This window comes from Paenibacillus hubeiensis (assembly GCF_032334105.1).
Lineage (GTDB): Bacteria > Bacillota > Bacilli > Paenibacillales > Paenibacillaceae > Paenibacillus > Paenibacillus hubeiensis.
Window position 1 is genome coordinate 214,389 of record NZ_JAVYAE020000010.1, and the last position, 45,296, is coordinate 259,684.

Below are 45,296 nucleotides of genomic sequence, written 5' to 3' on the forward strand. Positions count from 1 at the left end.
GGTGCAAGCCTTGTTCCCGCAGCGCCATCAGGAAGAGCGCGGCGAGGGCAAGCTGCTGTCCTTCTTTACGGAGAACTATGAGCATGTTGTGCTGAAAGCGAAGGAATTGCTGGTGGAGCGTCCGCACGGTCATATTCTGATGAGCGGGCGCAACGTGAAGCTCGGAACGCCGGTCATTACGACGACTTCGTATATGTACGGCATTTTCAATTCCCAACTGGTCATCGGCAACACCAATTTCAACAAAATGATGAGCAATGCGCGGAACGCGTTGAACGTGCCAAAAACGGCAGGACAGCGCATCTACGTGGAAATGGACGGGAAATACCGCCTGCTGACGATGCCATCCCTGTTCGAAATCGGCTTCAACTACGTGCGCTGGATGTACAAAACCGCATCCGATATGATCGTGGTGACGAACTATACCACAACTGCTGCAACAGAAGTGCGCCTCAACGTAAGTTCTGCCAGCGGCAAGGCATACCGTTACCTGGTGACCAACCAGATCACGATGAACGTAAACGAGTACGAATATCCGCTGCATATGGTGCAGGAAGGCCAAGTGCTCGTGTTTAAGGCCGATCCGAAAGCGATCAGTTCCTCGGCGTATCCAGGGTTGCAATACCGGTTATCCGTGGAAGGTGCATCCATTGCCGCAGGGGACGAGACCTTACTGGCGAGCGGCGTAGGAAGCGGAAGCGCGTCTCTCGTCGTGTTAAGCCTGGATAGCTCCAGCGAATGGACGATGACGATTGAAGGCGTTTTGGAGCAGGGCGCGAACGGCACAGCCGAGGCGAAGGCGCTGTCCTTTGAGGAAGAAGTGCAGGCATACCGCGAATTTTTCGCAGGGGTGATGAACGGGTTCCGCCTGTTCCGCGGAGAAGGACAAAGCGCGGAGGATCTCTTTAAAGTCAACGCACTGGCTTGGTGGTATACCCACAACATGCTTGTTCACTACTCCGTACCTCACGGACTGGAGCAATACGGCGGTGCCGCATGGGGAACGCGCGACGTATGTCAGGGACCGGTGGAATATTTCATGGCTACCCAGAAATACGAGCAAGTCCGGGACATCATCAAAATGGTGTACACGCATCAATACGAAGACGACGGCAGCTGGCCGCAATGGTTCATGTTCGACAACTATTATGCGATCCAGCAGGAAGAGAGCCATGGCGACATTATCGTTTGGCCATTGAAAGTGCTGGCAGACTATCTGACGTCGACCCGCGATTATGCGATTTTGGACGAGAAGGTTCCTTATACGGTTAAACATGAGTTTGGATTTACGGACGAAACGTTCACGGTGCTGGAGCATGCGAAAAAAGAGATCGAGTACATTCGTACCCATTTCCTGCACGACACGTTCCTGTCCTCGTACGGCGACGGCGACTGGGACGATACACTCCAGCCGGCCAATGCACAGCTGAAGCAATACATGGTCAGCAGCTGGACCGTAGCCTTGACGTACCAAGCGATGAAGGTGCTGTCCGGGGCGCTGCAACAGAAAGACGCGGCCTTTGCCGAAGAGCTGGGCGCTTTGGCCGAAGGCATTCGCGGCGACTTCAACCGCTATATGCTCGGCACGGACGTGATTCCTGGCTTCGTATACATGGAGCACGCCGACCAACCGAAATTGATGCTGCATCCAACCGACGAAGAAACAGGCATTCAGTACCGCCTGCTGCCGATGACGCGCAGCATGATCGGCGAACTGTTGACGCCGGAGCAAGCCGAAGCGCACTATGCTTTGATTCGCGAGCAGTTCCTGTGCCCGGACGGCGTTCGCCTGATGAACCGCCCGGCACAGTATGCCGGCGGCGTTAGCTCGCATTTCAAACGTGCGGAGCAGGCGTCCAACTTCGGACGGGAAATCGGCCTGCAGTACGTGCATGCCCACATCCGTTACGTGGAAGCGATGGCGAAGCTGGGCAAAACCGATCAAGTGTGGAACGGCCTTGCGATCATCAACCCGGTCGGCATCGGCGAAGTGGTGCCGAACGCGGAGATTCGCCAAGCGAATGCGTACTTCAGCAGCTCGGACGGCAAGTTCAACACGCGTTACGAGGCGCAGGAGCATTTCGAACAGCTCCGCACGGGAGCCGTTCCGGTCAAAGGCGGATGGAGAATCTACTCCAGCGGCCCGGGGATCTACATGAACCAGCTGATCTCCAATGCGCTGGGCATTCGGCAGGACGGCGGCGATCTCGTAATCGACCCGGTGCTTCCTCCCGAATTGGACGGCATGCAGTTCGAATTCGAGTACGCCGGTACCCCCGTAACCTTTGTGTACCACCTGAACGGCAGCACGGGTGTGCAGCGCGTAGCCGTAAACGGCAAAGACGTATCCGGTGAGCAAACGAATAACCGTTACCGTCAGGGCGGCCTCTGCATTTCGCTGGACAAGTTCAGACAGGCAAGCAGCAGCACTGAGCGTGCAGTTGTTGATATCTACATGTAAAGTTAACAAAATGGCGAATGCCTTGGTTCCGCAATCTGTGGGACTAAGGCATTTTTTCGTAGTTTTGTAGATTGAAAGACATAAGAACTGAATTCATTTGAAAGAGAAGATGTGTTGTGAAATTATGTATTTAAATGTATGATTTTGTATCATCAAGAATCTGGACTTGGTATCGATTTTCCCAATACTTATGTCCCGTTGGTAAGTGTTCTTGGGGCAGGGAGGTGGATGGCATGAATGGAAGGTTGGGGTTGGACCAATTAGCGCGGATCTCCAAATTCATTGCCGAATTGAATGTGCAAAAGAGACACCATATCGGTTACGTAGGTGATCAGGAAGACGAAATCCTTAAAACCCTTCATGAGGAATTTAATGGGGAAGGAAGGTGGGAGCGTTATTTCACGCAGGTATTGGAAAATGATCGAATCATCGGAGTGCTGGGGCTGAACATCGATGAAGAAACCGGGAATGCGGAGATGTGGGGGCCCTATATTGACGGTACTGATCAAGATTACATAACCGTTGCTGCTGATTTGTGGAACCGTGGCATCGCTAAAGTTGGGAATGTGGTTAGGGAATACCATGGATTCTACAATAAGGAGAATGTTCGAGGTCACGAGTTTATGGAATATCTACAGGCCCAAAGAATGAGCGGGCACCTGATCATGAAAATGAAAAAGCCTGAAGGCTCCTGGAGCTTGGATCACGCTGTTCAGAAGATTTCTCCTGAGTGGCATGAAGACTTTATTCGTTTGCATGCCAGAACGTTTCCGAATACGTATTATAATGCGGAAAATGTGCTGCAGCTTGCGAATAAAGAGCATAACAGATTATATGTTGCCATCGACGAAGGGAATTTTGCAGGGTATTGTTATACTGAAGCTGAGCCGGATTTCCAGGAAGGCAACATTGAGTATATAGCCGTAGATGAAAAGTACCGAGGGAAGGGAATCGGAAAAAATTTGCTTTTTGCCGCGCTCAATGACCTGTTTTTCAAAGATTCGATCCATGAGGTATCTATCTGTGTGGATGAATTCAATGCAGCTGCGGCGGGGTTATACCGATGTGCCGGCTTTTATACAGATAATGTGCTGCAATACTATAAAGTGACGATTGGATAGCCAAAAGACGAGTGGTAAAAGGATTGATCCTCCTATGGGCATAAGGAGAATCAATCTTTTTTTATCGCAAAGGTACGGCGAGCAAGGTGTGCAGCAGGTCATTATGCCGAAACGCCTTCGTAACGTAGCCGTGCTGTTCCAGCCAGCGGCACAGCTCGTCCAGCAAAGGGAAATGGCGCTCCCTTACGGCGCGGAGCATCGCTTCATCGCCTGCTGCTTCCGCCGCACGGACGTATCGCTCACGGTATGCCGCGTCGACATACATGAGATCGGTCAGACCGATGCGTCCCCGTGCGGTGAGGACACGCTGCATCTCTTGCAGCGCCAGCTGCTGCTGATCCGGACTCAGGTGATGGAAGGCAAAGCTGGAGACAAGGAAATCGAAGGACTGGTCGCCGAAGGGCAGCGCCAGAAAATTGCCCAGTCTCACCTGCATCTCCGGATATTTGGTGCGGCAGGCGCGAAGCATTTCCCGGGACTGGTCGATGCCAGTTATGATGGCACCGCGTTCCAGCAGCTTTCCGGCCAGATTGCCCGTGCCTGTGCCGATATCCAGGCCCCTTTCGCCCTGAGCCGGGCTGATCCAGTTAGCCGTTTGTTCCAGCGCCTCGTTATAGTTGTCATAGAGAGAAAAGGAGGAATCTTCCCCGGCATCGGCGTGCCCGATGCTTCCGTTTACCTCTTCCGGAATGCATCCGCAGGCAGATCCGTCCTCCGCTTCCGAGGCAGCCGAAGCAGATGTTTGATGCTCTGTATTCGATGGGAGCTGCTCCTCTGTGGTTCTTCTGCCTGCGCTACGGACACGCTGGTCATGAATGGCGGCTTGTTTGTCGTAATTCCAGCGGTCGTGCCAGTTCTGCCGCGCTTCCCTCAGGCGGCGCGCACTTTGAGCCAGATCATGGAGATGGCTGACGTTCAGAGGCCCGTCCGAGCGGTTGATATCGATCATGCGCTGGGTCGTATCCAGCATGCGTTTCAATTCGACCCACTGGGCATACATAACGGCTTGCTGCAGCTCCAGGTATTCCTCAAGCTTCTGCGGGTTGCCGCGATCGATTTCGGCCAGTGCCTGGGCGATGTCTTGAATGGACATGCCGATCTCGCGCAGGGCGGATATGGTTTGTAAACGCCAAATATCGTTCTCCGTATAGATGCGGTAACCGTTCTCCGGTTGTTTGGCAGGCCGAAGGAGTCCTTTTTCCTCATAGAAACGAATGGCCCTGGCCGAAATGCCAAGCCGGTCGGCAGCTTCCTTAATATTCATCGCCCTTACCTCCTGCTGTGATCTCCGTTGAGCCTAAGTATAAACGATTACGTTACGTCAAGGTTAAGAGTTAAGGAAGGGATTTTAGCTGCAGGTCTGAGCTATGCTACAATACATGGACAAGGGAAGAATGAATGCAGGAAAGGTTGAAAAAACATGCTCACACAGGACACATACCATATACGTCTATCCGAAATGAAAGATGCGGACCAGCTGATGGAACTGGATACGCTCGTATGGACGGACCAGACCTCACCTGCGCCGATGCAATGGCGCTCCCGCCAGCAGTATTTGCAGCACTGCCCTCCAGGCAGCCAGTTGGTGGCAACCATGGGGGATCGGGTATGCGGGCTGGTAGGGTTTCGGCCTGCCACGGGAATGCACAGCAACAGCCATGTCTATGAAATTCATATTGCCGTGCATCCCGAATACCGCCGAAATGGCATTGCAACGTCATTGATGGATGCCATGAAACGGCATGCGTCGGAGCAAGGAATCCGAAAATTGCGCTTGCGGGTGTTGTCGAGCAACGCGGGGGCGGTAGCTTTCTATGAACGGTGCGGATTCAAAACGGAAGGCCGCTTGGTGGCGGAATTTTATATTCACGGCCAATATGTGGACGATATTTTGATGGGCTTTTTTGTGGAAGGATAGAATGCATCCGTGAACTCTCCTCAGCGATTGATGCTTTGAATGTAACGGTATACCACACTTAGGAGGCATGAACGATGGATATGGGACTGCGGGGAAAAAAGGCGCTTGTGCTTGCATCCAGTCAGGGACTGGGCAAGGCGGTGGCGAAGCAGTTGGCTGCGGAAGGCGCCGACGTGATGCTTGCCAGCCGCAATGAGGATAAGCTGAAGGCCGTGCAGCAGGAACTGCTGGGGCTGGGCGGTGGCGGGCGAGTCGAGTACTGCGTGACCGATGTTACCCGCAAACAAGATATCGATGCCCTTATGAGCAAAACCGGGGATTGGTCCGGCGGCAGAATCGACATTTTGGTCAACAATTCGGGCGGGCCGCCCTCCGGCACTTTCGAGTCGTTGACGGATGAAGACTGGGAGCGCGCGTTTGAACTGAACGTGCTCAGCTACGTACGTCTTATCCGGGGAGCGCTGCCTTTGATGAAGCAGCATGGCGGACATATCGCGAATATCGCGTCATCATCGATCAAACAGCCGATTTCCGGCCTTATTTTATCCAATACGTTCCGTACCGGGGTGTTCGGCATGGCCAAGACGTTATCCCAGGAGCTTGGGCCTTACGGCATTTTGATCAATACGATTGCTCCAGGTCGGATCGGGACGGACCGTATTCGCGAATTGGATGCCGCGCGTGCTGAACAGTCTGGGATCACACAGGAGGAAGTGGCGGAGCAGTTCCTGACCGAAATTCCGCTAGGCCGTTACGGCGAACCCGAGGAGTTTGCAAAGGCTGTGCTGTTTCTGGTGTCCGGGGCAAACACCTACATTACCGGGGCATCGCTGGTGGTGGATGGCGGTATGATGCGGGCGCTGTAACGCTGCGTTCGAATAACGATTGGGGACGTAAGCGCAAAGAGGATGCTTCAGAGTAGAAGTTCGAGAATTGAGTGAATCTGAGTGCTTTATTTGATCGGAAATGCGTTCTCGCAGAAGCAAACGGACCACAGACACACTATTTCTGGTGAAATGGCGTGTTTATGGTCCGTTTGCGTCCATGGCTTTGTTCCCTGCCCAGCACGGCTCTGCGGGCGAGCACCGTCAACAAGGGCGATTACGCGCTAAGATGGATGGGCAGCTCGACCGGCTGGAAGCGACCTTGTTTTACAGTAAAAACGTGATCTCAAACGTTAAAGAAGCCCCTCGCCTGGAATGGGCATTCCCAAGAGGCGAGGGGCACTCAAAGCCCGTGCTGGCAAAAGCGGCGATGATATTTCGCATGCAAGGCCGATGAAGCCGAAATTATGTAGTCCTTTAACGCAAAAGCTCCCATTCATGCTGCAGCATGCCGTATACGGCATGGTTGACGTAACCTTTGATCGGCAGCTTCTCCGCTTGGCGAATCACGCCTTCAAGCACGAATCCAAGCCGCTCAGGGATGGCCCGGCTGCGTTTGTTGTTGGTGGCGCAGCGGATTTCGACGCGGTTCAGATCGAGCGTTACGAGCGCGTAATCCACGAGGACGCGGCAGGCGCTTGTCATCAGGCCCTGGCCCTCGAAGCCTTTGCCAAGCCAGTAGCCGATGCTGACGGAACGATGGGTCCAGTTGATTTCATGAAATCCGATGACGCCGGCCAGCTCTCCTTTTTGCCAGACGCCGGCGGTGAATCCGCCGTTCTCTGCGCCCTGTTTTAACGCATTGCTTATGAAATGGGTCGTGTGATCGAGCTCCGTAACCTGGTCAACCCAAGGGAGCCAATGTCTCAGTTGGTCACGGGAGCGGTCCGTCAGCTCGAATAACGTTTTGGCATGCTCCAGGGCCAGGGGGCGAAGCTCCGTATATTCATCCAATGCATAGGTAAACATGAGTGCAACCTTCTTTCTTCGTAAAATGGGTGATCAGCGGGAACGCGGCGGTTTGCGCTCCAGGGCGAACAAGTCCTCTTCGATGGAAGCGATGCGCTGATTGACGGTCGTGCGGGCGTCGCTTAATGCCTGATTATATATGTAGGGTGCCAACTGGGTCATGAATAAGTCCAGCACGCCCCAAGCCGCCAGGTCGCCAAGCTCTTCCCCGCGTTCGTCCGCGAAATAGGTCTGTATGGACCGTATGGCTTCATCCTGCTGTTCTTTGGTCAGTTTTAGTGTGTTCAGAACGGGAATCCCTCCCCTGAATGATGATGTTTTCGCGCGTCAGAAAGGTCAAATTCCCCGTGAAATGCCCCTCTGATTTCGCGAGACATAATGGCTGAAAAACGCGCTCCGAATGTTCAGTGGCATGCGTTGGTCTGCGTTTTTCCTAATATCATGCTACATGATTCGCGGGAACCAGTCAAAATGGTTTTAGGCCTATCTTCCAGTGCGCAAAATCCCAATTTGGTGCCGTTATTTATTGAACTCGTTCCGCGTTAAAGGTATATTTAAATGAAAGCAGTACGAAACTTTTCCAAAGAAAAGAAAACGCACGGAATTTGGCTTCGTACCATGAAGGAAATACTGCGGGAATGGTTGCCGTTCCTGAATGCTTCAATCCATACACACGAAAGGTTGATACCGATGGAGAACCGTACTACCCCTCCCAATTTTATCAAAAATATCATTGCCGAAGACCTCCGGTCCGGAAAAGTCCAGGAAGTGGTTACCCGCTTTCCGCCGGAGCCTAACGGATATCTGCATATCGGCCATGCCAAGGCCATTTGGATCAACTTTACGCTGGGTGCCGAATTCGGCGGCAAAACGAACCTGCGTTTCGATGATACGAACCCGGTCAAGGAAGACGTGGAATACGTAAACTCCATCCAAGAGGACGTGAAATGGCTTGGATACGAGTGGAACGAGAAACGTTACGCTTCCGATTATTTCGACGAGATGTACAAGCGTGCCGTATTGCTGATCCAAAAAGGGAAAGCATACGTCGACGATCAAACGGCCGAGGAGATCCGCGAAATGCGCGGTACGCTGACCGAGCCGGGCAAAAACAGCCCTTATCGCGATCGCAGCGTGGAAGAGAACTTGGATCTGTTCACGCGCATGCGGGCAGGCGAATTCCAGAACGGCGAAAAGGTGCTTCGCGCCAAAATCGACATGGCATCGCCGAACATCAACTTGCGTGATCCGGTGATCTACCGGATTTCTCATGCCCATCACCATAATACGGGCGACCAATGGTGCATCTACCCGATGTATGCGTTCGCGCATCCGATTGAAGATGCCATCGAAGGCGTAACGCATTCTCTCTGCTCCCTGGAGTTCGAGGATCAACGCCCATTCTATGACTGGGTTATTGCCGAATGCGAGATGGAAAGCCAGCCGCATCAGTACGAATTCGGTCGGCTGAACCTTTCCCAAATGGTGACGAGCAAACGCAAGCTGAAGCTGCTCGTGGACGAAGGCCACGTCGACGGATGGGACGATCCGCGCATGCCGACGATCTCCGGATTGCGCCGTCGCGGATATACGCCGGAAGCGATTCGCGATTTTGTGTTCGAGACGGGCATCTCCAAAAGCCAAGGCGTCATCGATCTGCAAACGCTGGAGCATTTCGTCCGTGAAGACCTGAAGCTGAAAGCTCCGCGTACGATGGCTGTTCTGCAGCCGCTGAAAGTGGTCATCACCAACTATCCGGAAGGCCAAGTCGAGTGGCTTGAAGCGGAAAACAACGTGGAGAACCCGGAAATGGGCAGCCGCCAAATTCCGTTCTCCCGCGAGATTTACATCGAGCAGGACGACTTCATGGAAGATCCGCCAAACAAATATTTCCGTCTGTTCCCTGGCAACGAAGTGCGCTTGAAGCATGCCTACTTCATCAAATGCAACGACGTGATCAAAGATGCGGAAGGTAACGTGACCGAGATTCATTGCACTTACGATCCGGAAACGAAGAGCGGCAGCGGGTTCACCGGCCGTAAAGTGAAGGGAACGATCCATTGGGTGGAAGCAACGCAAGCCGTCCCTGCCGAGTTCCGTTTGTATGAGCCGCTGATCGCAGCCGAATCCGCCGAAGAAGAGGAAGCGTCAGAACTGGAAGGGCAGCCGGAAAAAACGTTCCTGGATCAATTGAACCCGAATTCGCTTGAAGTGGTTCACGGGTTCGTGGAGCAGGAAATGCAGGAAGCAAAAGCATATGACAAATTCCAATTTTTCCGTCACGGCTATTTCAGCGTCGATCCGAAATATTCGGTACCGGGCCGTCCCGTGTTCAACCGGGTAGTTTCGCTGAAAAGCTCGTTCCAGCTCCCGAAAGCATAACAATTAGCCTGAAAAATAAAAAGGCGCCTGTACCGTTACTTTCTGGTACAGGCGCCTTTATGTGCATATATTGATTAATCCAAAGAGGTTTGTAACTTCGATTGGCATAGAATCGTCATTGGACATGAACTGTGAAGGTGGTATATTGTTTCACAGGTCTTTACCTATTTTTTATTTTATACTTATTGTTATACGCGATCAGAAATTTTTCTGCTGAGTCCTCTACAGCAATCATATCTATACTTTTTTCGTTTTTGATTTTAAATAGTTTTGTGCCTACTTTGTATGTGTTAGAACTGATCATGTTCTTATCGTCAAAATCACTCTCATTGGTAGACGATACTTCGATCTCCCCTATTTGTTCAGCTAGTTCATCTTCTGAAATGTTTTCATTACTGGTAATATAAATTTCTTCCCGTAATTTTATCATTTTATCTGAAGCAAAGCTTCCTGAAGACGATGAACACCCCAACGAAAGTAAAACCAAAGAAATGATCGGCAACAATAGCAAAGTTCTTTTCATGATACCTCCACGGATAGACTAAGGCCCTAAATGGGGCTTAATCTTTTGTGTTAATTAATGGAAGTTGAAACTTCGTCAACAGTTACTATATAAGTTGAACCGATGATTTTTACACGGAGTCACTACGTGGTCAGAACCATCTTCCGATCACTGTTATCCCCAGATTTTTTTGATCCCCTTTTTTCAAAGGGAAAATCCGGTGATAAGCCTATGCTTCCGATGCAGCTTTCTTTCAGAAAGCTTTTAGACCGCTTCGCTTCTCCAGATTCTTTCTGCCCTCTCCGTTATCGTGTAAATGTCTAGTTCAACCTATATAATTGATAATGGTTTTTGAATAAGCTGTTTCATCCTCATTAATAGGAATGTACACATTGTTATCTCGGTAGTGTTCCCATGGTAAATAGTAGCCGTCTCTGCATCTTCACCAATTTGGCGTAATGTAATTAGCTCTTCTTTGGAAACGCATTTTTGATGATGTGAGATAGCAGGTTGTTGTAAATACGAAGAACCGGAACCTATTAAAAAAATCAGGCTTCGGCTTTTCGTGTCGTTGTAACGAGGTTCTAATACCTACCTCCTCAGGTTAACGGTCCTCTTCGTCCATATTGCCCAGTTCGGTCAGTACCGCAGGCTGGTAGCCGTTTCGGCGGTTCATCAGCCACATGACGGCAAACCCCGCTGCGCCGATCAACGAGAAGAACACACCGATGTTGTACATGATCTCGGCACCGAAATTTTGGAAGAGCCAGCCCCCGAACAGGCCCGCGATAACGCCGGACAATCCGCCCCAAGCCATCGTGTATACCGCCTGGCCGGAGGATCGGTACGGTTTGGGGATGAACAGCATCGTGAGCTGGGTGCCGACGTAGAAATAACCGCCAAACGTCACGGAATGCGTCAGCTGAATGAACACGATTTCCAGCGGGCTGGTTGCTCCAGCCATAAGCTGCCAACGGAGAGCAAACAGCAGGCAGATGAGAACGAGATAAGCCAGCAGCATGCTCATTCTGCGTCTGAGCAGACGGTCCAGCAGCAGGAAGACGACTGCCTCGAGGATGGAAGACGTGAAGATGGCATAACCGACCATCTGTTTGCTTCCGCCCATTTCCGTGATGTACAGGGACATGAAGGTACTGTTCATGGCATTGGGCACCGACACCAGCACGCCGAGGCCGATGAACGTCATGAAATACGGGTTGAACATGACCCTGCCGAACCGCCGGAACGTGATGACAGGCGTGTCCGAAGCGATGGGCTGTCTCGGCAGCAGCAGCGAGAAACCAAACGCAATGACGATCATGACGGCAAACACGATGGAGACGCTCCGTATGCCCAGGCGATCGATCAGCGGACCGGCTGCCGCCGCCGTCAACGCCCAGCCCAGTGAACCCCATAACCGGAATGTACCGAACTTCTGGGAGGTTCCGTCGATATATCCCAAGATGAGGCTGTTGGTTTGAGCGAACAAGGGACTTTGAAAAAAATAAAAAACAATCATGGATGCATAGATCCAGGAATACGTCGGTGCATAGAAAACCGCTTGGGCCAACACGAAGGTACCCGCCATCATCAACATCAGCACAACGCGGATATTGCGGGACTTGTCGCTCCAGTACCCCCAGAACGGGTTGGCAAACAATGATACAAACGGGCCGATGGCCATCAGGCTGCCGATCTCGAGCTTCGTCATGCCGATTTCCTGAAGGTACAGCTGCAGAAAGCCGGCAAAGATGGAGATGGCGCCGTAAATGAAAAAGTTATACAGTTTGAGTGAGGTTAAAGAGGCGTTTCCTCTTTCAGGCACGGTTCTATCCAAAGAGGGCCATCCTTTCCGGGTCATATTGTTCAAATGTATCATTTGTTGAAAGGGGATTCAATGTATAGAATAAGTTTATCATGATTGGAATAAAGGGATGATACCGATGACGAATGCAACAACATGGACGGGAATCATATTGGCCGGGGGGTTGTCCAGCCGCATGGGAACGAACAAAACGCTGCTTGTGCTGAATGACGCCACAGTGCTTGAACGGACTGCAGCCGCGCTGGCCCCGGAGGTCTCGCAGATTCTCATCTCGGCCGGGGAGCATACTCGCGATTATGAACGATTCGGTTATCCGTGCGTCCATGATCATTATCCGGGAAAGGGACCGCTGGCCGGTCTCCACGCCGCACTTCAGGCCTCGAGGACCGATTGGAATATGGTCTGCGCCTGTGACATGCCGCGGGTCCAAACCAACCTTTTTGCAGGCTTGAAAAGGATTGCTGCCGAATCGGACATGCAATCGCCCGTCATTGTGCCGCGAGTGAACGGGCGCATTCATCCACTTGCAGGCGTATATCATCGAAGCGTTCTTCCCGGATTGGAACAGCGGCTGCAGGAAGACCGTTTGCGGGTGACCCGCTGGCTGGATGAAATCGGCTGTCGTTATGCGGATGCTGACGAGTTGGAACACGCCGGCGTTCATGCAGCAGAACGGCAGCTGGCTAACATGAACACGCCGGAGGATTATCGGCAGATGCGGACAGAGCCTTTTTGACCCTGAATCAGAGGTTTACCCCGGAAAAGGGTAAAAACAACTTGCCTTGTGCCATCGGCACCCGTATTATACTTCATTATAATCAGTTTAGAGGCGGCAATGAAGTCTCATGAAGTGGGGAAGCGGACTAAGGTCTCCCGAAAAGGGAGTCTTTCTCCGATAATAATGGAAACGCTACCATTTATCTGTGGATGAATTCACTGCATGAGCCAGTGCAAAAACCGATGCCTTGATGACCCAAAGGAGAGTGCTGATGATGAACCGATTGCTGTACGGCGTTGCTTATTATGATGAATATATGCCTTACGAAAGATTGAGCGAAGACATACGAATGATGAAGGAAGCGGGCATTAACGTCGTTCGCATTGCGGAATCGACCTGGAGCACGCATGAACCCCAGAACGGCGTATTCGATTTCTCGTCCGTGGATCGGGTGTTGGACGCCATGCATGCGGCCGGCATTCAGGTCATTGTCGGAACGCCTACGTACGCCGTGCCGACGTGGATGGTCAAGGAACATCCGGACGTGCTGGCCACGACGGCTAAAGGACCCGGCAAATACGGAGCGCGCCAGATTATGGACATCACGAACCCGACCTACCTGTTCTATGCCGAGCGCATTATTCGCAAACTGATCTCGCGCGTATGCAAACACCCGGCGGTGATCGGCTATCAGACCGACAATGAAACGAAGCATTACAATACGGCAGGGGATAACGTGCAGCTGCAATTCGTCAAATACATGCGTGGCAAATTTGCTTCCCTGGACGAGTTGAACAAGGAGTTTGGACTCGATTACTGGAGCAACCGCATCAATAGCTGGGAGGACTTCCCTTCCGTGGTAGGCACGATCAATGGCAGTTTGGGTGCCGAGTTTGCCAAATTCCAGCGTCAGCTGGTCACGGACTTTTTGGCATGGCAGGTCGGCATCGTGAACGAATACAAGCAGGAAGGCCAGTTCGTGACGCAGAACTTCGACTTTGACTGGAGAGGTTATTCCTACGGCATCCAGGGAGATGTGAACCATTTTGCTGCATCACAGCCCTTCGACATCACGAGCGTGGATATCTATCATCCTTCCCAAGATGACCTGACCGGGATCGAAATCTCGTTTGGCGGCGACGTCGCCCGGTCAACCAAACAGGCAAACTATCTTGTCATGGAGACCGAAGCCCAGGCGTTTCTGAACTGGGTCCCTTATCCGGGGCAGCTGCGATTGCAAGCATTCAGCCATCTCGCTTCCGGAGCGAACATGGTCGCCTACTGGCATTGGCATTCGCTGCACAATTCATTCGAAACGTATTGGAAGGGACTGCTCAGCCATGACTTCGAGCCAAATCCGGTGTATGAGGAAGCGAAGACGATTGGACGCGATTTTGCAAGATGGAGCCCGCAATTGGTCAATTTGAAAAAAACGAACCGCGTAGCCGTCCTTGCCAGCAACGAAGCGCTCACGTCGATCAAGTGGTTCGGCTTTCAAGCCCAAAGCGATAAAACCTACAATGACGTGGTGCGCTGGATGTACGACGAGTTATACAAAATGAACGTGGGCTGCGATTTCATCGACCCGTCCGTGAAGAGCTTAGAAGGTTATGATGTCATTGTGGTGCCCGCGCTGTACGCGGCTCCGGACGAACTGCTGGAAAGGCTTAATGCTTTCGTGAAGGACGGCGGCCATGTCGTGTATTCTTTCAAAAGCGGGTTTGCCAACGAACATATCAAGGTTCGCTCCACGCGCCAGCCGGGCATCATCAGCGAAGCTTGCGGCATCAAGTACAGCATGTTCGTGGAGCCAAAGCATGTATCGCTTCAAGGCGACCCTTTTCAAGTCGGTGAAGGGCAAAACCAAGTGCACACCTGGATGGAACTGATAACGCCGACGACGGCCGAAGTGCTCGCTTGGTATGATCATCCGCATTGGGGCACATATGCCGCCATCACGCAAAACGCGTATGGGAGCGGAAAAGCAACCTATGTCGGGTGCTTCACGAGTTCAGCGGTAATCCGCGAAGTGCTTAAGCGGGTTCTAAAGGAATCCGGCGTGTGGGGGGCCGATCAGGAGCTGGCATTCCCATTCATCGTAAAATCGGGCGTCAACGGACAGGGAAAAACGATTCGTTATTACTTTAATTATTCCGACAATCCGGTTTCGTTCATATATCCGCATGGCAGCGGGAGAGAGCTTCATGCGGATGAACCGGTTGAACCCGGTCAGGAGCTGAAGCTGGAACGATGGGGAATGCAAATTATTGAAGAAATATAAACGACCGTTAACGTGGTTGGTCCATGATGGTTTACATTGGCTTGTTAAGTGAAAATATAGAGATGGAGGCGCCCTTGCTGTTTATGCTGGGGCGTTTCATTGTCCTATCGGAAATTATAAACATATCGACACATTTGCTTCCCGTAGGTTTCATGGCGGACTCCCGCTGAACGCGAATGTCTGCCTCGGAAGAAATGAGGATGCACCGTTTTATATTCAAGCGCGATCGGGGGAATGCGCCTATGATTACCGAAATGTATCGCAAGCTGGCTGATCCGTTCAAACGCAGCATCCGCAACAAACTGATCCTGACAATGACGCTGGTCGCGGTATTGCCCGTGCTGGTTATGACCGCGATGGCGGCCGAAAATGCCCGCTCTTCGATGGAGGAAGAGATTATGGAGACCAACCGGGCCAATATGAAGTGGGCTTCGGCTTACTTGGGAGAGCAGTTCGCCCGCATGAACAACCTGATTTACTCGATCCAGATCAGCGATGAGGTGCACCAGTATTTGGCGCTGAACCGGGATGCGTCGGCCTCGAGCCGTTTCGACGAGCAGAAGGCCGTGTTCAACATGCTCAACAGCGTGTACTACTCTGCCGGCAATTATGTGTTCGGCGTGGAGCTGTACCTGAAGGAATTGGATACGTTGTTTACGTTCAACTCCATGGAAAACCGGATTAAATCGGTTTCGGGCATTCCGGCCGAGTATCATGAGCTTTTTGCCGAGCACAAAGATTTTACGATTATCAATGATCCGAACGATCCGGAAAAATTCCATATGACCCGCAGCATGAACCGCTTTGAGGACCAGGCCCAGATCGGAGCGATCAGCCTGGAAATCAAATGGACCGTGTTCAACCAGACGCTGGAGCTGCTGGATAGCCGGGGCGATTACACCGTGTACATCTCTGACCCGTCAGGCCATCCGGTGTATCAGCCCCATTCCGAACTGCAGCCTTCGGCAGAAGCATTGGACAAACTGGCGGATACCCAAGACGATGCAGGTTTGATCCGTACCGAGCGGGAGTATGTCTTTTACCATTCCATCGACCCTTCGGGACTGCGTATCGTCAAGATCGTGCCTGCCCATGTCATTAATGAGAGCGCGTTGGAAACGATGAAATACGGACTTGTCGTAGGCGGCTTGGCTACGCTGATTTCGGTGGGACTGGCAGCGCTCGTTGCCTGGCGCACGGCCAAGCCGATCGTCAGTCTGGCCAATGCCATGAAAGGCATTCGGCTCATCAAGGACAGGGAGGTGGTTCGCACCGGACGCGTGGACGAGATCGGGCTGCTGGAAAAAAACCTGCATGGCATGGCTGGCCGCATCCGCGAGCATATCCGCGAAAACTACCAAATGAATCTGGATAAACGTACGGCAGAGCTGAAGGCTTTGCAGTCCCAGATCCACCCGCATTTCTTGCAAAATACGCTGCAAATGATCGGCGGCATGGTGTATTCGCAAAAGCCTGCCGACACGTACAAAGTGATTCGTGCGCTGAGCGAGATGTTCCGCTACATCGTGCGGGCTCCGGACGGGCTGGTTTCGCTTCAGAGCGAGCTGGACCAGCTTGACCATTACATGCTGATCCAGCAGCAGCGATTTGCAGGCAGGCTCGAATACCATCTGCAGATTGAAGCTGATCTGAAGGGATGTGCCATTCCGAAGCTTACACTTCAGCCTATTGTGGAGAATGCGTTCGTGCACGGCCTGGAAAACAAAAAGGCGCAATGGAAATTAAACATTGAAGTTGCTCGGGAAGGGAAGCAGATCATCATTCGCGTTCATGACAACGGGCTGGGCATGGATGCCGGAAAACGGAGCGAACTGCAAGCCAGACTGGAGCGTGTAGCCATAGAGGGAGACCGGGTATGGAGTGCCGGGACAAGCATCGGCCTTGTAAATGCGGCATCGCGCATCACCATGCATTTTGGTCCTGGTTATGGAATGAGCGTCGACAGCGAAGTAGGAGAGGGAACGACAGTGACGGTACGCATTCCGTTTGACGAGGGAGGAGAAGTCGTATGAGCGTGCAGCCTTATCGAGTGTTATTGGTCGACGACGAACCGTGGAACAGGGATATTTTGCGCAATTTGGGGGAGTGGGAGGAACTCGATATGGTCGTTGCTGGCGAAGCGGAGGATGGGGATCAGGCTTTGCAGCAGCTGCAGCAGCAGAATCCCCATATCATCATTACCGATATGCGCATGCCGGGCACCGACGGGGTTGCCTTGCTGGAAACATTGAGCGCGCAGTTCCCGCAAATCAAAGTGATCGTGGTGAGCGGCTATGATGACTTCAATTATGCGAAACATGCCATTCGGCACCGGGCAGCGGATTATTTGCTCAAGCCGGTTAATCCGGATGAGCTGAACGCCGTGCTTGCAAAGTGCAAGCGTGATCTGGAGAAGGTCCGTTACAGCCCGGAAGGGTGGGAGCCTTATTCCCGGATGTTTGCTGGGGAATTTTCGCGTTTTCAGCAGCAGGTCCGCATTCGATTCAACGAACTGAACATGCCGGAGCTGCGAGATCTTTTCAACCAACTGGAGGAGAAACTGGAAAAAGAGGACATGCGGAAACCGCAGCAATTGGGCAGGGTCGTCCATGATTTGCAGACCCTGCTCGGGGAACTGTGCAGTTCCAATGGAGCGGGTGAGCAATCTGCGGCAGCAAAGCCTGCTCCTCCATCCGCATTGACAACGGCGTCAGCGGCGCTGGCCTGGACGTTTGACCTCTACAGTCAGGCGCTGGAAGGCGTGATCGCGCAGCGGAAGTTCAAGAATAAGCTGAACCTTGAAGAGGTCAGGCAGCACATGGAGCAGCATTGCATGGAAGCGATCACGCTGGAGCAGCTGGCACAAGTCTTTTTTGTCAGCAAGGAATATCTGAGCAAGGCATTCAAAAAGGAATACGGCATCACGGTTGTCGACTACATCGTGCAGCTGCGGATGGCCAAGGCAAAGGAATGGGTGATGGACGACAGCATTCCATTCAAACATATCGCCGAAATGGTCGGGTATGAGGATGTGTCCTATTTTTATCGGGTGTTCAAGAAACATTTCGGCTTGTCTCCCGGAGAGATGCGCAAGGGACAAAGTTTAAAATAATCCAATGCAGAAGCTCCGTATTGTCCAATGAAGCGCTTTCATTACAGGCATATAATGGGCTTATGCAAGACAAACCAGTCACACCGGGAGGTCATGAGAGATGAAGGTATGGAAAAGCGTCGCAAGTGCAGTACTGGTCAGCGTATTGCTCGCAGGGTGCGGTCAGAGCACGGGAACGGACGAATCACAGGGAGGCTCTGCATCCGGCAGTACGGTCAATTTGAAAATATTCGTTGCGCAACCTCGGCTGAAGGAACATTACGATAAATATATAGAACAGTTCAAGGCCAAGGAGAAGGCGGAGAAAAACATTGAAGTAAACGTGCAGCTGGAGATGCCGCCGGCGGACAATGCTGCGCAGATTCTGAAGACACGCTTGGCCTCGAACGACGCGCCTGACGTATTCGCGCTGCACGCGGTCAACGAAATTCCGCCGTTCAGCAAGGCAGGTTATCTGGAAGACCTGTCAGATCAGCCATTCGTCGACAAATTGCTTGATTCGGTGAAACCTTCCGTGACAGATGCCAATGGTAAAATCGTTGCCGTTCCTTTGGAAACGCTGTCATGGGGATACCTCTACAACAAGGATATCTTCAAGGAACAAGGGCTTGAACCGCCAACAACGCTGACTGAAATGAAGGCGGTCGTCGACAAGCTGAAAGCAGCCGGCATTACGCCGTTCGAGCTGGCCTACAAGGAAGCTTGGGTACCACAGCTCTTCCTGCCGCTGACGGTAGGCGCGCTCACCCAATCCGAGCACAAGGATTTCCTGGAAAAAATGAATCAGGATCAGGGTTCGTTTTCCGACATGAAAGCGATGTTTGGTGCCTTTGACCTGGTGACGGCAAACGGCACGGAGAAGGCGCTGGAAGTTGGCGCGGACGACGGAGCGGCTGCATTTGCAACAGGCAAAGCGGCGATGTGGGTACAGGGTCCGTGGTATGCGGAGACCATTCTGAAGTCTAACCCGGACATCCATTTCGGCGTTGCGCCGATGCCGATCAACGACAATCCGGACGATACCAAAATCAATCTGAGCACGTCCACGTCGCTCGCCGTTTCTTCCAGCAGCAAAAACAAGGAAGTGGCGCTCGATTTCGTGAACTACATTCTCGACGACAAAGACTCCAGTGCGTTCTATGAAGCGCTCAAATTCAATCCGGTAGCGAAAGTCCACAACTTTGAAAGTTTCCCTTGGGTGGACGATGCCATGAAATACGTCAATGAAGGCAAAGCCTATCAGGATCCGTCGGTACCGCAGGCAGTGAAGGATGAGTCAGGCAAGGCGCTGCAGGGCTACTACTCCGGACAGTTGAACCAACAACAGGTGATCGATGCGCTCGACAAGGCGTGGAAATCGTACAACAAAGTCAACAAGTAGGAAACTGTGAATCAATGAGTACGCGCTTTTGTTGACAAAGCTCCACAGCAGTTGGAGCTTTGTCAACCCATTAGCGGCCATTTATTCATCACAGTCGCTAAGCTGAAGAAATGGGGTGGCAGACATCGCCTTCCATCCCCCGTTTCTGCTTATATGCTCATCGCAAATAGGGGGAGGACCCGGCCTATGGCTACGAATGTTTTCAAAAAGTATTTATCCTTGCTGGCGTTTACGGCACCGGCCTTTATCATTTATGCCATATTTCTGCTCATTCCGACATTCGGCGGCATGTTCTACAGCTTGACGGACTGGAACGGGCTAAATAAGGACTACAGCTTCATCGGTTTGGGCAACTTCGTGGAGCTGTTCAAGGAAGATCCCGATTTCCTGAATTCGCTGTGGTTCACGATGAAGTACGTCGTATTTATGCTGATTCTGCAAAACGGAATTGCGCTGCTGCTCGCCGTGTTCATCGAGACACGTACGCGCAGCAAAGGATTGTTCCGGACGCTGTTCTTCATGCCGAACATGATCAGTACAATTATCAGCGCCTTCATGTGGACGTTCATCTTTTCCCAAGTGCTGCCGCAGCTGGCCGAAAAGCTGGCGATAACGTTCCTTGACCAACAGTGGCTGGGGGATCCCCAGTTTTCGTTCTACTCGATTCTGACCGTATCGCTCTGGAATGGCGTGGGGTACATGATGATTATCTACCTGGCGGCCTTGCAGGGCGTACCGAAAAGTTTGAAGGAGGCCGCCGTCATTGACGGAGCGAACGCGTTTCAAGTGCTGCGCAACGTGGTCATGCCGATGATTACCCATGCGATCACGATCTGTTTCTTTCTTACGCTGAACGGCGCGTTCAAGGTATTTGAAGTTGTGTATGGTCTGACAGGTGGAGGACCGGGACGGGCTACGCAGGTGATCACGATGAACATCTATGAAGAAGCGTTCTCGAACAATTTTCGTTATGGATACGCCAGCGCCAAGTCGGTCGTGCTGTTTATTATCGTGCTGATCTTTACGCTCATTCAGATTACGGTCATGAAGAAGAAAGAGGTGGAAGCATGAGGATGCAAAAAGTCAACAGCTACCTGATCCGTTTGCTGCTCATCGCAGCTGCTCTCTTCGCCATGCTGCCGATCTATATGGCCGTCGTCAATTCGTTCAAAACGCAGGGAGAAATGTTTCAATCATTCATCGCGCTGCCAACGACGCTGCACTGGGAAAACTATACGGACGCGTTCAACAAAATCAACCTGCTGCGCAGCTCGATGAACTCGGCAATCGTCTCGTTCCTCGGCATCGGCGGTATCGTATTCTGCGCTTCCCTGGCCGGATATAAATTGTCGCGTACAGCCGGGCGGCTGAGCAACCTGATCTTTTTCCTGTTCGTGGCATCGATGCTGGTGCCGTTCCACTCGATCATGATTCCGCTGACGCGAGTGGCGAAAGGGCTTGCGGTACAAGGAAGCACCTACGGGCTGGCCCTCATCTATGTCGGACTTGGCGTCAACATGGCCATCTTCCTCTATCACGGGTTTGTGAAGTCCATTCCGCGCGAGCTGGAAGAATCGGCACAGATGGACGGCTGTAATGAATTCCAGACGTTCTTCCGCATCATTTTCCCGCTGCTGCTGCCGATTACGGTAACGATTGCGATTCTGGACTTCCTGTGGATCTGGAACGACTTTCTGCTGCCGCTGCTCATGCTGACGGACGTTAACCGCTATACGTTGATTCTGTCAACGAATATGCTGTTTGGCGAGTACAACAAGGAATGGCCGCTGATCCTGTCGTCCCTCGTGCTGACCGCCGTTCCGGTCGTCCTGATCTATGCGTTTTTCCAGAAATTCATCATGGAGGGAATCGCGGAGGGAGCGGTAAAAGGCTGAGTGGGTTGGGTTGGGTTGGATTGGATGGGATGGGAACTCCCGAACTGCAAGGTAGCTCAAAGCGGGATGGAGTGAGCAATAAAGTGGGTGGCGAAGCGATCCGTGAAGCAATCTGTGAGGTCACCAATCTTTCGTTTGGAGCAAATGGAGCAAATCAATAAGGGCATTCCGGGCGTCATAACCATGACGGGGAATGCCCTTTTATTCGTGATTTCATCTTGCCCGAGCTGTAACGAACCTGAGACACGTAATGGGGTACTTTTTGGCCCGATTTGAACTAACGAACATCAGCGTCTTTATATCGGGGAAAATAGGACTGCTGCGATCGTTTTGCCTCGAATAACGCGGCTGATGTTCGTTAGGTTTTGGCGGACCCCAAAATCGAGCACATAACGTGCGTAGGGTTCGTTAGCGACGCGGTCAAAACTGCGTGAGTGCTTGTGAGTGTGCTGTGCAAGGGGGCGTTACGTGCGGAATTTAATCCAGCATGCGCTTTGCCGTCTGGGCAAGGATACGCAGGCCGCGTTCCATTTCCTCCGGCGATGCGTAAGCATAGGACAGCCGCAAATGTTCGGCATCCAGGCGGTCGTACAGGTAGCCGGGATGGATTAACACGCCCTGTTCCAGGCAGGCGTGGAACAGTTTGCGGATCGAAGGCTGGCCGGCCGTAAACCGGAGCCAGACGTAGAAGCCGCCGGCAGGCCTGTTCCATTCGGCCAGGCCGCGGAAATGCCGTTCGAGCAGCTCCAGCATGTAGTCCCGCCGCCTGCGCAGCTCGGGGCGCAGGCGTTCCAGATGCTGCTCGTGATGCCCTTCGGCAAACCAGAGTGCGGCAGCTTCCTGGGCGAGGGAGCTGGTTCCGTAGTCGGTTTGCATTTTGATGTCGGCGAGCCGGCGTATGACCGGCTCGGGTCCGACCAGCCAGCCCAGACGCAGTCCGGGGCTGACGGCTTTGGACAGGGTGCCCATGTAGAGCACCCTGCCGTCCCGGTCGCGCGCCTTGAGCGATGGCGGCGGCGGGGCTTCCAGCCACAGATCCGCGTACGCGGCATCCTCCAGGATGGCGATGCCGGAGGCGTGGGCTGCGGCCAGCAGCTCTTGGCGGCGCTCTTCGCTCATCAGCGCGCCGGTGGGGTTATGGAAGCTCGGGATCGTGTAGAGCAGCGAGATGTTGCTTTTGCCGACCCCGCCGCGCCGGGCAGCTTCTGCCAGAGCCGGGAGCAGCGGTCCTTCGCCATCCATGGCGATGCCGTTCAATTTCAGCCCGGCGGACTGAAAAGCATGGATCGAATACAGATAGGACGGACGCTCCAGCATCACCGCCGATCCGCGCGGAAGCAAACCAACCGATATGAGGTGCAAGGCCTGAATCGAGCCGGACACGATCAGGATGGATGCCGGAGAAGCTTGCACGCCATGTGCCTGCAAATGGGCCGATATGGCGGTGCGCAGCTCCATGCTGCCCTGCGGTTCCATGTAGTTCAGGGTGCGGCTTCGTTCTGGCAAGGAGCGCAAAATGGCCTGAAAGGCATCATGCGGCATCAGCTCGGGAGCAAGCTCGCCCGTCCCCAGCCGGATGATGCCTGGCTGGAATTCCGCCTCGTTAATATGCTGGACCTCAGGCAGGTTGGGGTAATGCGATCCTTCCTCGACGGCTTCGTTCCAATTTGGAAAGGCTGCTGCCTCATGGGCGATCGCATGCCAGCCAGCTCCGCAGACATACGTGCCCCCGCCATGACGTCCTTCAATCATGCCTGCGGCAGCGAGATTGTCCAGCGCGGTGATCAAGGTGCTGCGATTGACCCCCATGGCCTCCGCCATGGCGCGCTGCGCAGGCAGACGGTAACCGGCCGTCCACTCGCCTGCCATGATTTTATCGCGGATATGGAGCTCGATCTGACGGTACAGCGGCAAGGGGGATGCGGGGTTGGGCTTCCAGCCTGCAGCTGTTTGGCCATTGTCGGCATGTTTCATGCCGGTCATCACCTCCAGTAAACGGAATGGGAAAACAAGCGGGTTGTGGGGAATGGCCGCACGGCTGGTCAGCGTGAAGCGCAACTTGATATTTGAGAAACTAATGTCTAAACTCGGCACTCATCGTCAATACTCGGGCGCTTCCTGAGCGTGGCTTAATATGCAGTAACTATACCATTTGGTTGGCTGCGATGCCATCCAATTGGCTGGATACATATTGCATCCTCTCCGCTACCATGACAGTAGAGCACAAAAGGAGGATGCATAAATGGAGGTCATTATGCATGCCGCCATGCTGGCGTTTGGTCTGATTTTGCCGCTTGGCGTGCAGAACGTATTTGTTTTCAACCAGGGCATGATGCAGCCCAACCTGATTCGGGCACTGCCAGCCGTGATTACGGCGGGGCTCTGCGATACATTGCTGATCGGAGCCGCGGTCGGGGGCATTTCGCTTGTCCTGCTGCAGTGGCCGTTATTGGCAGGCGCATTGTATGCCTGCGGCGGCTTGTTCCTGTTATATATGGCATGGAGCGTCTGGCGATCGACCGGGGCAACCAATGCAGCACCGAAGCTGATTGCGCCGGGAAGGCAAATCCTATTTGCTGCTTCGGTATCTTTGCTCAATCCGCACGCATTGCTGGATACGGTAGCAGTAATCGGGACAAGCTCGTTGCAGTACGATGGCAAAGAACGCCTGCTGTTCGCGATCGTGGCCGCAGCGGTTTCGTGGATCTGGTTCTTCGGATTGGCAGGCGCGGGCAGGTGGGTTGGCGGAAGCGATCGTTCCGGCCGGGTCGGATGGTGGTTCAACCGTTTGTCGGCGGCAGTGATGTTTGCCATGGGGATCATGATGCTTTGGAAATGGATGGCGGTTTGAAACACGTTCTTGTTAAAGGTTCCACGACTGGGATAGGGTCCTCACAACCCGCATGAACTGAAAAAGCTTCCTGCCATTGATCGCAGGAAGCTTTCTGGATTTCAAGGAAGTCATTGATGCAGAATGCTCAGAAATGAATGCTCTTTGGGGGAGAAATAAGCCTCATAAGATATGCCGCATTGCGCGCAGGCTTTCCTCCGCATAATCCGTCAGTCGGCTCGAAGCAGCATGGACTCTATGAACGTTTTCAGCTCTTGGCTGACGCTGTTCAGATGTTCGATGACATTGCTGAACTCCGTCACCAGTTCAGCCTGTTGATTGCTGGACTGGGTGATGGAGGTAATCTCCGATTCCATCTGGCGAATGGAATCCTGCACTTGTTTCAGGGAACGTTCAATGTTCACGGTGGCCTCTTTGGTTCCGCTCGAGAGCTTGCGGACTTCGGAAGCGACCACGCCGAAGCCGGCACCGGCTTCGCCTGCCCGCGCAGCCTCGATGGCTGCATTTAGGCCAAGGAGGTTCGTCTGCTCGGAAATTTCGCGAATGAAAGAAGCAACCTTGTTAATTTCGGCCGAATTCTGGACGGCCTGCCGGGAGTTGTCCAGAATTTGAGTCGAAGAAGCGGTCAGCTCTTCGGAATGGGCAGCCACGGTCTGCACCATGTCGGTCAATTGCCCGCCAATGCTGCTGATCAATTCGGTGAATTGCTCCAGTTTTTGTTCGTTCCGCAGCGAAAAGCCGATCGCGAGCGCACCGACGATATGCCCTCCCTCATCACGAATCGGTGTTGCGGCAGAATTGATGGCGGTTCCGTAAAAATGCTCGGCAATGCGGTTGGCCGACGTTTCGCCGTCCACAAGCGCTCGCCGCAGCGTAGGGTCATCCAGCGAGATCGCATCGCCTGCCTTGATTCCGAGGTCGAGGTCTTCGCTGGGCACGTAATATCTGAATTTCTCCATGTCTGTGACGGCGATCATGAGGTTGTGTTCCCTTAGCATGATTTTGAAATAAGGGCTTGCGGCAACAAGGGCATCAATGATATTCAATCTATTCAGCTCCTATACATGAGTGATGTATACAAATGATGCAAGTAGGCCTCGCCAGAAGACAGAATGACGCTAAAAAGATGCTGCGGCTGAATTCTGCTCCGGATTTTACTATTATATAGCGGATCGATGGGCAAGTGGAGCATAATCTCCTTGCCAAATCCACGATATGAAAGCCGCCCGGAATTCCGGGCGGCTTTCATGCAGTCGTAGATATGGTTTCATGGCGGCAAATGGACGGGAGCAGGGGACGATCAACCAATCGTTACCCGCCGATCTGGGACATGCGCCGTACGGTCGGCGTATGGCTTTGCATTTTTTTCTCCAGGGCAAGCGCCATTTCATGGTTCTTCGGTTTGTTGCCCAATGCCTTGAGGAAGAGCGCGGCCATCGCGTCCGGGTCGTCCACGTAACGCCGGACGTTGTATTCGTCGGACCAATACAGGCATGCTTTGATATGACCGTCTGCCGTGAGGCGGAGCCGGTTGCAGTTATCGCAAAAGTGATCGCTCACCGGGTGAATCAGTCCAAAGGTTCCTTTTGACCCAACCACCTTCATGTTGCGCGAAGGGCCGTTCCCGGCAGGACCCGCCGTGTTTTCCACTTCCCAGCCGGCTTCGGCGCACACATTCGTCACCGTTTCCAGCGGCAGATATGACTTGCGCCACGCCTCGGTGGCATGACCGATCGGCATATATTCGATGAACCGCACATGCAGCGGCTGTTCCAGCGTCATGGCGATGAAATCCTTGATTTCGTCATCATTGATGCCTTTCATCAGCACCACGTTCAGCTTGATGGGAGCCAAACCGACTGCCGTCGCGGCTTCGATGCCTTTCAGCACCTTGTTCACGTCCCCGCCCCGGGTAATCATCGAAAAACGGTCCGCGTGCAGGGAGTCGAGGCTGATGTTGATCCGGTTCAGCCCGGCGTCTTTGAGCGACTGGGCCTGCTTCTCCAGAAGCAGCGCATTGGTGGTGAGCGCGATATCCTCAATGCCTTCGATCGCCGAGATCATGGCAACCAGCTTATGCAGGTCTTTGCGGACAAGCGGTTCTCCCCCGGTCAGACGCACTTTGCGCATACCCATCGGAGCGAGCACCTTCAGCACCTGGGCGATTTCTTCATAGCTCATGATCTGGTCATGCGGCGCAAACTCCATGCCTTCGGCAGGCATGCAGTACACGCAGCGCAGATTGCAGCGGTCCGTAACCGAAATACGGATGTAGTCATGTATCCTGCCAAACGAGTCCTGAAGCATTTCCATGCAGACCACCCTTTCATTGACTCGGATTGGATTATTTCTATTTGAAAATGATGCATCTATTCAGTTAGGAACAGTTGCATCAAATTTTAGCCATTTATCCAAAGCGCGTCAATATCACGTCAGATGGCAGCATCCTTCTTGGATGGGGTTAGTTGGAACTGTCCGACGAGCTGCTGCAAAAAGACGGTGATCGCTTCGACGTCATGCGAAGAATGCTGTACCTGCTGCATGTCCAGTACGAGATCCTGCATTTCGGTCTCCACCTCGGCGGAGGTGGAGCGGTTTTTGTGGCTGATGGCGGCAATGCTCTCCATCAGCGTCACGACCTGATCCACCACCTGGGTACGCTGCGTTTCTTCGGCCGTGGCTTGGTGCAATAGACGTGAAGCTTCCTGCACGAGAGCCGAGCCTTCCGCCAGAACCCGATCCCCTTCATGGATGGAATGGGAGGCCGTTCCGGCTGCGGCGGAAATGTTGTCCAGGATGCGGTGAATGTTCTCCGTAGACGTGCGGGACAACTCAGCCAGCTTGCGGATTTCTCCGGCAACGACGGCGAATCCGCGCCCGTGTTCACCTACGTGGGCCGCTTCGATGGAAGCATTTAGCGCCAGCAGGTTGGTCTGGGCCGAGATTTCATCGATGACGGCCAGCGCTTGGTATATTTCCTGCATCGTCTCCATGAAGGACAAAATCGTGCGATTGGTATCGGACACGGTACCGGATATTTCGGACATTTTGCCGCCGATGCGTTCGACCTCCTGACGGGCAACCAGAATTTGCTCAGTGGCGGAGGTCTCCAACTGCTGCAGCGTAAGGCGCATGTGGTCTGCGGCCGCCTTCGCCTGATCCAGGTCCTCAAGCTGCTTGCGGATGCCGCGAATCATGGAGCCGAGCTTGCGGTTTACGCGTTCGGTCGTGCCTTGCGTCGTTTCGGTAGACGACCGCATCTGGAGCTGGTTGTCCATGACGTCGATGGTAGCGAGACGGACCTTCAGCATGATGCCCTCCAGCGAGTCGATCATGTTGTTGATCCATTTGGCGAGTTCCCCCGATTCGTCCTGCGCAAAAGCGGACGTGTCCAAACGCTGCGTCAAATCTCCCCGGCCCTCGGCATTGATGCGGATAAAGCGGGTGATGCGCCTCAGATCCTCATGGACCCTGCGATAATGCTTACGCTGCAGCCTGCGGGCAGTGAACACCCCGAAAACGAGGTTGAAGGCCGCAATGGAGAGCGCTGCCCACACATTCGAAGTAAGAGCATATACGAGCACGGAGCCGATGAAGCCGGAGAGAACGGCATGCAGCCTGTGCGTGTTGGATTGACGCCAACCGATGCTGCGAACCCGGTACACTTCCTCAAGATCACCTTCGCACATCATGCCCCACAGGTCCGGACAATGCGGAAGCTGGAAGGTGATGCCTTTGCCGATGACGGGAATATGCCGGTAGTCCGAGTACCCCGGAAAGGCCGCGAACAGGTTCGAACCGTTGCGAATGGTATTCGCCACGCCCGGGTGCAGCTCGCCCGTCGATGGATCGGTGAACATCAATTCAAGCTCGGTATGTTCTTTCACGGATACGATGCCCCAATCGGTGGTTACGCCATCTTTCAGGTTTTCCCCATGGGTAAACGTCCGGTCTTCAAAGCGGCTGCGGGACAGTGCCGTTCCGGGCGGCAGGTTCGGACGGAGCACGGAGTTCGCCATAAAGATGTAATTATCCCCGGAATCCGGGTAGACATGCCCCGACTCCCGCTGGATCAGATCGCCGATGACATCGCCCGGCACCCTGCTGCAGAGGGAACCAACGTAACGCCCTTGCTGCACGATGGGCCAAATGAACAGGATCGTGATGCTGTCGTGAAATGAGGAAGAGCGGGGGCCGATCTCCAATGTCAGCCGATCGGAATACGGGCCATACAGACATTTGCGGACATGGGTGCCATCCGATTTGGCGTATTGCAATCCAGGCCCGAATCCGTCGCTTGTTTCGGTATAAATTTCTCCAACGTGCTTCTGATATGTAGAAAATACAACCTGATTCTGCGCATCCAGCATGAAGAGTTCCGTGCTGTCTGTCGAGCGGACATAACTTGCTTTAAACCATGCTTCGAGCTTATGAAGGCCAGGCGAGTCTTCCGATACATGCTGCAGATGGGTCCCTTGGAGCTGATGGAACAATCGCTCCAGATGATTCCATTGTTCCTCCGCCCAGTCCATGAGAAGCTGCCGCCTCGTTTCGGCAATGCCTTCGAAGATTTGTTCGACGTCCTCCTGAATGTGAGCATTCAACCGATAGGAACGCCACAAAGGCCATCCCTTTTTCCATCCCAGCCATCCAAACATGCTGATCACCCCGGTAATTGGATTTGAAAGCTTTGATAAACGGTTTATATGTGTGTATCTATATAAACCGCACTAAACAATCACACAAGGCACTGCGAGTGCAGTACGATCTTCCGATCGCTGTTATCCCCAGATTTTTTCAAATTCCCCTTTTTCAAAGGGGAAATCCGGTGATCAGCCTATGCTCCCGAAGCAGCTTTCTTTCAGAAAGCTTTTAAGCGACCGCTTCGCTTCTCCAGATTGGTTCTGCCTCTTCGTTAACGTGTGTATCTTTTTTGCGGTTTATCTATATGCTATTAGAACCTTTATACAAAAAAATACAGCAAAATACGAGGGTATATGTCATATTTTCCGAATAATCATACAAAAAATGCAAATAAATATACGTATTTGAACCTTGCTTTCCGAGAAGTGGGACAAGGGACTTAACTTGTTCAAGAGGTACAGGATACGTGGTCCTATAGCATGAGCACGCGGTGCTTTTCTCCGCAAGCGTAAGGTGCAAAAAAACACCGACTGGAATCTTACCCAATCGGTGCTTCATTGTGGATATGGAATGGTTTAATGGAATGCGTTTAATTTCAGTTTATGGACAACCGGCTTAATCGACGATTTTTTTCTTTCTGAATCTTGCGAGCATTTCGTACACGATCGGCACAATCACGAGCGTAAGCAGGGTCGAGCTGACGAGACCGCCGATGACGGTAATGCCGAGCCCTTTCGAAATGATACCTGCGCTTTCCTCAAGACCGGTTACGAGCGGCAGCAATGCGCCAATCGTGGCAAGGGCGGTCATCAGGATCGGACGCAGACGGGTTGCACCTGCTTCCAGCAAGGCTTCGCGCGTAGACAGGCCTTCGTTCTCCTTATGGATAACGCGGTCGATCAGAACGATGGCGTTGGTGACCACGATGCCGACGAGCATCAACGCACCCATCATGGCGGAGACATCAAGCGTTCCGCCGGATACAAACAGACCTACCATGATACCGATCACGGTAAACGGCAGCGAGAACAGGATGGCGAATGGAGCCAAACCGCCGCCGAAGGTAACGACAAGCACGAAGTATACGATGGCGATGGCTGCCACCATGGCGAGTCCGAGCTGTGTAAATGTATCATTGATCTGTTCGGTCGTACCGCCGAATTTCACTTCGACGCCGTCCGGCAGATCCAGTTTATCGATACCGGCTTGCAGGTTTTGCGAAGCCTTTTGCACGTCGGAAGCCAGAATGTTGGCCGTCACTTGCGCGACCATTTTGCCGTCGATGCGCATGATCGAGTTCGGCGAAGTGCCTTCTTCCACCGCAGCCACGTCTTTGATCGGCACTTGCACGCCGAGAGGCGAAGTTACGGTTTCATTTTCGATATCTTTGATGCTCTTGAATTGTTTGGCATCGGTCTCCACGTAAACTTTATACGTTTTGTTCTCGATGTCCACTTCGGTCAGCACCGGGCGTTCCTGAGCCGGGGCGAGCGCCATGGCCAGTTGGCCGGCAGTCAGTCCGAGCGAGCTCAGTTTCTCCTGATCGGCAACGAGTGTATATTGACCATACGTATCGGAGAGTGTGGTTTCGGCTTTTTCAAAAGAATCGGTGTCTGCTTCAACCAGCTTGAGCACTTCATCCGATACCGGCTTGATCTGTTCCAGATTGTCGCCATAGATCGAAACGCTCAGGCTGCTGCCGCCGAGTCCGCCAGACATGTCCAGCTCGTTCCACTCGCCGACGGAAACTTCCTTTTTCAGACCTTCGACAAGGTCTTCCTTCACTTGCGAGAAGTTTTTGGTGTCTTTGTTGTATTCGATGTAGAACAGGGCCGAGTTGGAGCTTCCGCCGCCCATGCTGCTCAGCGGATTGCTTCCGCCAATGGAATATTGCATTTTTTCGATGCCTGGTTGTTTCAAGAGCCATTTCTCCGCAACAAGTGCTTCTTTCTCCACGTCTTCGCGCAGCGAACCCGTCTCCGGAGAATACGTAATGGTTACGTATTTATCCTGCTGCTCCGGCAAGAAGCTTGCACCGATGAACGGATAAAGGAAGAGGCTTCCGACCAGCAGCAGGACGGCGACAATGGACGTGATCCATTTGTGGGACAGTGTCCAGTTCAGCAGGCGTTTGTAGCCTTCCGCCATTTTGCCCGGTTTCTCTTCGTGGTTGTGCGTGTTTTTCAGCCCTTTGCGGAACAGGGAGTGTGCCAGCATCGGAACGATGGTGATCGCCACGAGCAAGGATGCAAGAAGCGCAAAAACCATGGTCAGCGCAAACGGCATGAACAGTTCGCCGACCATACCGCTTACGAGGGCGAGCGGCAGGAATACCGCGATCGTAACGATGGTGGACGACATGATCGGGATGAACATTTCGCGCGTCGCTTCGCGAATCAGTTCACGGCCTTTCAGTTTCTCGCCTTTCAGCGACAGCCTGCGGTAAATGTTCTCGATAACGACGATCGAGTCATCCACGACCCGGCCGATCGCAACGGTCATGGCACCCAGCGTCATCATATTCAGCGTAATGTCCATCAAGTTCAGCGCCGTCAAAGCGATGAGCAGGGACAGCGGGATGGAGATGACCGAAATCAGGGTGGAACGGAAGTTGCGCAGGAAGATCAGAATGATCAGGACCGCGAACAGGGCGCCAAAGGCGGCTTTGCCGAGCATCGTGTTGACGGAATCCTGAATCGGTTTGCCTTGGTCAAGCAACACGGTCAATTCGGCGTTTTTGAATTGCTTTTGCAGTTCTTCCGCCTTGTCTTTGACCGCATTGACCACATCGACGGTATTGGCGTCATTGGACTTCACGATGGAAATCCCGATGGATTCCTTGCCGTCCGTCCGGGAGATGGACTCTGCTTGGCCAATGACTTCAATCTTGGCAATCTCGCTCAATTTTACGGTCGGGATGCCAGGGGCACTTGCCGCAGGGTTCGTGGCTTGTGCCGCAGCGCCTTGTGCAGCGCTTTGGCTTTGGGCTGCGGCGCCTTGTCCGGCAGCAGCGCCAGCCTGCGCGTCCATGCCTTGTGCGGCTGCTGCGGAACCGCTGCCCGAGGCTGCACCCGCACCGCTTGGCACGACCGGAATGGCGAGGTTTTTCAGGTCGTCAAGGCTGATGATGTTGCCATCCACCACGACGGATTTTTGGGCTTTGTCCAGTTCGAACAATCCGAGCGGAACGCGAACCGAGGAGCCCTGCACGATGCCTTTCACGGTATCCTCGGTCAAGCCGAGTTCTTTCATTTTGGCCTGGTCGAATTTCAGTTGGACTTCTTTGACGTATTGGCCCGATACCTGAACTTGGGCTACGCCGTCAATGTCCTCAAGCGCAGGCTTCAGATCGGATTCGGCCAAACGTGTCAGCTGTTCCAGATCCCCGCCTTCCTTGTCGGACAAGCTGAGCGAGACGACCGGGAAGGAGTTGATGCTGAATTTGGAAATGGTCGGCTTCTGCACGCCATCCGGCAGCTGAACATCGTTCAATGCTTCCCGCACGGCGGCGGTCGCGTTGTCCAGGTCCGTGCCGTAGTCGAATTCCAGCATGATGGAAGCGGCGTTTTCCATGGAAGTCGAGGTTAACGTTTTGATGCCCTCCACATTCCTCAGCGTTTGCTCGAGCGGTTTGGTGACGTCCTCCACGATGCTCTCCGGAGCACCTCCGGGATCGATGGCGGTGATGCTCAGAAACGGAACGTTGATGTTCGGGATCGTTTCCTGTTTCATCGTCAACCCGCTGTACAAACCTGCAAAGGTAACGATAATCGTCAGAATCCAGATTGCAAATTTGTTGTTCAGTGAAAAGTTAATGATTCCTTTCATGCGATGGTTTCTTCTCCTCTCTGCTTCTCTTTATATTGGTGTTACGAGTCAGCTTGGATGAACCGGCTGTACATGGCATCCATAATGTGCTGAAGCTCGGAATGCAAGGCTTCAATGGCGGAAATACCCTCCAGATTGTGCATCATGCCGAGGATGATTGCGCGCCTTGGCGTGAACTCCATCATTTCCTGCTTCAGGATGGCGATGGCCTCAAGCGCATCGTTTTTGATCTGCCCTTCGGTAAGGGACGATGTGACGACATCCTGCATTTCTCGAATAATGTGAATGGGATGACGCATCATTGTAGAGTCCGTGTTAGGGTTGCTGGCCCAGGCCGGCCAGTCTTCCAAACGAACGAATGGGGCAGGGCGCTGCTCCAGCAGCCCATGTGCCGCATAATCGATCGTTTGCAGCAAATTGGTTGCCATTTTGGATACGGTCAGGGAAGGCATTTCCGTAAACCAGATTTTGACGTAGGAAAGAAACAGTCCATGCGTAAGCAGGCTGAGGTCTACGGTGTAAGGTCCAATTTCCGGACCGTATAGATCCTCGAGCTTCTCCTTAAACCAATGCACGATGCGAATTTCGAGGTCACGGTTCTTGGGATTGCATTTATCCCGGCCGGGCTGCTCGTCATTGATCATCATGCTGCGCATTTGCACCCTCAAAAATTCCTTCAGTTCAGATACGTGAATGAGCAGTGTCTCGATCTGTTTCAGCAGGCGTTCCCTTGCCGTGTAGCCGGCACTCTGTTCAATCTGGGTCATCTCGTCGACCAGCGTGTACACGCAGTATTCCATCGTGCTGGCTTCAAGCTCTTCCTTGGATTTAAACAGCAGATAGAGGCTGCCCTTGGACATGCCGCATACTTCCGCAATTTCCTGCATGGACGTTCCGGTGCTGCCTTTGGCGGAGAACAACCGGAGCGCTGTCGTGATGACCATCCTTTTTTTCTCGTTCATTTCATGAATCGGGTTCATTAACGATACATCCACCTCAGCTCCGAACTTTTGAGTTCTTGAATTGACTTTGTGGTCAAAACAAGTATAAACGAAATGAAAAGCCGATTTCAAATGGAAGGGAATTGGTAAATGGGGATAAAAAAGGCGACTTCTAATTTGAAGTCACCCATACTTATTAAGATGATTAAGTAATCAGTTTCAGGCCGATGGCGGCCACCAGAATCATGGCGATGAACAGCAGCCGCTTCGCTTCTTTACGTTCGCCGAACAACAACATGCCGGTCAACGTGCTGCCTACCGTCCCGATTCCCGTCCATACGGCATAGGCGGTGCCCATGGGAATGGAGGTCATGGCATAAGAGAGCAGCGAGAAGCTGCATACAAACGATACGAGCATAAGTGCAACGTAGCGCCAGCCTTTTCTCGAAGAGGCGCCGTTAATGCCGATGACCCCGAAAATTTCGCAAATGCCTGCGCCAACCAGAGCGAGCCATGCCATTATGCCTCACCCCCTTGTGCAGATTGCTGGTCGGTGACCAGCTTCAGTCCGATGACGCCTGCAAGCAGCAGGCCGATCAGCAGTATTTTGGCCAGTTTGAACGGCTCTCCGAAAAGAATCATTTCGGCCAGCACGGTGCCTGCCGTGCCGATTCCCGTGAAAACGGCATAAACGGTGCCTACAGGCAGCCGTTTGGAAGCCGCGATGATCAAAGCAAAGCTAATGATGATGGCCAGGGCGGTGAGCGCCCATTCCCAGACGTTGCCGGCATGCTTCAGACCGCTCACCCATACGATTTCGATTAATCCTCCAATAAAAACATACAACCAATTGCGGTTCATGCTGCGTAAGTTCTCCTTTCGTCAATCCTTGGTGTCAGTTGCTCAGATGATGAATGCCGCTCCAAAATATAGGCCAGGCCGCTTCGAGCCGCATCTTGTATCGCCTCGAATTGCCGTATATGAGCTCCACCGTTACGCCGTCCAGCAAGGTCATGAACGCCACGGCAACCTGTTCGGACGCAATGGACGGAAGCTCCCCCTCCCGTATGGCACGTTGAAGCAACCGCTTTAGGGAACGCTCCAATCCGTCCAGAAACGGATATACGATACCCATGACGTCGTTGTACAGCGCAAGCGGCGGGAAATAACACATGCGAAGCATAAAGCGGGCCGACGCCTGCGTGTTGTATTCGTGCTCCACCCAAGTCAGCAAACCCTTCAAACGCTCCTCCAGCGAAAGGTGGGCATGGTCCCTGAAATATTCCAGCGTATGCCGCTGTACTTCTTTAAAGGCATGGGACAACGTGTGCAAAAACAGGTCATCCTTGTTGCTGAAATGCGCATATATGGACGGCTTTTTGATGCCGACTTCATCCGCGATGGCACGGAGGGAGGCACCTTCATACCCGTCTCTCGCAAAATGGATCAGGGCGGCATCCCGAATGGATGTTGCAGTCATATTCATTCACCTTCCTAACGGTCGTTAGGTGATTATATTTTCATATTTCACATCCCGTGTCAAGTGTCATATGAAATCCGCCTGCCCGCAAATAGGACAGACGGATGGAAAGGGCCATTCTTTCAAAAGGTCGTAAAGCCCAACACAAGCTGCAGTTTATAGGCGATTCGCTTCAGAAACGTCGTTTTTTCCTGAAATGCTTTCAAGCTCAGGGTGAATACGGCATCGTTGTTGTACCATATTCTTTCAAAATAATCGGCTGCCTTATGCATGGAAGGATGATCCGACGGAGCCGCGACCCACAGGTCGTTTTCCAAATTGTAATCATTGAGGTTGCGGGGAGTGAGATTGGATGATCCGCCGAGCAGGATGTCATCCCCACTCGACTTGTCGATGTACATCAGCTTGGTATGATACTGTTCCTTCGTGGTGTTGTACCACCGGATATGGATGTTCCCTCCCGATTTGTCATGCAGCTCTTCGGCGACAGGGCGGTTCGGAATCCCAAGCTTCGATCGCCCGAAGGCATTTTCGTTCGGATCAAGCACCAGGCGGATATCCACGCCTCTTTTCGAGGCGTCCAGCAGGGCATCCAGCACCATCGGGGAAGCGATGTAAAACATGCCCATCCAGAGCACGTCTCCTTGTTCGGTCGCGCCGATCTCCTGAAGGACGGCATCGTTCACTTTTCCCTCGGTCAAGTAGCGGATGCGCGCCTCTCCGTCGTTTTTTTGAGCGGGCGGATCGTATACGGGAACCTGTCCGCCGCCGGACATGTCCAGCACGGCTTGCTCGGTTGCCAGAATGTCTGCGATGACGGGACCGCTTACTTCAAAGGCGATGTTGGAGTGGTAAACGCTGGCATCATGGATATTGCCGGATGAAATGACGGCCGACTTTTCGCTGGTGACCACCTTGCGGTGATTCGCTTTGATGTTCAAAAGCTTTAAATAGGAACGCAAGGTCATCTTCGGGCCATCGCTCGCCATCTGATTGGGAATCCAGCCTTCCCCGGCCTGCCCGAACCACTGAAAGAACGTCCGCCAAACGGCAGAGTAGATCGGGGTAGAGTCCCTTAACGGGTCATCATTCGTAATTACGACCTCGATGCCGGCGTGCTTCATTCTTTCGAGCAGAGGGTTGGGCGCGGAATTGTAATTGGTATTGATTTCATCCGTGATAAACAGGATGGGCATGTCGGGATGCTGCTTTTTTTTGGCGATGAGTGCATCCGCGAACTGCCTGCTGACGGGCGGAAAATGCTGCCCTTTATGCTGATAGTCGTTAAAAAGAAACATGTCGACGACGACGAATTGTTCTGCATGTTCGACGACCTGAAGCATCCGCTGGAAAATCTGCTGTTCATGCTCGACCTGCCCGTCTCCGGAAGGAAAGGTCAGATCGTACAAAAACTTCACATCCTTCACCCTATACTCCGGGCTTGCATAAGAGATGCCGGGCGGCAGAGGTTTGTATGTCTGGTACGCCATAACGGCGACGAGCCATAAGGCGAGCAAACCCAATAATGTCCTTATGTACGGAAAACGTCTGACGGCTCTGCGCGGGTCTGACCGATTGCGATGGCGATGAGAAAAAATCATATGATGCCTCCCTTGATCCGGCAGGATCGGAATGTAAATGCGGAAACAGACTGGCTTATGGGCCAAAGCCCGGGTGCATGTTGTCTACCATTACCACAGGTTTGCAGCGGCTGACGCAAAAAAACGGAATGCAGCGGGGACGGCATCCAGCAAATCAATGATGCGTGCCTTGCAATCCACAGGTTCAGGAGCGCTGAATATCGGTTGTACACGGAAAAACAGTCAGGATTGCACTGGCTGATGGATCTCGCGGCGCTTCTATCAGTTTTTCCACCTATTCCCGATCTATCCGCATCTGTCCAAGGTATTGACCTTTTGCCCCGCCCAGGCAATCGAAACAGGGATGTAGATGGGCTGTGATTCTTTGGGGTGATATGCATCCGTTGATGGCACGCTGATCGTCACGCTGTAAGGGCAGCTTGTCGGTGAGCGGGTCGGAGCGGTTTTGCTTGGATTAGCGTACCGGGCTCCCTTTCCATCGACTTTTGGGAACGGTATACTGGGTAGAGTTGTATGCGGGCATTTCACATAAGGGGGTTGCATCATGAACGAACAAGAAAGAGCGGCCAGACGGCTGCTTCCCGAAGTCCCGACGAGCGAACGGAAGCTGGAGCATGTCCGTCTATGCCTGCAGGAACAGGTTGCGGGAGAAGGGATCACCACCGGCTTGGAACGGTATGCTTTCCGGCATAACCCGCTGCCGGAGCTGGATTTCGACGCGTTGAGTCTGGAAACGTCATTTATCGGCAAAAAACTGCGCACGCCTCTGCTCATCAGTTCGATGACTGGAGGGAGCGATACGACCGGCGCGATAAACGAACGGCTCGCGCGCGTGGCGAATGCGCGGGGCTGGACGCTCGGCGTAGGTTCGATCCGGGCTGCCGTGGAGCAGCCGGACCTTGCGCATACGTTCGATGTGCGGCGCTGGGCCCCCGATATTCCGGTGATTGCCAATCTGGGAGCGGTGCAGTTGAATTACGGCTTTGGACCGGACGAGTTCCGGCGCGCCATCGATATTGCCGGGGCGGACATGCTGGTGCTGCACCTGAACGGACTGCAGGAAATTTTCCAGCCTGAAGGCAATACCAATTTCGGCGGGCTGCTGAAGCAGATCGAGGGTTTGTGCCGGGTGCTGGACGTTCCGGTTGGCGTGAAGGAAGTGGGCTGGGGCATCGATGGTTCAACGGCACGTCAGTTGTATGAAGCCGGGGCAGCTTTTGTCGATGTGGCCGGAGCCGGCGGCACAAGCTGGGTGCAGGTGGAGAAATTCCGGAACAAGCAGCCGGTTCGGCGTGCGGCGGCGGAAGCCTTTGCGGACTGGGGCATTCCGACGGCGGATTGCATCCGCGACGTACGTGCCATGAATCCCGAAAGCGCGCTGATTGGCAGCGGCGGCCTGTATAATGGGGTGGATGCAGCCAAAGCAATTGCATTGGGGGCTGATCTGGCAGGTTTCGGACGCTCGCTGCTGGAGTCGGCCGTAGCCTCGGACGAGGCACTGGATCAGCGGCTGGAGCAGGTCGAATTCGAGCTGCGCACCGTCATGTTCGGCATCGGCGCGGGTCGAATCGAGGAATTGCGGATGACGAGCCGTTTGGTGGAACGGCGTTGAAACGATGAAGTGATATTTTTTTGCTCTCCTTCACATGTTCGGTGCGAACCTCAAGCTCACATGATTTTCCCGGGGGATTCGCACCTCGAATTTTGTCGAAAACCTCATTTTGTGACCTTTTGGCAACACTGATTTTGAATTTAGGCTTCTTTTGCCACAAATGTGGATAGTATTTGTTATAATTAGAGGTAATACGTAATTATGTCTACGTTATGTGACTTTATTACGTGTATTTTCGCTGTCGCACTCTATATGAGTGCGTGGATTGAAATCCACGCGTGGTAATGCTTGACACCAAAGCAGACTCGTCGCACTCTATATGAGTGCGTGGATTGAAATAATACTTTTGCATGAATCAACTCGCGTCCGAGATTGTCGCACTCTATATGAGTGCGTGGATTGAAATTGTAACACGGGGTTACAAAATACATGTGTGACTCCTGTCGCACTCTATATAAGTGCGTGGATTGAAATCAGGCTGCCTCAAATTCAGGGGTTCCCACAGGGTGAGGTCGCGCTCTATATGAGTGTGTGGATTGAAATGGATCGAACTGTTCCCGCATGCTGTTAATCTCTTGTCGCACTCCGTATGAAGTGCTAATTTTTGCTGAGTGCGTACTAACCTAATCATCAGAAACACAAAAAATCCGTCCAAAGTAAAAAGTGGATGGATTTTTTATGTTTATCTTTAAAAGTGGGAAAGCCATACGCTTCGTGACAATGTTTAGCCCAGTTTGTGTTTTTATCCCTTATCATTTGGTGTGTACTCTAACAGTCATGTCCTGCAATTTCCGCATAGTGTTAACCATATTATCTAAGGTTTCTAAATCAGGCTATTTCTAATGATGTTATCGATAGACGTCAAACGTAATGGATGCTGCTTTGTCATTTCTTACGGATGTTGTATTGTGAACTCCAGACCTTGAGCACTTTCAATTGATGTAGGCCCCCAAGCACCCTTGGGACCATCTTTGACAACCATTGAGCAATGCTGACAAGTATTCTAATAAGAAAAGTAAATTATTTACAAGTAAAATATTGAAATTAAATGTAAAAATATTGTATAGTTTTATTGACCGTTGCTTAATTTTTTTGAAAGGTGGTGTCCTTTTGAACTCAGTAGCCACGATACGTGATCATTTAGAAGACTATTTAAAAAGAAACAATATGACACTCAATCATTTTTCGGAGATATCGGGTATTAATTCAGGGACGTTGAGTGGAACGCTGAACGGACTACGCCCTATAGGCATGCAACAACTGGACCGGCTTACTGCCGGGATGGGTTTGACTGAGGGTTATTTCTATGAGTTATACATAAATGAGTGTTTTGTACATACAAGCCCGGATTGGCGAAGACTTAGGCCTTTTCTATACCGTTGTGCCGAACTCGGTAAGGTCGCGTGTATGGAAGAAGCTGTTAATCTGATTATGGATAATCTTTCCTATGCGCCCCTTTTGTTTGAGTTGGCCGAGCAGTTATATCGTGAAGGGAAGCTTGAGGCCGCCAAGCCCTTATATCGTTGTGTAGCCGAGAGCGAGAAAATGCAACACTCTGAACGATTGGCTCTCAGTCAGTATCGTTTGTTCACGATCGGGCTTTCCAAAGATCAGATGAGCAATCTTGCCCTAGCTACTCAATTTGAGTTTTTTGTAGACAGGCTTGACGAGCCTTATCAGCTAGATGGTCTGAACGACCTGATTAATGTGTATGCTTCATTGCGCCGATGGGATAAAGTGAAGATACTTGCTGATCAGTTAAAGTTAAAAGCAATGATCCATTATGAGCTGAAGGAAACAGCCAGAGTAGCGAAAGATAACCCTAAAAAGCAGATTATATTCTATGTTTTATACGCATATTTGGCACTTGGAGAGGCTTGTTATTACTATGAAGAATATGAAAAAGCACTTCAATATGTCTCTTTGTACACGGATTATAGCTGGGTAAGTGACCCGAGCGACGAGGAGATCATTGTTATCCATCAGTTCGAGGAATGGGCAGAAGGCAATCGTTATTTATATGAGTTAATGTCAGGCAAAACAGAGGTTATCCAAGATTATCTAAACTATATCTCTGAAAGAGAGAACGAGATCTTCCCTGCTTTATGCGCAATTGTGACTGCAGCGAATCGATTTGATATTAACATTAATTCAGTTCTTGAAGCGTATGAATCTTATTTCATGTACCAAGAACAAAGTAACCGTATTGGAAAAATCAGTGAGCAATATACGAATGATCAATATGGTACTTTGCTTGTGGGCCTAGGTACATATTATCTAACAAATCAAGATTATAATAGGGGCTTTGAGATGATCCTTAGTGGTTTGGATTTTGCTATTGAAATTAAGAATAAAGACGGTATGCTGAAATGTATAAAATTGTTTGAAAAATTTCGGTATTATGCAGTTGAAGAAGCCAAACTGCGTTACAAAAAATTGATTGGGAAGGTGTGAAAACGAATGAAAATGAAGTTGGCACTATTCATATTTACATGTAGTATCGCGGCAGGAGTCATTTTTCCGACTGCTCAACCGAACCCCATCGAAATAAACCATCCCACAATTATGACAACTAATGGTCATGGCATGGGAACTTGATTTTCCTAATAGTATTCACTAATATACATGAACATTAACGTCTTCTGTCAAAATGACAACGAACAGCCGCGGGCTTGGAAGTTAACGAATAATTCAATAATAAAGGTATTCTTAAATGTGGTATGCCCCTCAAGCAGACTGGTTAAATCCGTCTACTTCGAAGGGGCTTTTTCGTATTAGGCATGTCTTTTTTGCTGTGTTTTTGAAGAGGGATATGTAGCCAGAGGCTAACCAACATGACTGCAGACGATGATGACCAAACTGTGTTGGAGTTCACTTGTTTTCCTACTAATTAGCAGAACAGTCTAAAATGTTACAACAGGGAGGGGTGAATATGGAATGTGGCAAGCTCAAGTTGCAGATCGAAGCAGCGAGACAGAAGCTCTATCAATTAAAGTTGGAATATGGAGATCTTCTACATCCCCTTGTTATACAGCAATCTATGGTCCTTGATGATCTGATCAATCAATACAATCATGTTAAAATAGAAAAGCCGATGGAATAATCCAATCGACTTTGGGCGAGAAACTTTTGGCGGGTCGCTCGCCTATATATTTTAACATAGTTATGGCGCGAAGTATTATGATTACATACATTCTTCTTTCACCATTATATTTTCGTTGGTTTATCTGAAATGGGGGGACATCAGATGCAATTGGTACAAATGAATGATCAGGAGTTTGCGCGTTTTCTGGACCGGGGCATTAAGGACTTTGCTCTGGATAAAGTGGAAGCGGGCACATGGGCGGAAGAAGAGGCGGAGCAGTTATCCCGTGAGTCCTATCGCCGATTTTTGCCGGAGGGCCTGCAGACGAAGGGAGCGTACATATACAACCTTATGCATGAGGTGGACGGAAATGTGGGATATATCTGGTTTAACGTGACGGAGCATCTGCGCGGGAAAGAGGCGTTTCTGCTCGACATCGTCGTCGAAGAGGAGCATCGCGGTAAAGGATATGGAACAGAAGCGATGGCCGCCTTGGAGCAAGCGGCTGCGGGTCTTGGCGTGAATCGCATCGGGCTGCATGTATTCGGGCATAATGTGCGGGCGAGCGAGTTATACCGCAAGATGGGGTATGCCATTACGGACATGACCATGTACAAGGAGCTCGGGCGCTAACGAACATCAGCCACCTTATGTGGCCGATATGAAGCGTGATCCAACGCTAACAGATCTCAGCAACGTAATTTGACCCAAGGCTCATAGAAGATTGTGGATGATTTTCCTGCTCCGGTGCGCATGGAATTGGCAAACTTCCTTGATGCACCGGTGCTTGTCATATATAATGAGTAGGATTATTCGAACCGAACAAGTAATGAATGAGGAGTTGTCATATACATGGCTTTGAAAGCTGGTATCGTGGGTCTTCCGAACGTCGGGAAATCCACGCTGTTTAACGCAATCACGCAAGCTGGTGCCGAATCGGCCAACTATCCGTTCTGCACGATCGATCCTAACGTGGGCATCGTGGAAGTGCCGGATGAGCGACTGGACAAACTGACCGAACTAGTAGAACCGAAGAAAACGGTACCTACGGCATTCGAATTCGTGGATATCGCGGGTCTGGTGCGCGGCGCGAGCAAAGGTGAAGGGCTTGGAAACAAGTTCTTGGCTCATATCCGCGAAGTGGACGCGATCGTGCATGTCGTTCGCTGCTTCGAGGACGAGAACATCACGCATGTGGACGGCAAGATCGATCCGATCAGCGACATTCAGACGATCAATCTGGAGCTGATCCTAGCCGATATCGAGAGCGTGGAGAAGCGTATCGAACGTTCCAAGAAAAACATGAAGGGCGGCAACAAACAATACGCGCAGGAAGTGGAATTGCTTGAGCGCATGAAGGCTGTTTTGTATGAAGACAAACCGGCGCGCAGCATGGACCTGACCGACGATGAGCGCCTGATCATCCGCGATCTGCACTTGTTGACCCTGAAGCCTGTGCTGTATGCGGCCAACGTGTCCGAGAATGAAATCGGCGATGTGGCCAACAATGCATATGTACAAAAAGTAAAAGAGTTCGCTGCTGCCGAGAACGCGGAAGTCGTGCCGATCAGCGCGAAGGTGGAAGAAGAGATTTCCGAGCTGGAAGGCGAGGACAAGCAAATGTTCCTCGAAGAGCTCGGCATTCAGGATTCCGGCCTGAACCTCCTGATTAAGGCGGCTTACAAATTGCTCGGCCTGTACACGTATTTCACTGCTGGCGTGCAAGAAGTACGCGCGTGGACCATCCGCAAAGGAACGAAAGCTCCAGGCGCGGCGGGCGTCATCCACAGTGACTTCGAGCGTGGATTTATCCGTGCAGAGGTGGTATCCTACGAGGATTTGGTTGCTGCAGGTTCCATGAATGGCGCCAAAGAGCGCGGGCAGCTTCGCCTCGAAGGTAAAGAGTATGTGGTGCAGGACGGCGACGTCATGCATTTCCGTTTCAATGTATAATTTGCCCGGCACGGATCAAGCTGGACGACAAATATAGAATGGTTCAAAAACCCTGGGTCTTCGCATGAAGATCGCAGGGTTTTTTCAATACATGCAGACTGTAGGGGCAAAAACGGCTGCCAAAACGCAGTCTGCCTTCCCCTGAATTCATCGATAGAGGTTTTTTTAGGTTCTACGCCGGATTGCTGGCATCACCGTGGGTGATTATAATATTAGCAATATCAAACGGAGGTGGGGGAATGGACGAAGCAATACCGTATATTCGTTACGATCAGACGTTGGTCGAGGCCGCATGTTTGCCGGAGGAAACGCGTCGGCTTTTGTTGGAACAGGGCCTGCCGCAGCTGCGCCATAACGATGAAGACGTGCTTGGCGTTCATTTTCAACCTCGTACGGACCGAGATTTCATCACGGACAAAGAAGGAAAGCTGAAACTGTTTCCGATCGGATACGAGTGGGAAGAAACTGCTGCCTGGCTTTGCGTGGAAACGGGAACGGGCCGAGTCTGCACCATGGATGCGGAGACGGGCGAGCTTGGCCGAATCAACGCTTCCTTGGCCGCATTCGTCGAATTTCTGAAGCGTTATGCAGATGTTATGCAGCAATTTTCCACCCGGGAAGAACCGACGATCCTCACGGCGGAGCAGGCTAGACTGAAGCTGGAAGCCTTTCGGCGCGGGGAGATCAAACCCGGAAACGAGAGCACCTCAATTGCCGCGCGAGAGAAAGCCGTTCAGGAACTTCGAGCATATTATATCGAAAAGGATCCCGCCAGCTTAGCCAGTGAAGATGCCTGGTGGAGCGTGGTGCTGGAACAGTTGGAGGATCATTTGCTGTAGCTGCCAGCCTTATGAGCTACATTTCCTCGGCGTTGCCCCATCGTCCATGATAAATGACCGACTGCAAATCTCTTCTTTTTTCCCAGTTGGCCGTTTCCAGAATCGGTTTCGTCGGATAATGCTCCGTATATCCAATGGACAGTAAAGCGACAGGTTCGATATGCGGAGGAATGTTCAGGATGTCTCTAACGTCGTTTTTCTTGTAAAAGCTGACCCAGCCCATACCAAGCCCTTCGGCGCAAGCGGCAAGCCACATGTTCTGAATGGCGCAGGCGGTGGACATCAGGTCGGTTTCGGGAATGGAATTTCTCCCAAGGACATGGGACCCGCCGCGGGTCGGATCGGACGTGACGCAGATCGTGAGCGGGGCCTGCATGAGACCTTCGATTTTGATGCCGAGGAAGCGTTCTTTCTTTTCGTCCTCATAGTGGATGGCGAGCGCTCTCCGCTCTTTGTCGGCCGCCCAGGCGAGGCGGGATTTCGTATGTTCCTCCGTCACCAAAATAAAGCTCCATGGCTGCATGAAGCCGACCGATGGACCGTGATGGGCCGCATGCAGTATCCGGTCAATGGTATCTTTCGGAATGGGTGTATCCATAAAAGTTCGAATATCCCGCCTGGTATAAATGACTTTCGTTGAAGGCGAGAAGACTCCCTCCTCAAAAGCGTCAGCTTTAGGTGGGGGGTGAATTGCCATTTTTTTCTATTCGGAACCGAACATATGTGCTATGATAATTGCAAGGAACGGAGGTGCATGGCATGTTCTTCCATAAAGCATACAAGTATCGGATCTACCCCAATCGTACACAGCAGCAGTGGATTCATCAGATGTTTGGATGTTGCCGGTTTGTGTTCAACCATTTTCTGGGGCAATGGAAGGATACGTTTGACGCCACGGGCAAGGGCTTGTCGTACCATGCTTGTGCCACGCAGCTCCCAGATCTAAAGCAAGAACATCCTTGGTTGAAAAAAACGGATAGTATCGCTCTACAATCGGCTGTTCGGCATGTAGC

The 45,296-nt window shown here is 52.1% G+C and carries 36 protein-coding genes and 1 CRISPR repeat array (1 of these 37 only partly in view); of the genes, 20 read left to right on the top strand and 16 right to left on the bottom strand.

From position 1 onward, the window contains the following. A protein-coding gene (locus tag RSX24_RS22940; RefSeq protein WP_343261871.1) for a GH36-type glycosyl hydrolase domain-containing protein crosses the window boundary here: on the top strand, window positions 1–2,461 show its 3' portion. It extends 929 nt beyond the left edge of the window; 2,461 of the gene's 3,390 nt are visible here — the last part of the coding sequence; its start codon lies beyond the left edge, outside the window; the stop codon is at window positions 2,459–2,461. 134 nt (window positions 2,462–2,595) lie between these two features. Then, window positions 2,596–3,582: a GNAT family N-acetyltransferase gene (locus RSX24_RS22945; protein ID WP_343261872.1), complete on the top strand. Its 987-nt coding sequence runs from the start codon at window positions 2,596–2,598 to the stop codon at window positions 3,580–3,582. 61 nt (window positions 3,583–3,643) lie between these two features. Here the strand turns inward: RSX24_RS22945 and RSX24_RS22950 are convergent, their stop codons facing one another. After that, window positions 3,644–4,846, bottom strand: a complete 1,203-nt coding sequence (locus RSX24_RS22950) for a MerR family transcriptional regulator (protein ID WP_343261873.1) — start codon at window positions 4,844–4,846, stop codon at window positions 3,644–3,646. A 156-nt stretch (window positions 4,847–5,002) separates the two neighbouring features. On the opposite strand from RSX24_RS22950, the gene RSX24_RS22955 reads away from it, so the two are divergent. Both RSX24_RS22955 and RSX24_RS22960 read left to right on the top strand, forming a co-directional pair. Next, window positions 5,003–5,500 carry a GNAT family N-acetyltransferase gene (locus RSX24_RS22955; protein WP_343261874.1) on the top strand — a complete coding sequence of 166 codons (498 nt, stop codon included), beginning with the start codon at window positions 5,003–5,005 and terminating at the stop codon, window positions 5,498–5,500. 74 nt (window positions 5,501–5,574) lie between these two features. Then, the gene (locus RSX24_RS22960) at window positions 5,575–6,366 is read left to right on the top strand and encodes an SDR family oxidoreductase (RefSeq protein WP_236413102.1); all 792 of its coding nucleotides are present in this window, start codon (window positions 5,575–5,577) and stop codon (window positions 6,364–6,366) included. A 435-nt stretch (window positions 6,367–6,801) separates the two neighbouring features. Here RSX24_RS22960 and RSX24_RS22965 read toward each other — a convergent pair whose 3' ends face one another. Beyond that, window positions 6,802–7,353 (bottom strand): GNAT family N-acetyltransferase, encoded by a 552-nt coding sequence (locus RSX24_RS22965; RefSeq protein ID WP_236413100.1) that lies wholly within the window; start codon window positions 7,351–7,353, stop codon window positions 6,802–6,804. A 33-nt stretch (window positions 7,354–7,386) separates the two neighbouring features. Then, window positions 7,387–7,650 carry a DUF2164 domain-containing protein gene (locus RSX24_RS22970; RefSeq protein ID WP_343261898.1) on the bottom strand — a complete coding sequence of 88 codons (264 nt, stop codon included), beginning with the start codon at window positions 7,648–7,650 and terminating at the stop codon, window positions 7,387–7,389. Between the two features lie 393 nt (window positions 7,651–8,043). Between RSX24_RS22970 and RSX24_RS22975 the strand changes: the two genes are divergently transcribed. Next, complete coding sequence (locus RSX24_RS22975) at window positions 8,044–9,735, top strand: glutamine--tRNA ligase/YqeY domain fusion protein (protein ID WP_339275006.1); 1,692 nt, start codon at window positions 8,044–8,046, stop codon at window positions 9,733–9,735. Window positions 9,736–9,895: 160 nt separating this feature from the next. Here the strand turns inward: RSX24_RS22975 and RSX24_RS22980 are convergent, their stop codons facing one another. After that, the gene (locus RSX24_RS22980) at window positions 9,896–10,258 is read right to left on the bottom strand and encodes a hypothetical protein (protein ID WP_343261875.1); all 363 of its coding nucleotides are present in this window, start codon (window positions 10,256–10,258) and stop codon (window positions 9,896–9,898) included. A 583-nt stretch (window positions 10,259–10,841) separates the two neighbouring features. Beyond that, window positions 10,842–12,074: an MFS transporter gene (locus RSX24_RS22985; protein ID WP_343261876.1), complete on the bottom strand. Its 1,233-nt coding sequence runs from the start codon at window positions 12,072–12,074 to the stop codon at window positions 10,842–10,844. A gap of 106 nt (window positions 12,075–12,180) precedes the next feature. Here RSX24_RS22985 and mobA point away from each other — a divergent pair, with 106 nt between their 5' ends. The 7 genes from mobA to RSX24_RS23020 all read left to right on the top strand — a co-directional run bounded on the left by mobA (window position 12,181) and on the right by RSX24_RS23020 (window position 21,449). After that, window positions 12,181–12,798, top strand: coding sequence for a molybdenum cofactor guanylyltransferase (mobA, locus tag RSX24_RS22990; protein ID WP_343261877.1), 618 nt, complete (start codon window positions 12,181–12,183; stop codon window positions 12,796–12,798). 256 nt (window positions 12,799–13,054) lie between these two features. Further along, complete coding sequence (locus tag RSX24_RS22995) at window positions 13,055–15,061, top strand: beta-galactosidase (RefSeq protein WP_343261899.1); 2,007 nt, start codon at window positions 13,055–13,057, stop codon at window positions 15,059–15,061. A 242-nt stretch (window positions 15,062–15,303) separates the two neighbouring features. Further along, a complete protein-coding gene (locus RSX24_RS23000; RefSeq protein WP_343261878.1) occupies window positions 15,304–17,094 on the top strand; it encodes a sensor histidine kinase in 1,791 nt (596 codons plus the stop codon). Then, window positions 17,091–18,173 (top strand): response regulator transcription factor, encoded by a 1,083-nt coding sequence (locus RSX24_RS23005; protein ID WP_339274998.1) that lies wholly within the window; start codon window positions 17,091–17,093, stop codon window positions 18,171–18,173. Before RSX24_RS23000 ends, RSX24_RS23005 begins: the two co-directional genes overlap by 4 nt. Window positions 18,174–18,273: 100 nt before the next feature. Next, entirely contained in the window at window positions 18,274–19,554 is a 1,281-nt protein-coding gene (locus RSX24_RS23010; protein ID WP_343261879.1) for an ABC transporter substrate-binding protein, read from the top strand. A gap of 186 nt (window positions 19,555–19,740) precedes the next feature. Then, a complete protein-coding gene (locus RSX24_RS23015) occupies window positions 19,741–20,625 on the top strand; it encodes a carbohydrate ABC transporter permease (protein WP_343261880.1) in 885 nt (294 codons plus the stop codon). Continuing rightward, entirely contained in the window at window positions 20,622–21,449 is an 828-nt protein-coding gene (locus tag RSX24_RS23020) for a carbohydrate ABC transporter permease (RefSeq protein WP_343261881.1), read from the top strand. Before RSX24_RS23015 ends, RSX24_RS23020 begins: the two co-directional genes overlap by 4 nt. A 477-nt stretch (window positions 21,450–21,926) precedes the next feature. Here RSX24_RS23020 and RSX24_RS23025 read toward each other — a convergent pair whose 3' ends face one another. Continuing rightward, a complete protein-coding gene (locus RSX24_RS23025; protein WP_343261882.1) occupies window positions 21,927–23,423 on the bottom strand; it encodes an aminotransferase-like domain-containing protein in 1,497 nt (498 codons plus the stop codon). A gap of 268 nt (window positions 23,424–23,691) precedes the next feature. On the opposite strand from RSX24_RS23025, the gene RSX24_RS23030 reads away from it, so the two are divergent. Beyond that, complete coding sequence (locus RSX24_RS23030) at window positions 23,692–24,300, top strand: LysE/ArgO family amino acid transporter (protein WP_343261883.1); 609 nt, start codon at window positions 23,692–23,694, stop codon at window positions 24,298–24,300. A gap of 209 nt (window positions 24,301–24,509) precedes the next feature. Here the strand turns inward: RSX24_RS23030 and RSX24_RS23035 are convergent, their stop codons facing one another. The 9 genes from RSX24_RS23035 to RSX24_RS23075 all read right to left on the bottom strand — a co-directional run bounded on the left by RSX24_RS23035 (window position 24,510) and on the right by RSX24_RS23075 (window position 36,794). Further along, a complete protein-coding gene (locus tag RSX24_RS23035) occupies window positions 24,510–25,346 on the bottom strand; it encodes a methyl-accepting chemotaxis protein (protein ID WP_236413076.1) in 837 nt (278 codons plus the stop codon). A 265-nt stretch (window positions 25,347–25,611) separates the two neighbouring features. Then, window positions 25,612–26,613: a GTP 3',8-cyclase MoaA gene (gene moaA, locus RSX24_RS23040; RefSeq protein ID WP_343261884.1), complete on the bottom strand. Its 1,002-nt coding sequence runs from the start codon at window positions 26,611–26,613 to the stop codon at window positions 25,612–25,614. A gap of 119 nt (window positions 26,614–26,732) precedes the next feature. Further along, window positions 26,733–28,958, bottom strand: a complete 2,226-nt coding sequence (locus RSX24_RS23045; protein WP_343261885.1) for a methyl-accepting chemotaxis protein — start codon at window positions 28,956–28,958, stop codon at window positions 26,733–26,735. A 601-nt stretch (window positions 28,959–29,559) separates the two neighbouring features. Then, window positions 29,560–32,772: an efflux RND transporter permease subunit gene (locus tag RSX24_RS23050; RefSeq protein WP_236413070.1), complete on the bottom strand. Its 3,213-nt coding sequence runs from the start codon at window positions 32,770–32,772 to the stop codon at window positions 29,560–29,562. A gap of 41 nt (window positions 32,773–32,813) precedes the next feature. Next, complete coding sequence (locus RSX24_RS23055) at window positions 32,814–33,752, bottom strand: TetR/AcrR family transcriptional regulator (protein WP_236413068.1); 939 nt, start codon at window positions 33,750–33,752, stop codon at window positions 32,814–32,816. Window positions 33,753–33,918: 166 nt separating this feature from the next. Beyond that, window positions 33,919–34,233, bottom strand: a complete 315-nt coding sequence (locus RSX24_RS23060; RefSeq protein ID WP_343261886.1) for a DMT family transporter — start codon at window positions 34,231–34,233, stop codon at window positions 33,919–33,921. Next, window positions 34,233–34,574 (bottom strand): DMT family transporter, encoded by a 342-nt coding sequence (locus tag RSX24_RS23065; protein WP_236413064.1) that lies wholly within the window; start codon window positions 34,572–34,574, stop codon window positions 34,233–34,235. The genes RSX24_RS23060 and RSX24_RS23065 overlap by 1 nt, the downstream gene beginning before the upstream one ends. Before the next feature lie 34 nt (window positions 34,575–34,608). Further along, a complete protein-coding gene (locus RSX24_RS23070) occupies window positions 34,609–35,193 on the bottom strand; it encodes a TetR/AcrR family transcriptional regulator (RefSeq protein WP_343261887.1) in 585 nt (194 codons plus the stop codon). Window positions 35,194–35,315: 122 nt separating this feature from the next. Then, a complete protein-coding gene (locus tag RSX24_RS23075) occupies window positions 35,316–36,794 on the bottom strand; it encodes a phospholipase D family protein (RefSeq protein ID WP_343261888.1) in 1,479 nt (492 codons plus the stop codon). A 544-nt stretch (window positions 36,795–37,338) separates the two neighbouring features. Between RSX24_RS23075 and fni the strand changes: the two genes are divergently transcribed. The 6 genes from fni (at window position 37,339) to RSX24_RS23105 (ending at window position 44,283) form a co-directional block, all read left to right on the top strand. Further along, the gene (fni, locus tag RSX24_RS23080) at window positions 37,339–38,406 is read left to right on the top strand and encodes a type 2 isopentenyl-diphosphate Delta-isomerase (protein WP_343261889.1); all 1,068 of its coding nucleotides are present in this window, start codon (window positions 37,339–37,341) and stop codon (window positions 38,404–38,406) included. Window positions 38,407–38,646: 240 nt separating this feature from the next. Then, window positions 38,647–38,949: a CRISPR direct-repeat array (repeat unit 32 nt; unit sequence GTCGCACTCTATATGAGTGCGTGGATTGAAAT). A 567-nt stretch (window positions 38,950–39,516) separates the two neighbouring features. After that, complete coding sequence (locus tag RSX24_RS23085) at window positions 39,517–40,860, top strand: transcriptional regulator (protein ID WP_343261890.1); 1,344 nt, start codon at window positions 39,517–39,519, stop codon at window positions 40,858–40,860. A gap of 478 nt (window positions 40,861–41,338) precedes the next feature. Further along, window positions 41,339–41,509, top strand: a complete 171-nt coding sequence (locus RSX24_RS23090; protein WP_343261891.1) for an aspartyl-phosphate phosphatase Spo0E family protein — start codon at window positions 41,339–41,341, stop codon at window positions 41,507–41,509. A gap of 144 nt (window positions 41,510–41,653) precedes the next feature. Further along, window positions 41,654–42,124, top strand: a complete 471-nt coding sequence (locus RSX24_RS23095) for a GNAT family N-acetyltransferase (protein WP_339274978.1) — start codon at window positions 41,654–41,656, stop codon at window positions 42,122–42,124. A 219-nt stretch (window positions 42,125–42,343) separates the two neighbouring features. Beyond that, entirely contained in the window at window positions 42,344–43,444 is a 1,101-nt protein-coding gene (gene ychF / locus RSX24_RS23100) for a redox-regulated ATPase YchF (protein ID WP_236413049.1), read from the top strand. A gap of 239 nt (window positions 43,445–43,683) precedes the next feature. Continuing rightward, a complete protein-coding gene (locus RSX24_RS23105; protein ID WP_343261892.1) occupies window positions 43,684–44,283 on the top strand; it encodes an SUKH-4 family immunity protein in 600 nt (199 codons plus the stop codon). 16 nt (window positions 44,284–44,299) lie between these two features. Here the strand turns inward: RSX24_RS23105 and bluB are convergent, their stop codons facing one another. Beyond that, window positions 44,300–44,974 (bottom strand): 5,6-dimethylbenzimidazole synthase, encoded by a 675-nt coding sequence (gene bluB / locus RSX24_RS23110; RefSeq protein ID WP_343261900.1) that lies wholly within the window; start codon window positions 44,972–44,974, stop codon window positions 44,300–44,302. Between the two features lie 68 nt (window positions 44,975–45,042). Here bluB and RSX24_RS23115 point away from each other — a divergent pair. After that, the coding region (locus RSX24_RS23115) for a helix-turn-helix domain-containing protein (RefSeq protein WP_343261893.1) at window positions 45,043–45,296 on the top strand (254 nt) is incomplete at its 3' end.

What these genes read in the sequence shown, in the direction of transcription:
- RSX24_RS22945 (WP_343261872.1), top strand. Translation starts at nt 2,596, where the DNA reads ATGTATGATTTTGTATCATCAAGAATCTGGACTTGGTATCGATTTTCC.
- RSX24_RS22950 (WP_343261873.1), bottom strand. Translation starts at nt 4,846, where the DNA reads ATGAATATTAAGGAAGCTGCCGACCGGCTTGGCATTTCGGCCAGGGCC.
- RSX24_RS22955 (WP_343261874.1), top strand. Translation starts at nt 5,003, where the DNA reads ATGCTCACACAGGACACATACCATATACGTCTATCCGAAATGAAAGAT.
- RSX24_RS22960 (WP_236413102.1), top strand. Translation starts at nt 5,575, where the DNA reads ATGGATATGGGACTGCGGGGAAAAAAGGCGCTTGTGCTTGCATCCAGT.
- RSX24_RS22965 (WP_236413100.1), bottom strand. Translation starts at nt 7,353, where the DNA reads ATGTTTACCTATGCATTGGATGAATATACGGAGCTTCGCCCCCTGGCC.
- RSX24_RS22975 (WP_339275006.1), top strand. Translation starts at nt 8,044, where the DNA reads ATGGAGAACCGTACTACCCCTCCCAATTTTATCAAAAATATCATTGCC.
- RSX24_RS22980 (WP_343261875.1), bottom strand. Translation starts at nt 10,258, where the DNA reads ATGAAAAGAACTTTGCTATTGTTGCCGATCATTTCTTTGGTTTTACTT.
- mobA (WP_343261877.1), top strand. Translation starts at nt 12,181, where the DNA reads ATGACGAATGCAACAACATGGACGGGAATCATATTGGCCGGGGGGTTG.
- RSX24_RS22995 (WP_343261899.1), top strand. Translation starts at nt 13,055, where the DNA reads ATGAACCGATTGCTGTACGGCGTTGCTTATTATGATGAATATATGCCT.
- RSX24_RS23000 (WP_343261878.1), top strand. Translation starts at nt 15,304, where the DNA reads ATGATTACCGAAATGTATCGCAAGCTGGCTGATCCGTTCAAACGCAGC.
- RSX24_RS23005 (WP_339274998.1), top strand. Translation starts at nt 17,091, where the DNA reads ATGAGCGTGCAGCCTTATCGAGTGTTATTGGTCGACGACGAACCGTGG.
- RSX24_RS23010 (WP_343261879.1), top strand. Translation starts at nt 18,274, where the DNA reads ATGAAGGTATGGAAAAGCGTCGCAAGTGCAGTACTGGTCAGCGTATTG.
- RSX24_RS23015 (WP_343261880.1), top strand. Translation starts at nt 19,741, where the DNA reads ATGGCTACGAATGTTTTCAAAAAGTATTTATCCTTGCTGGCGTTTACG.
- RSX24_RS23020 (WP_343261881.1), top strand. Translation starts at nt 20,622, where the DNA reads ATGAGGATGCAAAAAGTCAACAGCTACCTGATCCGTTTGCTGCTCATC.
- RSX24_RS23025 (WP_343261882.1), bottom strand. Translation starts at nt 23,423, where the DNA reads ATGAAACATGCCGACAATGGCCAAACAGCTGCAGGCTGGAAGCCCAAC.
- RSX24_RS23030 (WP_343261883.1), top strand. Translation starts at nt 23,692, where the DNA reads ATGGAGGTCATTATGCATGCCGCCATGCTGGCGTTTGGTCTGATTTTG.
- moaA (WP_343261884.1), bottom strand. Translation starts at nt 26,613, where the DNA reads ATGGAAATGCTTCAGGACTCGTTTGGCAGGATACATGACTACATCCGT.
- RSX24_RS23045 (WP_343261885.1), bottom strand. Translation starts at nt 28,958, where the DNA reads ATGTTTGGATGGCTGGGATGGAAAAAGGGATGGCCTTTGTGGCGTTCC.
- RSX24_RS23050 (WP_236413070.1), bottom strand. Translation starts at nt 32,772, where the DNA reads ATGAAAGGAATCATTAACTTTTCACTGAACAACAAATTTGCAATCTGG.
- RSX24_RS23055 (WP_236413068.1), bottom strand. Translation starts at nt 33,752, where the DNA reads ATGAACCCGATTCATGAAATGAACGAGAAAAAAAGGATGGTCATCACG.
- RSX24_RS23060 (WP_343261886.1), bottom strand. Translation starts at nt 34,233, where the DNA reads ATGGCATGGCTCGCTCTGGTTGGCGCAGGCATTTGCGAAATTTTCGGG.
- RSX24_RS23065 (WP_236413064.1), bottom strand. Translation starts at nt 34,574, where the DNA reads ATGAACCGCAATTGGTTGTATGTTTTTATTGGAGGATTAATCGAAATC.
- RSX24_RS23070 (WP_343261887.1), bottom strand. Translation starts at nt 35,193, where the DNA reads ATGACTGCAACATCCATTCGGGATGCCGCCCTGATCCATTTTGCGAGA.
- RSX24_RS23075 (WP_343261888.1), bottom strand. Translation starts at nt 36,794, where the DNA reads ATGATTTTTTCTCATCGCCATCGCAATCGGTCAGACCCGCGCAGAGCC.
- fni (WP_343261889.1), top strand. Translation starts at nt 37,339, where the DNA reads ATGAACGAACAAGAAAGAGCGGCCAGACGGCTGCTTCCCGAAGTCCCG.
- RSX24_RS23090 (WP_343261891.1), top strand. Translation starts at nt 41,339, where the DNA reads ATGGAATGTGGCAAGCTCAAGTTGCAGATCGAAGCAGCGAGACAGAAG.
- RSX24_RS23095 (WP_339274978.1), top strand. Translation starts at nt 41,654, where the DNA reads ATGCAATTGGTACAAATGAATGATCAGGAGTTTGCGCGTTTTCTGGAC.
- ychF (WP_236413049.1), top strand. Translation starts at nt 42,344, where the DNA reads ATGGCTTTGAAAGCTGGTATCGTGGGTCTTCCGAACGTCGGGAAATCC.
- RSX24_RS23105 (WP_343261892.1), top strand. Translation starts at nt 43,684, where the DNA reads ATGGACGAAGCAATACCGTATATTCGTTACGATCAGACGTTGGTCGAG.